Below are 55389 nucleotides of genomic sequence, written 5' to 3' on the forward strand. Positions count from 1 at the left end.
CCAAGGGCTGGAGCATCTGGCAGACCGTCGAGCAGTACATGCGCAAGGTCTATCGCGACACCGGCTACGGCGAGGTGCGCTGCCCGCAGATCCTCGACGTCGAGCTGTGGAAGAAATCCGGCCACTGGGACAACTACAAGGACAACATGTTCTTCACCGAGTCCGAGAAGCGGACCTATGCGGTGAAGCCCATGAACTGCCCGGGCCACGTGCAGGTGTTCAACCAGGGCCTGCACAGCTACCGCGACCTGCCGATCCGCTACGGCGAGTTCGGCGCCTGCCATCGCAACGAGCCGTCCGGCGCGCTGCACGGCATCCTGCGCGTGCGCGGCTTCACCCAGGACGACGGCCACATCTTCTGCACCGAGGACCAGGTGGAATCCGAGGTGCGCGCCTTCCACCAGCAGGCCCTGAAGGTCTATGCGGACTTCGGTTTCTCCGACATCCAGATCAAGATCGCCCTGCGGCCGGAGTCGCGGCTCGGCGACGACGCCACCTGGGACAAGGCCGAGGAGGCGCTGCGCGGCGCGCTGCGCGCTTCCGGGGTGGAGTGGGAGGAGCTGCCGGGCGAAGGCGCCTTCTACGGCCCCAAGATCGAATATCACCTCAAGGACGCCATCGGCCGCACCTGGCAGCTGGGCACCATGCAGGTGGACTTCATGATGCCGGCCCGCCTCGGCGCCGAGTACGTGGATGAGCACAGCCAGCGCCGGCATCCGGTGATGCTGCACCGGGCCATCGTCGGCTCGATGGAGCGGTTCATCGGCATCCTGATCGAGCACCACGCCGGCCAGCTCCCGGCCTGGCTGGCCCCGGTGCAGGCGGTGGTGATGAACATCACCGACGCCCAGGCCGAGGCCGTCGAGGCGGCCCGGAAAACCCTTGCGAATCAAGGCTTCCGGGTGATTTCCGATTTGCGCAACGAAAAGATCGGCTATAAGATTCGCGAGCACACGCTGCAGCGCGTGCCGTACCTGCTGGTGGTCGGGGACCGCGAGAAGGAGACAGGCACGCTCTCGGTGCGCACGCGGGGTGGGGAAGACCTCGGTAGCATGTCCGTCGATGCCTTCGCGGCGCGTTTGCGCGGAGAGGGCGCCGGCTGACGGCGGCCGGCCCGCGACAGACGCCGGCACGGGATTCCGGAATCCCGCGCCGAACCGGCCCGCACGGGCCAACCTTTGGAGACAGTTCCACAATCAGTACCCCCGACAGCAAGCAGAACCGTCGCAATCACGAGATCCGCGTCCCGCGGGTGCGCGTGATCGGCAGCGACGGCGAGATGATCGGCGTGCTTTCGCGCGACGAAGCCCTGCGCATGGCCGAGGACGAGGATCTCGACCTGGTCGAGATCCAGCCCAATGCGGATCCGCCGGTGTGCAAGATCATGGACTTCGGCAAGTTCAGGTTCGAGCAGCAGAAGAAGGCCAGCGAGGCCAAGAAAAAGCAGAAGCTGGTCGAGATCAAGGAAGTGAAGTTCCGTCCGGTCACGGACGAGGGCGACTACCAGATCAAACTGCGCAAGATGCGCGAGTTCCTGGCCGAGGGCGACAAGGTCAAGGTCAACATCCGCTTCCGTGGCCGCGAGATGAGCCACCAGGAACTGGGTCGCGAGATGGCGGCGCGGATCGAGGCCGACCTCGGCGAGGACATCGTGATCGAATCCCGTCCGCGCCTGGAAGGCCGGCAGATGGTGATGATGATCGCGCCGAAGAAGAAGTGATGTTCGCGGCCGGATCCCGCAGGCGACTGCCGGGCGTCCCGGCCGCCAAGCCAGTATCGGGGAGCGACTGGCCGGGGCGCCCGGCAGTCGCGCACTCGGGATGCGCGGGACATGCACTCGCTGATTTACAAGGCTAAAGATTGCAAACCCGGCGGCAGCCGGCCATAATGACCGGCCCGGTTTGCCGGGCATGTTGTTCGTTGTACCCATGGACCCGCCCCGATCCTTCCGGATCAAGGGCTTACCCACCGGTCGGGCAGGATGGAAAGCGTGGCGCCGCCGCAGGGCACTGCCGCCGCCCAGGCCAGTTCTAGATTTCGCAAGGATCCCCAATGCCCAAGATCAAGACCAACCGGGCGGCGGCCAAGCGCTTCCGGAAGACCGCTTCCGGCAAGTACAAGTGCGGCCACGCCAACAAGAGCCACATCCTCACCAAGAAGGCGACCAAGCGGAAGCGCAACCTGCGGCAGACGAACCACGTTCGTGCCGAGGACGCGGGCCGTCTGGACCGCATGCTTCCGTATCTCTGAGGAGGGCTAGACCATGGCACGAGTCAAGCGTGGCGTCGTCGCACGTCGCAGCCACAAGAAAATCCTGAAGGCCGCCAAGGGCTACTACAACGCCCGCCGCAAGGTCTTCCGCGTCGCCAAGCAGGCGGTCACCAAGGCCCAGCAGTACGCCTACATCGGCCGCAAGCAGAAGAAGCGCCAGTTCCGCACCCTGTGGATTGCGCGCATCAACGCGGCTGCGCGCGCCAACGGCATGAGCTACAGCCGCTTCATGAACGGCCTGCTGAAGGCCGGCATCACCCTCGACCGCAAGGTGCTGGCGGACATCGCCGTGCACGACGCGGCGGGGTTTGCGGCCCTGACCGAAAAGGCCAAGGGCGCTTTGGCGGCGTAAGCCGTCGATCCACACGCAAACCCGCCTGCGGGCGGTGAAGACCGGCGGCGCAGGCCGCCAAGACGTGGGGAAGGGCGCAAGTCCTTCCCCATGTTCGTTTACAGGGGCGTGCTTTCCACAGGGCGGGCCCAGGGGCCGGAAACCAGATGAGCGAAATCGAATCCCTCTCCACCCAGGCGCTGGCCGACATCGCCGCCGCCGATACTCCGGACGCGCTGGAGGCCCTGCGCGTGGGCCTGCTTGGCAAGAGCGGTCGCATCACCGCGCAGCTGAAGGCGCTGGGGGCGCTGCCGGCCGACCAGCGCAAGGCCGCTGGCGAGGCGATCAACCGCGCGCGTGATGCGATCGCCGCGGCGCTGTCCGCGCGCAAGGCCGAACTCGATGCGGCGGCGCTGGACGCGCGCCTGGCCGGCGAGACCATCGACGTCACCCTGCCGGGGCGCGATCCCGGCCGCGGCGGCGTGCACCCGGTCAGCCGCACGCTGGAGCGCATGGCCGAGATCTTCGGCCGCCTCGGCTACGAACTGGCCGACGGCCCCGAGATCGAGGACGACTGGCACAACTTCGAGGCACTGAACTTCCCGCCGCACCACCCGGCGCGTGCGATGCACGACACCTTCTACTTCCCGGACGGGCGCCTGCTGCGCACCCACACCTCGGGCGTGCAGGTGCGCTACATGCAGGACCTGCTGGCGCGCGGCGGGGTACCGCCGCTGCGCATGATCGCCGCCGGCAAGGTCTATCGCAGCGATTCCGACCAGACCCACACTCCGATGTTCCACCAGGTGGAAGGCCTGCTGGTGGACGAACGCGCCAGCTTCGCCGACCTCAAGGGCACGCTGGCGGAATTCGTGCGCGCGTTCTTCGAACGCGATTTCCAGATGCGCTTCCGCCCCAGCTACTTTCCCTTCACCGAGCCCTCGGCCGAGGTGGACATCGCCTGGCAGCAGGCCGACGGCAGCACCCGCTGGCTGGAAGTGCTGGGCTGCGGCATGGTGCATCCCAACGTGCTGCGCAATGTCGGCATCGACCCCGAGCGCTACACCGGCTTCGCCTTCGGCCTGGGCGTGGAGCGCTTCGCGATGCTGCGCTACGGCGTGGACGACCTGCGCGCGTTCTTCGAGAACGACATGCGTTTCCTGAAGCAATTTGCCTGAGGCCGCCGATGAAATTCTCTGAAAACTGGCTGCGCCAGCACGTCAAGACCACGGCGACCCGCGATGAATTGACGGCGACGCTGACCGCGATCGGCCTCGAGGTCGAGGAGATGACGGTGCTGGGCGAGGCGCTGGATGGCGTGGTGGTGGCCCGCATCGCCGATTGCGCCCGCCATCCGGAAGCCGATCGCCTGCAGGTGTGCCAGGTCGATGCCGGCGCGCACGGGATGCTGCAGATCGTCTGCGGCGCGCCAAACGCGCGCCCCGGGCTGGTGGCACCGCTGGCCACCATCGGCACCCGCGTGGGCGAGATGACGATCAAGGCCGCCAGGCTGCGCGGCGTGGACTCCAACGGCATGCTGTGCTCGGCCAAGGAGCTTGGCCTCGATGCAGACGCGTCGGGGCTGCTTGAACTGCCGGCCGACGCGCCGGTGGGCACGCCGCTGGCCGAATACCTCGGCCTGCCGGATGCCTGCATCGAACTCAAGCTGACCCCGAACCGCGCCGACTGCTTCGGTGTGCGCGGCATCGCCTTCGACGTGGCGGCGGCTACCGGTTGCACGGTGGAGCCGCTGGCGGCCGATCCGGTCCCGGCGCAGAACGAGGCGGTGCTGGCGGTCGAACTGCAGGCCGGCGCGGACGCCCCGCGCTTCGTCGGCCGCGTGATCGAGGACGTGGATGCGCGCGCGCCCACCCCGGTGTGGATGGCCGAACGCCTGCGCCGCAGCGGCATCCGCCCGGTCAGCCTGCTGGTGGATATCACCCAGTACGTGATGCTGGAGCTTGGCCAGCCGATGCACGCCTACGACCGCGACCTGCTGCGCGGGCCGATCGGCGTGCGCCATGCGCGCGACGGCGAGGTCCTGCGCCTGCTCAACGGCGACGAGGCCATGCTGGACCCGCAGTTCCTGGTCATCACCGACGCCGACCGCGCGGTCGGCCTGGCCGGGATCATGGGCGGCGACGACACCAAGGTCGGCGCGGCCACCCGCCACGTGTTCCTGGAGGCCGCCCACTTCGCGCCGGCCGCGATCATCGGCCGCAGCCGCAGGCTCGGCCTGCACACCGATGCCGGCCACCGCTTCGAACGCGGCGTGGATCCCGAACTGCCGCGGATCGCGGTCGAGTACGCCACCCGGCTCATCCTCGCCGTCGCCGGCGGCCGTCCCGGTCCGGTGGTGGAGGCGGTGCTGCCCGAACACCTGCCGCGGCCGCGGACCATCGCGCTGCGGCGCGCGCGGCTGGCGCGGGTGCTGGGCGCGCGGGTGGATGATGCCGAGGTGGCGCGCATCCTCGCCGCGTTGGGCCTGGCGGTCGAGGCGACCGGCGACGGTTGGCAGGTGACCGCGCCGAGCCGCCGCTTCGACCTCGCGCTGGAAGAGGATCTGATCGAGGAAGTGGCGCGCATCCACGGCTACGATGCGATCCCGGCGACCCTACCGGGCGGCGCCACCCGGCTGGCGCAGCCGACCGAGGCGCGCGTCGGCGAATACGAGCTGCGCCGCCAGCTGGTCGCCCGCGACTATCTGGAGGCCATCAACTACGCCTTCGTGGATGCCGCGCTGCTGGAGACCTGGCAGGCGCAGGCCGGCGCGGTGGCGCTGGCCAACCCGCTCAGCGCCGAACTCGGGGTGATGCGCACCGCGCTGCTGCCCGGACTGGTGCAGGCGTTGGCGCGCAACCGCGCGCGTCAGCAGCCGCGGGTGCGTCTGTTCGAACTCGGCAAGACCTTCAGCGCCGAGGCCGGCGGCGGCGCGCCGCGCGAAACCGCCTGCCTTGCGGCGGTGGCCTGCGGCGATGCGCGTGCCGAGCAGTGGGGGGTGCCGGCGCGCACGCTCGACTTCCACGACCTCAAGGGCGACCTCGACAGCGTGGCCGCGCTGTGCGGCGCGGTGCTCGACTACCGCGCGGAGGCGTCGGCGCACGCGCATCCCGGTCGCAGCGCCGGGGTGTATCGCGACGGCGAGCGCATCGGCTGGATCGGCCAGATGCATCCGCGCCTTGCGCAGATGCTGGGGCTGGAGGCCGATGTCTATGCCTTCGAACTCATGCTGGCGCCGCTGCTGGCCCGTCCGCTGCCACGCGCACGCGCGCTGTCGCGCTACCCGTCGGTGCGCCGCGACCTCGCCGTGGTGGTGGCCGAAACGGTGCCGTGGGCGGCCGTGCGCGCCACCGTCGAGGCGGCCGCCGGGCCGCTGCTGCGGCAAGTCGAACTGTTCGACCGCTACGCCGGCAAGGGCATCGAAACCGGTTGCAAGAGTCTGGCCATGGCCTTGATTTTGCAGGACGAATCGCGCACGCTGACCGACCGCGACGTGGACGCCGTGGTGACGGCCGTGGTGGCCGCACTCGGTGACCGGCACGGCGCGGTCATCCGGAGCTGACAGGGGGCGACGATGGCATTGACCAAGGCCGACATGGCCGAACGCATCTACGAGGACGTGGGCTTGAACAAGCGCGAGGCGAAGGAATTCGTCGATGCCTTCTTCGACGCCCTGCGCCAGGCACTGGAGCAGGGGCGGCAGGTGAAGCTGTCGGGCTTCGGCAACTTCGACCTGCGCCGCAAGAACCCACGTCCGGGCCGCAATCCGAAGACCGGCGAGGAAATCCCGATCACCGCGCGCACCGTGGTGACCTTCCGTCCGGGCCAGAAGCTGAAGGAGCGGGTCGAGGCCTGCACGGGGGCGGTGCATGCTTGACCCCGGCAGCAATCGCGAACTCCCGCCGATTCCCGCCAAGCGCTACTTCACCATCGGTGAAGTCAGCGAGCTGTGCGACGTGAAGCCGCACGTGCTGCGCTACTGGGAGACCGAGTTCCCCAGCCTCGAACCGTCCAAGCGCCGCGGCAATCGCCGCTACTACCAGCGCCACGATGTGCTGATGGTGCGCCAGATCCGCAGCCTGCTGTACGAACAGGGCTACACCATCGGTGGCGCACGCCTGCGGCTGGAAGGCGAGGGCGCCAGGCAGGAGTCGGCGCTCGCTCACCAGATCGTGCGCCAGGTGCGCGCCGAGCTGGAGGAAGTGCTGCAACTGCTGCGCCGGTGATGCCGCGAGGCGTCCACGCCCACGCGCATCGGGTATAATGCGCAGCCTCATCGGGGTATAGCGCAGCCTGGTAGCGCACTTGTCTGGGGGACAAGTGGTCGTCGGTTCAAATCCGGCTACCCCGACCAACTCCCGCGCCGGCATCCGTCCGCGCCCGCAGAACCCCCGGCCCCCGGGGGTTCTTGCTGTGCGGGTTCCTGCCCTGTTCTGGCCAGCCGCGAACGCATTGCGCTTGGCACCTTAAGAACCGAGGCAAGCCGCTGGTCACGGCAAGCTGGTCGCGGCGACCACCGACCTCGGGCTCTAGGGAAGATCAACTCCGTCACTTTCGGCGAGCATTGATCATCGTTTCAAGGGGAAGGTCGATGCAGCTGCCGCTCGGTGATGCCGAGGATCTTGGGGGCCGCAAGCGCACGCGGCGCGATGTGTTCCTGGCCGAGCAAGCAGCAGCGACGAGCAGCATGGTCCGTGGCTCTGTTCGGGCGACTGTGCGTCTGTCCGGCCGTAGCGGATCGCCCAGGTTTCGTGGGCTCCGGGTGGCCTTTTCGATTTCCCCGGCGCCCGCCGGGCGCATCTATCCCGCCAATCGGGCACGCGCCAGGGACAGGTTCGCCAGCCCCAGCACCACGAAGCTGCGATTGGCGTTCTTCTCCAGACCCCGGTAGCGCACCTTGGCGAAGCCCCACAGCAGCCGCTTTACCACCGCGAACACGTGCTCCACCCGGGCCCGGATCTTCGACGTGTTGCGGTTGCGGCGGCGTTCGGCCTCATCCACCTCGCCACCCTTGCGCACTCGCTGATTCGTGAAATCCTTCGCCCGCGGCGCGCGCTCAACGAAGCCGGCGGCCAGCGGAATTGCCGCATCAGCGGCAATTCCGGTCAGGGTGTTGTCGTGAAGATGCGCCCGTCCCCAGGCCATCCCCGTCCATCTTTTTTAGAGGGCCGCGATCGCCCGCGCAAGGCGTGCGCGCACCTCTTCGGCGATCCCGCTCAGCTCGGGGCGTTCCGCGCGACCCAGCGAGGCTACGGGATCGACGGCTGATACCTCGATCGTCCCGTCCTTGTCCTGCACGATCACATTGCAGGGCAGCAGCGCGCCGATCTTGTCCTCGATCTCCAGCGCCTTGTGGGCGTAGCCCGGATTGCAGGCGCCGAGGATGCGGTAGGCCGGGCGCTCGACCCCGAGTTTTGCCTTGAGCGTGGCGGCGATGTCGATTTCGGTCAGGATGCCGAACCCTTCTTTCGCCAGAGCCGCCCGGGCGGCCTCGACCGTGGCATCGAAGCCGGCACCCGGCAGTGCACGGGTGATGTGGAAACTGCCGCTCATCGCTACATCCTCATGCCATGTTCCAGCCGTGACTGACGTTCAGCGCCTGGCCGGTCAGCGCGTTGGTGGGGAAGGCGGCAAACATGAAGGCCACTTCGGCCACGTCCTCGACCGTGGTGAATTCCTTGTCCACCGTCTCGCCCAGCATGATGTGCTCGATCACTTCCTTCTCGGAAATGCCGAGTTCCGCCGCCTGTTCGGGGATCTGCTTTTCCACCAGCGGCGTGCGCACGAAGCCGGGGCAGATCACATTGGCGCGGATGCCGTGCTGGCCGCCTTCCTTGGCGATCACGCGGGCAAGGCCCAGAAGCCCGTGCTTGGCGGTGACGTAGGCGGATTTCAGTGGCGAGGCCTCGCGCGAGTGGACCGAGCCCATGAAGATGATGGCGCCGGCGCCACGCGCCTTCATATGCGGGATGCAGGCCTTGGAGGTCAGGAAGGCGCCGTCGAGATGGATCGCCAGCAGCTTCTTCCAGTCGGTAAAGGGGAAGTCCTCGACCGGATGGACGATCTGGATGCCGGCGTTTGAAACCAGCACGTCCACGCCGCCGAAGGCCTCGGCCACCCGTGCCACGCCCGCATTGACCTGGTCCTCGCTGGTCACATCCATCGCAATCCCGATCGCGCGGCCGGGGCCCTTGGCCGTCAGTTCAGACGCCACCGCATCGGCGGCCTCCTGCTTCAGGTCGGCGATCGCGACCCACGCGCCCGCCCGCACATAGCGTTCCGCGATGGCCCGTCCAATGCCGCTGGCGGCGCCGGTGACGATGCAGGACTTGTTTTTCAGATCCATGGTCATTCCTCCTCGGTTCGACCGCACAGCGGCCACATTTCGGAAAGCGAGGCATCGCCCCGCAGGTCATACAGCAGCGCCTGCCCGGGATGGGCGAGGTTGGTGCAGGGCTGGTGGATAGTCCCGAACACGCCCGCGGCGGCGGAAGATCCGGTGAACCACCAGGCGGTGCCGCTCGCGGTTATCAGCGTCGCCGGCAGAACTCCCGGTCCATGCGCCGCGGAAGCGGGCGCCGGGCCTTCGATGCAATGCGGCAGCTGCCGTCGCATCAGCATGCCAAACTGGGCCTTCGTATCCACCCAGGGCGCCGCGCGCCAGGCGGCAGAGGGCCAGGGAAACTGCACACCGGCCCCGGTGCCGATCCGCCGCAGCGGCATATTGCCGAGCTGCCAGATCAACGCAGGCGCCATGCTACCGCGCAAGCGCCGGTTGGCACGTCCATGGTGGGGAGCTTTGGGCATCGCCGCCGCCGCCGTCACTTCCCGCCCTCCAGGTAGTCATGCACGACCGATCCCAGGCCCAGGGTCAGGTCGGTCAGGATATGCACCGCCGAAACCACCTCGCGCACCGGCAGGTCGGCCACCGGCGCCAGGGCATGGTGGAAGAGCTCCAGATGCGCCGGACCCTCCCAGGCGCCCTTGATCGTCACGTCCTCGCAGGCATAGCGAACCAGCTCGCAGATGCGCGGGCTGCAATCGACATGGGGGATGATCTTGAGCAGGAAGGCAGGCGCTTCGACCGCTGCCTTCGCGCGCACCGTATCGAAGGGGCGGTGCTTGTAGCCCATGGTCGCATTGGCGATACGCAGCGAGCCCACGTCCAGCGTGCCGACCAGGGCGTCCTTCTCCACCCGCAGCCGTGGCTGGGCGAGTTTCTTGGGAAAGCCCCAGATCTCGCGCCCGCCGGCGATGGGGCTTTCGTCGTCGAGATACATCGCATGGACATAGCCCCCGCCTCGCCCCGGAACCGAACCGGGATCACCTGGCCGCTTTCGGTGTAATTGCCGAAGCCCGTGCTGTCGGGCATGCGGATGAACTCGAATTTCACCAGCGGCTCGTCCACCTCCAGCGGTGCGGGAACCACCGCGCGCAGCGCGTCGATGTCGGTCCGGTAGGTGATCACCAGGAACTCGCGATCGACGAAGCGATAAGGGCCACGCGGATAGGCCGGGCTGGTCAGCGGCATGGCGAAAGCGCGTGCACGTACTTCGTCTTCAGTCATGGTGACTCTCCTCGCGGTGGTCGTTGACGGTCAGGTCGAAGACATGCATGCCCTGCGCGGCGGGGTCGTGATCAGCCAGCATCGGATGGGCGAGGCTGCGCGCCACATCCGCATCGCCCGCCTGCCAGTGGCGCCGCATCGCCGCGCGGCCGAAATCGTAGTCCTTCGCCCCCGTCTCATAGGGCTTGCCACGATAGATCAGGTGGATGAGCGTGAGCGGCCCGCGTGCGGACGGGGCCAGCAACGGCGCAACCACGGGGTGCGACTTCAGCGTCTCGGGCAGTGCCTGGGCATGGGCCTGCAGCACGCAGGCAAGATCGTGCATCTGGCGCATCCGGTCGGTCACGGTGCGGGTCCGGCTGGAAAAGCGGATGTCCTTCTCGCGCGCTTCGACCGCCCAGAGCGAATGCGGGACCGGGCCGCGGGCGGAAAACAGATCCATCTGCCAGATGACGAGGGGGGCATGAGTGGCCCGTGTCTCAACCACGCGCGCCAGCGGCGTGTTGGAGACAAGGCCGCCGTCCCAGAACCATTCGCCCTCGATCCCTACCGGTGCGAAACCCGGCGGCAGCGCGCCCGAGGCCATGATGTGTTCCGGCTCGATGCGGCGCTCGGCGCTGTCGAACCAGACGAAATTGCCGGTGGCGACATTCACCGCACCGACCACGAGCCGCACTGGGCCATCGTTGAGCAGGTCGAAATCCACCAGCGCCTCGAGCGTCGCGCGCAGCGGTGAAGTGTCATAGACCGAGGCGCGGGCCGGATCGCCCGGCGGGGCCAGGGCGGCAGGCGGCAGACGCGGGGCGAAGAAGCCGGGCGCGCCTACCGTCAGCGCCATTGCCGGCCCGAAGGCATCCAGCCCTGGCAGTGCGGTGGCCCGGCTGATCCTCTCCCAGAAGGCCGTCAGGCGCTCGGCCCGCCGCTCGGGCGGGTTGCCGGCAATAAGCGCGGCGTTGATCGCGCCGATCGAGATGCCGGCCACCAGATCCGGCCGAATGCCGGCTTTGTCCAGGCGGCAAACCGACCCGGCTTGATAGGCGCCGAGCGCGCCGCCCCCTGAAGCACGAAGGCCGTGCGATGACTGCTGTTCTGTTTCATCCACGCTGCTCCCTGCGCCACGGTTCCGCACGGCGATCATCGTCCAATCGCCTTCGATGAACCAGCCATCGAGGCGGTCGCTGCCGGATCAATCCAGGCCTTTGCGAACAAGCCTTGTGAGCGCTGCGGATAGGGCGATCGCTCCGGTGGTCACGGCAGGGCCCGAGTCTTGGCCAAGATCGAGACTAAAACTAAAACTAAGACCACAAGCCTGAGGCTAAGATTAAGGATGGTCAGCGACGCTATGATGACTGTCAATCCGGAATCGCGTATCCGCCGGAGCGTTGTCATTTCTCCGTTTTCCGCATTCACGTAAGGAAGCTTCGAACAGTTCCGCCACCGTCGATGACAATCCGTTATCGCTTCAAGGGTGGTCTCGATGCAACTGGCGTTCGGTGACGGCGAGGATCTGGGGGCGCAAGTGGGCGCGGCGCGAGGTGTTCCTGGCCGCGATGGACCGGGTGGTACCGTGGCCGCTGCAGGCGCTGATCGCACTGCACCCCCTAACACCGGGCCGCCCCGGCCGGCAGCCGCATCCGCGGGCGACGATGCTGCGCATCCACTGTCCAGGGCAAAACGCCGGCCACGCGCCGGCGTTTTGCTTTTCTGCGCCCGACATCGCCCTGCTGCCAGATGCGGGGGGTGATGCGATCCCTCCAGAGGCGCCGGAGATGAGGTTGCGCTCCGTTCGTCCCGCTCGCCTGTGGGAGAACGGGGCTGCATCCGGCTGCAACGCAGCCGCTGCGCCCGCGTGCGCCGCTGGGATCCGCTGGGTGCGTCGCGGCAAGGGGGGGCTTAGCTGATATAAAATAAATCAATATTGATGTTGATACTTGTCACTTAGATGTTTAAGATATTAACTCTTTCGCATCACAGAAGCGCTCCATGCTGACCGCCGCGCAATTGAAAGCCGCCCGGGCGCTGCTCGGGATCGACCAGAGAACCCTGGCGCAGATGGCCGGGCTGTCGCTGCCGACCATCCAGCGCATGGAGGCCAGCGACGGCAACGTGCGCGGCGTGGTGGAGTCGCTGACGCGGGTGGTCGAGGCGCTGGAGGCCGCCGGCGTGGAACTGATCGGCGAGGGCGCGGCCAGCCTCGAGGGCGGGCGCGGCGTGCGCCTGAAGGCGCGGAGGACGCCGGCATGATCGCTATTCTGGAAGCCGCGCGCGCGGGGCTGCTGCGGCGCGAGCACTGGGGCCGCAACCTGGTGGCCGGCGCCATCGTCGGGGTGGTCGCGCTGCCGCTGTCGATGGCGTTTGCGATCGCCTCCGGGGTGCGGCCGGAGCAGGGGCTGTACACCGCGATCATCGCCGGCATCGCGGTGTCGCTGTTCGGCGGCACGCGGGTGCAGATCGCCGGGCCGACCGGCGCCTTCATCGTGATCCTGGCCGGGGTGGTGGCGCAGTTCGGGGTGGGCGGCCTGCTGCTGGCAACCCTGATGGCCGGGATCATCCTGCTGGCGATGGGCTGGGCGCGGCTGGGGTCCGTGATCCGCTTCATTCCCGATCCGGTGATCGTCGGCTTCACCGCGGGGATCGGGGTGATCATCTGGGTGGGGCAGTGGCAGTATTTCTTCGGGTTGCCGGCACCCGGCGCGGGCCCGTTCTATCTGAAGACCTGGACGCTGCTGCAGGCGCTGCCGCATCTGCACCTGGCGACCGCCGCCATTGGTCTGCTGAGCCTGGTGCTGACGCTGTGGGGCGCGAGGATCCCCGGGCTTTCACGGGTGCCGGGGCCGCTGCTGGCCATGCTGGCGGCGACCGTGGCCGTGCAGGCGCTGCCTCTGGACGGCGTGGCGACGATCGAGTCCACCTTTGGCGCGATTCCGCGCAGCCTGCCCAGCCTGCAACTGCCGCAGGCGGGGTTCGACCGCTGGATGGCGCTGCTGCCATCGGCCTTCACCATCGCCATGCTGGGGGCGATCGAGTCGCTGCTGTCGGCGGTGGTGGCCGACGGCATGGCCGGCACCCGGCACGACTCCAACCAGGAGCTGATCGGGCAGGGCATCGCCAACATCCTTTCGCCGCTGTTCGGCGGGATCGCCGCCACCGGCGCGATCGCGCGCACGGCCACCAATATCCGCAACGGCGGCACCAGCCCGCTGGCCGGGATCGCGCATGGGGTCGTTCTGCTGTTGATCCTGCTCGCGCTCGCGCCCTATGCCGGCAAGGTGCCGCTGGCGGCGCTGGCGGCGATCCTGTTCGTGGTGGCCTGGAACATGAGCGAGGTGCATCGCTTCCTGCGCCTCGTGCGGCATGCACCGCGGTCGGACGCGGCGATCCTGGTGATTACCTTCGCCCTGACCGTCCTCACCGACCTGGTGGTGGCGGTGAACATCGGGGTGATCCTGGCGATGTTCCAGTTCATGCGCCGCATGAGTTCGGCGGTGGAGGTGGTCGAGCATGGCGAGCACAGCCTGCGCGCGCAGCTGGCTCAGGCCGGATTGCAGGCGCTGCCGCCGGGGATGGCGGTGTATGCGATCGACGGGCCGTTCTTCTTCGGCTCGGTGGATTCACTCGAACGCGCGCTGTCCTGGTCGCAGCCGCCGCCGCGGCACGTGGTGCTGTGGCTGGAGCGGATGCCGGTGATCGACGCCACCGGCCTCAAGCGCCTGGAATCCACCATCGAGGCGCTGCATCGGCGCGGGGTGAAGGTCGTGCTGTGCGGGGCCAGTCCGCGCGTGCTGCGCAAGCTGGCGCGCGCGCAGCTGGTGCGGCGCGACCATCCGGACGGCTATTTCGCCGATCTGGCCACCGCGCTGCGCACGCTGCATGAGGGCGCGCAGGCGGCGGGCGAGGCGCCGGGTCAGAGCGCGTCGGAGGCGTAGTCGGCCAGGCGCGAGCGCTCGCCGCGGCGCAGCGTCACGTGCGCGCTGTGCTGCCAGGACTTGAAGCGGTCCACGGCGTAGGTGAGGCCGGAGGTGGTCTCGGTGAGGTAGGGCGTGTCGATCTGCTCCACGTTGCCGAGGCAGACGATCTTGGTGCCGGGGCCGGCGCGGGTCACCAGCGTCTTCATCTGCTTGGGCGTGAGGTTCTGCGCCTCGTCCAGGATCAGGTAGCGCGAGAGGAAGGTGCGCCCGCGCATGAAGTTCAGCGAGCGGATCTTGATCCGGCTGGCCAGCAGGTCGTTGGTGGCCGCGCGGCCCCAGGCGCCGCCCTCCTGGTTGTGGGTGAGCACTTCGAGGTTGTCGGTGAGCGCCCCCATCCACGGCGTCATCTTTTCTTCCTCGGTGCCGGGCAAAAAGCCGATGTCCTCGCCCACGCTCACGGTGGCGCGGGTCATGATGATCTCGCGGTAGCGCTGCGCGTCCATGGTTTGCGCCAGGCCCGCCGCCAGCGCCAGCAGGGTCTTGCCGGTGCCGGCGGTGCCGAGCAGGGTGACGAAGTCGATCTCCGGGTCCATCAGCGCGTTGAGCGCGAAGTTCTGCTCGCGGTTGCGCGCGGTGATGCCCCAGACCGCGTGCTGGCCGTGGCGGAAGTCGTCCACGATCTGCAGCACCGCCTTGCCGTCCTGCAGGCGCACGATCTTCATCTCCGACTGCTCGTCGCCGGGCAGGAACACGAACTGGTTCGGATACCAGTTCTCGTCGTCGCCGGTCGTGAGTTCGTAATAGGTGCGGCCCTTGTCGGTCCAGGACTTGAGGTCCTTGCCGTGGCGCTGCCAGAAGTCCTCCGGCAGCGGGGTGGCGCCGGTGTAGAGCAGGCTGAAATCGTCCAGCGCGCGGTCGTTCTCGTAGTCCTCGCTGGTGATGCCCGCGATCGAGGCCTTGATCCGCAGGTTGATGTCCTTCGACACGAACACCACCGGCGTGCCCGGTTCCTGCTGCTTGAGCACCAGGATCGCGCCGAGGATGTTGTTGTCCGGGATCACCGTGCCAAAGCGCTTGCCGGCATCGAAGTCGCCGGTCTGGAAGCGCAGCCGTCCGGCGCTTTCCGCGCCGCGCAGTTGCAGGCCCTGTGGGCGCACCAGCGCGATCCCCTGGCTGACGTCGCTGCTGCCGTGCGCCTCGATCAGCTCGTTCAGGAAGCGGCTGACCTGGCGCGCGTTGCGGCTGGCCTCGGAGGTGCCCTTCTTGCCATTGTCCAGCTCCTCCATCACCTGCATCGGCAGGTACACATCGTGCTCCTCGAACTTGAACAGCGCGGTGGGGTCGTGCATCAGCACGTTGGTGTCGAGGACGTAGATGCGCTTGCTCCGGGTCATGCGGCATTCCCTTCGTTCGGATCGGTTGGAAAGCGGCGAACCACCGCAACCCGCGGAGCGGGGCAGTGGACGGGGGTGGAGGCAGGGGAGGTCACTTGGCTTGGGCGGCCTGCAGCGTTTCGAGCACGGTGCGCGCATGGCCGGGCACCTTCACCGGCTGCCACTTCTCGCGCACCACGCCGGACGGATCGATCAGGAACGTGCTGCGCACGATGCCCAGGTATTCGCGACCGTACAGTTTCTTCGGCTGCACCACGCCGAAGGCCTCGCACAGCGCGCCGTCGGCGTCGCTGGCGAGCTCGAACCGGAAGCCCTGCTTGGCGCGGAAGTTCTGGTGCGACTTGAGCGAATCCCTGGATACGCCCAGCACGGCGGCGCCGGCGCGTTCGAACTCCGGCAGCAGCGCGTTGAAATCCTGGCCCTCGGTGGTGCAGCCGGGGGTGGAGTCCTTCGGGTAGAAGTACAGCACCAGCCATTTCCCGGCGTAGTCGCCGAGCGCCGCCGCGTTGCCGCTGGACAATGCGAGAGGCAGGTCAGGAATGCGGTCGCCGGTGTCGATCATCGCGCGGGCTGCCTCAGTACTTCATCGGGTCCATGATCGCGTCGAGGTTCAGGTGATCGCAGAACTCGAGGAAATCGTCGCGCAGCGCGGCGATGTGCATGTCCGCCGGAACGCCGATGGTCAGCTGCGCGGAGAACATGTCGGCGCCGGTCTGCATGGCGCGGTAGCGCGAGCAGTGCAGGCTCTCGATGGTGATGCCCTGGTGGTCGAAGAAATCCGCCAGCTGGAACAGGATGCCGGGCTTGTCCGCGGCGATCACTTCCACCACGTACGGCAGCAGGTTGGACTGCAGCGATTTCGGGCCGGTGCGGTACCACACCAGCTTCAGGCCTTCCTCGCGCTCCAGCTTGGTCAGCATGGTCTCCAGCTTGGCCACCGCGTCCCACGAGCCGGTCGCCAGCGCGCTCACCGACACGTCGCGGCCCACCGTCGCCAGGCGCGCGTCCACCAGGTTGCAGCCGGAATCGGCGATGCGGCGGGTGACCGCCAGCAGCGGCGACTGCGGATGCGTGGTGTACGCGTTGATCAGCAGGTGGTTTTCGTTGGTGGAGGGCCGTGCGGCGGTCTTGCTCAATGCGGGATACCGGGAATCGACGGGGATCCCGCCGCGGAGGGGCGGGATTGAGCTGCCAGCATACTTGCCGCCGCTTTCCAGCCGCAAGTAAGATCGGCGCGCAACCGCATCCGCATCCCGCGTCATTTCCCGCCCTGCGTCGCGCCTTCCGGGCCGCGCGCGAACCGGACCTTTCCCCTTGCGACTTTCCGGCAGCATCACCGCACTGGCCACGCCGTTCACCGCGGCGGGCGACATCGACTTCCCGGCCTGGGAACGCCTGCTGCAGGCGCAACTGGCGGCCGGCACCCAGGCCGTGGTGGTGGCCGGTTCCACCGGCGAGGCCGCCGCGCTGTCCGACGACGAGTACGGGCGCCTGCTGCGGCACGCGCTGGAGACCTGCGCCGGGCGCATCCCGGTGCTGGCCGGAACCGGCCAGTCCAACACCGCCAAGACGGTGCAGGCCACCCGGCGCGCGGCCAGCCTCGGCGCGGATGCGGCACTGGTGGTGACGCCGCCCTACGTGCGTCCGACCCAGGCGGGCCTGCTGGCGCATTTCCGCGCGGTGGCCGACGACGGCGGGCTGCCGGTCGTGCTCTACAACGTGCCCGGCCGCACCGGCTGCGACATGCTCCCGGACACCACCGGCGAACTGTCGCTGCACGCCAACATCATCGGCATCAAGGAGGCGCGCGCCGAGGAAGAGCGCATGCAGGCCCTGCTGCCGCTGCGGCGCGAGGAGTTCGTGGTGCTCAGCGGCGACGACCCGACCGCGCTGCGGGCGATGCGCGCCGGCGCCGATGGGGTGGTGTCGGTCGCGTCGAACGTCGTGCCGCGCAGCTTCCGCCGCCTGTGCGATGCGGCGCTGGCGGGCGATGCGGCGACCGCCGCGGCGCTGAACGAGGCGCTGGCGGAGCTGTACCACTTCCTCGGGGTCGAGCCGAACCCGATCCCGGTCAAGGCCCTGCTGGCGCTTGACGGCATCGGCCACGGCCTGCGCCTGCCGCTGCAGCCGCTATCATCCGCACATGCCGCCCAGGCCGAACGCCTGCTGGCGGCCATCCGCCAACTCGAACACGCCAATGGCCGCAGCGACGCGGCCTGACAGGAGAACCAGATGCACCACGCCCCCCGCATGTCCAAGGTCGCCGCGCCGCTGGTCGCCGTCCTGCTGGTGACCGGCCTGTCCGGCTGCCACTGGTTCAAGAAGAAGAACGCGCTCTACGCCCAGAGCGCCGAGGCACGGCCGCTGGAAGTCCCGCCGGACCTGGACCGCCCGGCCGCCGACAAGGCCATGGCGCTGCCGGCCAGCGCCAGCGCCAGTGCCGCGTCCACCGCGCCGGCGCGCCCGCAGGCGGCCACCGGGTTCGCGGTTCCCGCCGATCGCGATGCCGTGTTCGCCAAGGTTGGGGAAGCGCTGGCGGCCACGCCCGGCGTGCAGATCGCCAGCAAGGCCGAGATCCTCGGCACTTACGACGTCGATTACATGGACAGCAAGTTCCTGGTGCGCGTCACCAGGGCCGGCGATGGTGCGTTCGTCTCGGCGGTGGACCCGCGCGGGTTGCCGCCGAGCGGCGAGGCCGCGGGCAGGCTGATCGCGGCGCTCAAGGCGGCGATCGCCCCGTAATCGCGGGTCTGGCACACGCCCGTTGAGGCACGCATGACGCACGCAGGGCGCCGTTTGGCGCCCTGCGGCGTATCGGTTCATGGTGGGCAGGTGTCCCCGCGAACGGCTGCGCTCGCCGCCGCTCAGCGCTCCAGCAGCGCCAGCTTGCCGGGCTTGCCGTCCCATTCGGCGTGGTCGGGCGGCGGGTCCTTGCGCACGGTCAGCACCGGCCACTCCTTTGCCAGCTCCGCGTTCAGGCCGACGAAGACTTCCTGGCCAGCCGGTACGTCCTCTTCCGGGAAGATCGCGCCCACCGGGCATTCCGGCTCGCACAGGGTGCAGTCGATGCACTCGTCCGGGTCGATCACCAGGAAGTTCGGGCCTTCGTGGAAACAGTCCACCGGGCACACCTCCACGCAGTCGGTGTGCTTGCACTTGATGCAGTTTTCGGTGACGACGAAGGGCATGGGGCGTCCGTGTGGCGATGGTGCGTTGCGCGTAGTTTAACGCCGCGGCCCGCGCGATAGCAGGCGGGCCGCGGGGCTGCAAAACGCGAAGGCCCGCGTCAGCGACGCGGGCCTTCGGTGTGGATGGCGCTCCCTACGGGATTCGAACCCGTGTTTTAGCCTTGAGAGGGCCACGTCCTAGGCCTCTAGACGAAGGGAGCATTGGGATCAGCCGGCTGGACGACCGGCCGGCGGCATCGGAAGGATGCGCCGAGCTTGCTAGTATAAAAGGCTGCGTCCGCCAATGGCAACGCCCCTTACTTTCGCCGCCGCCCGCAGCATGACCGAAAACCAAGCTTTCCCCGCGTCGCCCGTTCCCCACCTGCGCGTGATCCCGCGCGATGCCCACGGGGTGTCCCGCAAGCAGATGAGCCCGAATGCCCTGCGCGTGCTGTACCGCCTGCGCGAGGGCGGGTTCGGGGCCTATCTGGTGGGCGGCGCGGTGCGCGACCTGCTGATCGGCGGGCATCCCAAGGATTTCGACGTGGCCACCGACGCCACCCCCGAGCAGGTCAAGGCGCTGTTCCGCAACTGCCGCCTGATCGGCCGCCGCTTCCGCCTCGCGCACGTGGTGTACGGGCGCGAGATCATCGAGGTGGCGACCTTCCGCGCCAATGGCGGCGACGACGAGGGCGACCGCCAGACCGACGACGGCGGTCGCCTGCTACGCGACAACATCTACGGCACCATCGAGGAAGACGCGGTGCGCCGCGACTTCACCGCCAACGCGCTGTACTACGCGATCGAGGATTTCTCGGTGCGCGACTACGTGGGCGGCTACGACGACGTGCAGGCGCGCGTGCTGCGCCTGATCGGGGAGCCCGAGGCGCGCTACCGCGAGGACCCGGTGCGCATGCTGCGCGCGGCGCGGCTGGCGGCCAAGCTCGATTTCAGCATCGAGCCGGCAACCGCGGCGCCGATCCCGCGCCTGGCGCCGCTGCTGGCCGAGGCATCGCCGGCGCGGCTGTTCGAGGAAACCCTCAAGCTGTTCCTGGCCGGGCACGCGGTGGCCAGCTTCGAGCAACTGGAGGCCACCGGCCTGTTGCCGGTACTGCTGCCGGAGACCGCGCAGGCGCTGGCGGCCAATTCCTCCGGCGCGCTGCGGCGGATGCTGGTGCAGGGACTGCGCAACACCGATCGCCGGGTGGCCAACGACGAGCCGGTGTCGCCGGCGTTCCTGTGCGCGGTGCTGCTGTGGCCGGCCTATTGCCGGGCACTGGCGCAGCTGCAGGCGCAGGGCGTGCACCTGGCCGAGGCGCAGCGGCGCGCGGCCGACCGCGTGACTCTCCACCAGCTGGCGCGTACCGCGCTGCCGCGGAGGTTCTCGCTGCCGATGCAGGAGATCTGGCTGCTGCAGCCGCGCTTCTCGCTGCGCCAGCGCAAGCGCGTGTTCCGCCTGCTGGCGCATCCACGCTTCCGCGCCGCGTTCGATTTCCTCGAACTGCGGCTGGCGGCCTCGGATTCGCATGCCGACGATGTCGCGTTCTGGCGCGAGGCGCAGCTGCACCCGACCGCGGCCACCGCCGAATCGGTCGATGCCAGGGCAGGGGAAGACGCGGAGGCGCCGTCTTCCGAGGCGGCGGAGCCAGATGCTATCCCGCGCAAGCGCCGGCGGCGCCGGCGCAAGCCGGGTGGCGGCGCGTGAGCGAGGCCGTGCGCGCCTGCATCGGCATCGGCGCCAATCTGGGCGATCCGGTAGCGGCGGTGCGGGGTGCGCTGGATGCGCTGGACGCGATCCCCGGCTGCCGCCTGGTGGCGGCCTCGCGGTTGTACCGCACGCCGGCCTGGGGGCGGCTGGACCAGCCCGATTTCGTGAATGCCGCGGCCGTGCTGGAGACCGCGCTGGCTCCGCGCGCCCTGCTCGAGGCGCTGCTGGCGGTGGAGCGCCGCGCCGGCCGCGCGCGCGGCGGCGAACAGGCCGCGCACCGCTGGGGCCCGCGCGTGCTCGACCTCGACCTGCTGCTGTACTGCGAGCAGGTGGTGGACGAACCCGGCTTGCGGGTGCCGCATCCGCACCTGCACGAACGCGCCTTCGCGCTGGTGCCGCTGGCCGAGATCGCCACCGATGCGCCGTTCCCCGGCCACGGCTGCGTGGGCGACGCCCTGCGCGGCGTGGATGTGACCGGGGTGGAGGCGATCGCGGGCGCCTGAGCGCGGGCACGCCGTCGCGGTGGCGCCGGCGTTGTGCGCCATAATGCGGGCCCCCTGCCGGAGCCCGTCGATGAGCGTCCATGCCGAACGGAAGTCCTGGAGCGTGCCGCAGCTGGCGCAGGCGCGCGCGGCCGGCCAGCGGCTGGCGATGCTCACCTGCTACGACGCCAGCTTCGCGCGGGTGCTGGACGATGCCGGCATCGACCTGATCCTGATCGGCGATTCGCTGGGCATGGTGGTGCAGGGCCATGACTCCACCCTGCCGGTGCGGGTGGAGGACATCGCCTATCACACCGCGGCGGTGGCGCGCGGTGCGCCGCACGCGCTGAAGATCGCGGATTTCCCGTTCGGCGCCGATGCCACCCCAGAACAGGCCCATGCCGCGGCGGTGCGCTTCATCCAGGCCGGCGCGGCGATGGTCAAGCTGGAAGGAGCAGGCCACAAGCTGGAGGTGATCCGCTTCCTGGTGGAGCGCGAAATCCCGGTGTGCGCGCACCTCGGCCTGACCCCGCAATCGGTGCTGCGGATGGGCGGCTTCAAGGTGCAGGGGCGCGAGCAGGCCGCCGCCGAGCGCCTGCGCGCCGACGCGCTGGCCGTGGCCGAGGCGGGCGCGGCGCTGCTGGTGCTGGAAGGCGTGCCGGCCGCGCTCGCGGCGGAGATCACCGCGGTCAGCCCGATTCCGACCATCGGCATCGGCGCCGGCCCCGGCTGCGATGGGCAGGTGCTGGTGCTGCACGACCTGCTGGGAGTCGACACCGGCCACCGCAAGCCCAAGTTCGTCAAGGATTTCCTCGCCGAAGGCGGCTCCATCGCCGGCGCCGTGCGCGCCTACCTGCAGGCCGTGCGCAGCGGCGCGTTCCCCAGCGCAGAGCACAGCTACGCATGATCGAGACCATTTCCCGGCTGGACGCCCTGCGCGCGCGCGTCGCCGGCTGGAAGCGCGACGGCCTGCGCGTCGGCTTCGTGCCGACCATGGGCAATCTGCACGCCGGCCACTATTCGCTGGTGGCGCTGGCGCGGCAACACGCCGACCGGGTGGTCTCCAGCGTGTTCGTGAACCCCACCCAGTTCGGCCCGAACGAGGATTTCACCCGCTATCCGCGCACTCCGGAGGCCGATACCCGCGGCCTGCAGGAGGCCGGCTGCGACGTGCTGTGGCTGCCCGAGGTGGAGGCGATGTATCCGTTCGGGGTGGAGCTGGCGGCCAGGGTGCACGTGCCGGGCGTGAGCGCGGTGCTGGAGGGCGCCTGCCGGCCCGGCCATTTCGACGGCGTATGCACGGTGGTGACGCGGTTGTTCAACCAGGTGCAGCCCGACGTGGCGGCGTTCGGGCGCAAGGACTACCAGCAGCTGGCGGTGATCCGGCAACTGGTGGCCGACCTGCAGGCGCCGGTGGAGATCCTGGCCGGCGAGATCGTGCGCGAGCCCGACGGGCTGGCGATGAGCTCGCGCAACCAGTACCTGTCGCCGGACGAGCGCGCACTCGCCCCGGTCATCCACCGCACCCTGCGGGCGATGCAGGCGGCCGCGCAGGCGGGGACGCCGCGCGCGCAGGTCGAGGCCGCGGCGGACGCGGCCTTGCGTGCGGCCGGGTTCGTGCCCGACTACGCGGTGCTGCGGCATCCGGATTTCCGCGAGCCGGGCGATGACGAGGGCGGGCCGCGGGTGGCGCTGATCGCCGCCCGCCTGGGCCGGACCCGCCTGATCGACAACCTGGAGTTCGACCTGGGGCCGGCGCCGCGCGCCTGACCCGCGTCCACGGTTTTCCGGGACTCCGGGGCCGGTACAGGCGGGTTTGTTGCGGTGCGCCATCGGCGCCTATACTTCGCAATCCGCCCGCTGCGGACCGTCCGTTCCACCGGAGTACCCCCATGCAACTGACCCTGCTCAAGGGCAAGATCCACCGCGCCACCGTCACCCATGCCGAACTGCATTACGAAGGCTCCTGCGCCATCGACGGCCGCCTGCTGGACATCGCCGGCATCCGCGAATACGAGCGCATCGACATCTACGACGTCACCAGCGGCGAGCGCTATTCCACCTATGCGATCCGCGGCGAGGAAGGCAGCGGCGTGATCTCGGTCAACGGCGCGGCGGCGCACAAGTCGCAGGTCGGCAACCTGGTCATCATCTGCGCCTATGTGCAGTGCGACGAGGCCGAGGCCGCCGCGCACAAGCCGGTCTGCGTGTACGTGGACCGCGACAACCGGCTGACCCATACCAACCACTCGATGCCCAAGCAGGCGGCCTGACGTGTCCACGCTGCTGGACGGCCTGCAGGCGCATGCGCGGCGGCTGGACGGCATGCCGCTGGTGCGCCTGCTGCAGGACGATCCCGCCCGCGCGCGGGAGTTCGCCCTGCGCTGCGGGCCGCTGTACGCCAGTTTCGCGCGCCAGCGCTACGACCGCGCAGCGCTGGATGCGCTGTTCGCGATCGCCGCGCGCGCCGATCTGGCGGGCGCGCTGCGCCGCCTGCTGGACGGCGACACCGTCAATCCCACCGAGGCGCGCCCGGCGCTGCACAGCGCGCTGCGCGGGGCGGCCACCGGCTCGGCCTTCGCCCTGGCCGCACGCGCGCAGGCGCTGGCGGCGCAGCTGCGGATGCGCGAGCTGGTCGCGGCGCTGGAGGCCAGTGACGTCACCGATATCGTGAGCATCGGCATCGGCGGCTCCGATCTCGGGCCGCGTCTGGTGGTGGATGCGCTGGCAAGGCCGGATGCGCGCTTCAACGTGCACTTCATATCCAATGTGGACGGGCACGCGGCGCAGCGGGTGCTGGCGAGGCTGGCGCCAGCGCGCACCGCCGCGGTGATGATCTCCAAGACCTTCACCACCCAGGAAACCCTGCTCAACGGCGCGATCGTGCGCGACTGGCTGGGCGACGACACGCGCTTGTACGCGGTCAGCACGAATGCGGCGCGGGTGGCCGAGTTCGGCATCCCGCCGGAGCGCACCCTGCCGATGTGGGACTGGGTCGGCGGACGCTATTCGCTGTGGTCGGCGGTCGGGTTTCCGATCGCGCTGGCGCTGGGCATGCAGCGCTTCGAGCAGTTGCTGGAAGGCGCGGCGGAGATGGATGCGCACGCGCTGCATGCGCCGCCGCGCGAGAACCTGCCGGTGTGGCACGCGCTGACCGCGGTGTGGAACCGCAATGGCCTGCAGGCCGCCACCCAGGCGGTGCTGCCCTACGACGAGCGCCTCAGGCTGCTGCCGGCCTACCTGCAGCAGCTGGTGATGGAAAGCCTGGGCAAGCGTGTCCACCTGGATGGCCGCGAGGTCGGCATCGACACCGTGCCGGTGTGGTGGGGCGGCGCCGGTACCGACACCCAGCACAGCTTCTTCCAGGCCCTGCACCAGGGCACCCAGGTGGTGCCGGCCGATTTCATCGGCGTACTCCGGGCCGAGCATCCGTTCGCGGCCAACCATGCCGCGCTGCTGGCCAACCTGCTGGCGCAGAGCGAGGCGCTGGCCAATGGCCAGGACAGCGAGGATCCGCACCGGCGCTACCCGGGCAACCGTCCCAGCACGCTGCTGCTACTGGAGGCGTTGACGCCGCAGACGCTGGGCATGCTGATCGCGCTGTACGAGCACAGCGTGTACCTGCAGTCCGTGCTGTGGGGGATCAACGCGTTCGACCAGTTCGGGGTCGAGCTGGGCAAGCAGCTGGCCCATCGCCTGCTGCCGGCCGTGCAGGGGAAGGGCGGGGCCGCGGCGCAGGTGCATGACCCGGTGACGCGCGCCCTGCTCGATGAGCTGCGCGCCGGCGAGGCGCCGGGAGCGGCCTGAGCGAGGCTTGCGGTCAGGTCAGGCCGTAGCGGCGGATGCCAGCAGCTCGTCGATCGCGGCCTCCACCGCGCGCAGGGCGGCGGCATCCAGCAGCGATTCCTGCAGCGCGCGCACTGCGCTGCCCAGCCGGGCGGCGCCCACGAACCCGCAGCTGGCCACCAGCCGGTGCAGCTCTGCGCGCAGGCCGCCGATGTCGGCATGGATGGCGGCGTGCACGATCCGCTGCCGCTGCTGCGGCAGTTCGGCCAGGAACAGGGCCCGCAGCGCCTGCACGTGCGCGGCTTCGCCGCCGAGCGCGGCCAGCGCGGCGGCATCGTCCCAGTCGGCGGGGCGTGCGCCCGGCAGGTGCCGGCGCAGGGCCGCGCGCAGGGCCGCGGCCGCGATCGGCTTGAGCAGCACCTCGGCGAACCCGGCCGCGCGCAGGCGCGCGTGCAGGGCCGGGTCGGGATCGGCGGTATGGGCCAGCGCCGGGGTTGCGTGGCCGCGCTCGCGCAGCAGGTGGAGCAGGTGCTCGCCGCGACCGTCGGGCAGATTGGCGTCCACCAGCAGCAGGTCGAACATCTGCAGCGCGCAGGCCGATTCGCCATCGGCAATGCTCGTCACCAGATGCACCCGCGCCGGCAGTGCCGAAGCGACTGCGGCCATGAACGCGGCGCTGGCCGGGTCGTCCTCGACCAGCAGCAGGCACGGCGGCGTGGCGGGAGCCGGCGACGAAGGCGGGGTCGAAGACGGAGGGGGAGGCGAGGGCGGGTTCATGCGTGCGGTCCTTGCGCTTTGTATGCTGTGGCCATGTCGCGTCCGATCCTAACCTGCGGCCTGGGCCTGCTGGCAATGCTGGCCGCGCCCGCGCTGCAGGCGCGCGGTGCGCAGCTGCAGGTGGCGCGGATCAAGATGCCGGCCGGCTCCGTGGAGCGGCTACGGATAAACCTGGACTGGCCGGCCAATGTCGAGGCCGGCACCCTCGAACTGCAGGCCGCGCAGGTGGACCTGCCGGCGCTGGGCGGTCGCCTGCGCGCGGTGCGCTGGCACTGCCCGCTGCAGCGGCTACCGGCGTCCGGCTGGGCCTGCGCGGGCGCGCTGCGCGCCGCCGGCATCGCGCCGATGCGGCTGGCGATCCGGCTGGACGAAACGGCCCTGCGCGCCGAACTTGCGCATGCCGGCACCCGTGTGCAGCTGGCGCGCGCGGCGGCCCGGCCGGACGAGTTCGCGGTGGTGCTGCAGCAGGTGCCGCTGGCGTGGATGCAGGGGCTGCTGGCGCAGGCCTGGCCGCAGGCGCGTTTCACCGGCGGGCAACTGGATGGGCGCCTGCGCGTGCAGGCGGATGCGCACGCCCTGCAGGTCGTCGGGCCGCTGCAGCTTCGCGCACTCGGGCTGCAGAACGGCGACGGCAGCATCGCGGGCGAAGGCCTCGGCGCGCACCTGCAGCTGCGCTATCGCGCGGAGGCGGAGGCGACGCGGATCGCCACCGCGGGCGAACTGCGCGGCGGCGAGTTCCTGGTCGGCAATACCTACGTGGCCCTGCCCGCGGCTCCGGTCGGCGTGCAGCTGGAGGCGGTCCAGCAGGGGCGGGACGGATGGCGATTGCCGCGCATCGCCTGGAACGATGGCGCGGTGCTGACGGCCACCGCGCAGGCGGCGCTGGACGCCGAGGGCCATCTCGACAGCCTGTCGGTGCAGGCCCGCAGCGACGACCTCACCCCCGCTCAAGCCGCGCTATCTCTCGGGGTGGATGGGGCTGGCCGGGCTCGGCGGGGTGGACCTGCACGGCGGCCTGACCCTGGCGGCGCAGATGCAGGGCGGGCAGTTGCAGGCGCTGGACGCCCGTCTGCGGCAGGTGGACGTGCGCGATCCGGACGGCCGCTTCGTGTTCGACCACCTGCAGGGCGATCTGCGCTACTCCGCGGGCACCCCGGTCGCCAGCGCTCTGCAATGGCAGGGTGGGCAGCTGTATGGCCTGAAGTTCGGCGCCGCACGGCTGCCCCTGACCAGCGCCGGTGGTGTGCTGGTCCTGCCGCAGGCGGGCATTCCGCTGCTGGGCGGTCGCCTGACCCTGCGCGATGCGGTGATCCGGCCGCCGCGCGATGGCGATGGTCTGGAGATCTATTTCGGCCTGCATCTGGCCGACGTCGATTTCGGTCAGGTGGCGCAGGCGCTGGAGCTGCCGCCGTTCCAGGGGCGCCTGGGAGGGGACATCCCGCGCGCGCACTACGCCCGCGACCGGATCGACTTCGAGGGCGGGCTGCAGCTGGGCCTGTTCGATGGCCAGGTGAGGTTTTCCTCGCTGGCACTGGAGCGCCCGTTCGGCACCGCGCCCAGCCTGAGCGCGGACATCGCCCTGCGCGGGTTGGACCTGCTGCGGCTGACCGAGGTGCTGGGCTTCGGCAGCATCAGCGGGCGCCTGGACGGCCGCATCGACGGCCTGCGCCTGGTGGACTGGACCCCGGTGGCGTTCGATGCCTGGCTGGCCACCGCCGACACGCCGGGCGTGCGCCGCCGGATCAGCCAGCGCGCGGTGCAGGACATCGGCCGCGTCGGCGGGACTGCGCTGGTGCAGACCCTGCAGGGCAGGCTGATCGCACTGTTCCAGGACTTCGGCTACCGCCGGATCGGGATCGGCTGCCGGCTGGAGAACCAGGTCTGCGCCATGTCCGGCCTGCGTTCAGAAGGCAACGCCTTTACTATCGTCGAAGGCCAGGGCCTGCCGCGGCTGGACGTGGTGGGCCACAACCGCGCGGTGGACTGGCCCACCCTGGTCGAGCGCCTGCTGGCCGCAAGCAAGGGCGACGTGGCGCCGGTGGTGGATTGAGGCAGTACAGCAACGAGGGAGACGGACCATGAAGCAGTGGATGGGCGTGCCGGTGGCGGGGGCGTTGCTGCTCAGCGCCTGCGTGACGATCAACGTGTACTTCCCGGCGGCCGAGGCCAAGGAGGCGGCCAAGGAGTTCGTCGAGAAGGTCATCCAGGACGCCGACAAGGTCGAGGTGAAGCAGATGCCGCCCGCCGGCGGTGGCGGCATGGCGATGCAGCGCGTCATCCGCGCCGACCTGTCCGGCTTCGATCCCTGGGTGCTGGTGGGCATCGGCAGCGCGCAGGCGCAGGCCGTGCCCGACATCACCATCAAGACCCCGGCGATCCAGGCGATCCAGGCGCGCATGGAAGCGCGGTTCGCCAGCATCCTGCGCGCCGGGTTCGACAGCGGCGCTCTGGGCTTCACCGAGGATGGCTACATCAGCGTGCGCGATCCCTCGAAGGTGGACCTGAAAGACCGGGTGGCGCTGAACTCGGCGGTGGCCGACGACAACCGCGACCGCAAGGCGGTGTACCGCGAGGTGGCGGTGGCCAACGGCCATCCGGAGTGGGAAGACCAGATCCGCGCGGTGTTCGCGCGCCAGTGGATCGCCAGCGCGCGCCCGGGCTGGTGGTACCAGTCCGGTGGCAGCTGGAAGCAGAAGTAAGCGCTGGCTGCGGCCGCGCCACTCGTTTGCAGGCGCGGTCCAGGCGGTGCGCGCGCCCTTCCGGACGGACGCGTCCGGATCAGTCCAGGAACTGCAGTTTCGCCAGCTCGGCGTACAGCCCGCCCTGCGCCAGCAGCTGCGCGTGGGTGCCTTCGGCCACCACCTGCCCGGCGTCCATCACCACGATGCGGTCGGCGCGCAGCACGGTGGCCAGCCGGTGCGCGATCACCAGCGTGGTGCGCCCGGTCATCAGGTGCTCCAGCGCGAGCTGCACCGCGCGCTCGCTCTGCGCGTCCAGCGCCGAGGTGGCCTCGTCCAGCAGCAGCACCGGGGCGTCCTTGAGCAGCGCGCGCGCGATCGCGATGCGCTGTTGCTGGCCGCCGGACAGGCGCGCGCCGCGCTCGCCCAGCTCGGTGGCATAGCCCTGCGGCAGCTGGCGGATGAACTCGTCGGCTTCCGCGCGCCGTGCGGCCTGCTCGACTTCGGCATCGCTGGCCTGCAGATGGCCGTAGCGGATGTTGTCCTGCGCGCTGGCGGCGAAGATCACCGGCGCCTGCGGCACCAGCCCGATCGCCTCGCGCAGCTGCACCGGATCGACCTGCCGGATGTCGATGCCGTCCACCAGGATGCGGCCGGCCTGCGGGTCGTGGAAGCGCAGCAGCAGCGCCAGCACGGTGCTCTTGCCGGCGCCGGACGGGCCCACCAGCGCCACCGTCTCGCCGGGCGCGATGCGCAGGCTGAAGTCGCGCAGGGCGGGGCGCTCGGGGTGCTGCGGGTAGTGGAAGGTGACGTGCTCGAACGCGATCTCCCCGCGCAGCGGCCGCGGCAGCGCGCGCGGCGAGGCTGGCGCGGTGATCGCCGGGCGCTCGCGCAGCAGGTCGTCGATCCGGCCCATGCCGCCGGCGGCCTTTGCAACTCGTTCCAGACCTCCGCCAGCGCCGCCACCGAGCCGCCGCCGAACACCGCGTACAGCACGAACTGCAGCAGGGTGCCGGCGCTCATGCGGCCGGCGATCACGTCGTGCGCGCCCGACCACAGCACCAGCGAGATCGCACCGAAGAACAGGGTGATGGTGGTGCCGGTCATCAGCGCCTGCGCCCCGATCCGCCGCCGCGCCACGCCCACCGCGTGCGCTACCGCCTGCGCGAAGCGGCCGCGCTCGTAGGCCTCGCGCGCATGCGCCTGCACCGTGCGCACCGCGCCCAGGGTCTCGCTGGCCAGCGCGTTGGCCTCGGCCACCTTGTCCTGGCTGTGGCGCGCGACCTTGCGGATGCGGCGCGCGCCCAGCACCACCGGCAGCACCGCCGCCGGGATCCCGAGCAGCGCCCACGCCGCCAGCCGCGGGCTGGTGACGAACAGCATCACCAGCGCGCCGATCGCGGTGATGCTGCTGCGCAGGGCGATCGACATCACGCTGCCGACCAGGTTGCGGATCAGCTCGACGTCGGCGGTCAGGCGCGAGACCAGCTCGCCGCTGCGGGTGCGGTCGTGGAACTCGGCGTCCAGCGCGATCAGGTGCGCGTACAGCTGCGTCCGCAGGTCGGCCACCACCTTCTCGCCGAGCAGGGAGACGAAGAAGAAGCGCGCCGCGGTCGCCACCGCCAGCACCAGCGCGACCGCGAACAGCAGCAGGAAGGCGCGGTCCACCTCGCCGCTGGCACCGCTGCGGAAGCCGTGGTCGATCATGGTGCGGAACGCCACCGGCAGGCTCAGCGAGGCGGCGGAGGAGATCCCCAGCGCCAGCAGCCAGGCCAGGAACAGGCCGCGGTGGCGGCGCACGAACGGCCATAGGGCGCGCAGGGAACCGAGGGGCGCCTTGGCACGCGCCGTCGCAGGAGGAGTCATGCCGGCATTCTAGCCCTCGCCGACCGCCCGCGGCCGGCGCTCGGGGATGCCCGTGCATGGGGCGGATGGCGGATGGCGCGGGCGCGTGGATGCAGGCAATATGGGGAAAGATGAATGCTTCCTTGACAGCCATCCCGCCGGCGCGCGCGACCTCCGCGCAGCCCCGCGCCCCCGGCGTGCTTGCCGGGATCGCGGAGCGTCTGGCGCGGGGCCTGCCGGAGGGCTCGCGGGTGCAGGTGGCATGGCGGCAGCCTGCACTGGGCGAGGGCAGCGACATCACCCCTGCCGGCGCGCCACAGGCACCGGAGCTGCTGCACCAGGCCTGGCAGGGCCCGCGCGAGTCGCATCTGGACGTGCTGGCCGAGCGCCCCGCGGACTGGCCGGAAACCGCGGTGCAGGGCTGGCTGGCCGCCGCCCGCCAGCAGGTGGAGCAGGCGCTGCAGCTGGAGCTGGCCGCCGACACCATCGCCTCGCTGCAGCGTTCCGAGCTGCTGCGTCAGGCGCTGTACGAGATCGCCGACCTCGCCGGCAGCAACCTCGCGCTGCCGGTGATGCTGCGCCGGGTGCACGCGATCGTCGGCGAGCTGATGTACGCCGAGAATTTCTACATCGTGCTCTACGACGCGCGCCGGCAGACGATGCGCTTCCCGTACTTCGTGGACCAGCTGGACCCGTGGGTCAACGATCCGGACGCCGAGATCGCGGTCGCCGACGGCGACGACAGCCTGACCATCCGCCTGCTGCGTACCGGCGAGACCATGCGCGGGCCATCGCGCGAGCTGCGCGAGCGCCACGGCATCCCGTTCAACGAGAACTCCGGCCCCGACAGCGCCGACTGGCTGGGCGTGGCCATGCGCCGCGACGAGCGCGTGGCCGGCGCGCTGGTGGTGCAGAGCTACCGCCAGGCCGAGGTGTATTCCGAGGACGACCGCGTGCTGCTGGCCTACGTGGCGCAGCACGTGCTGACCGCGCTGGAGCGGCGCGAGGCGCGCAACCGGCTGGAGGCGCGGGTGGCCGAGCGCACCGCCGAGCTGCAGCGCGCCAACGAGGAATTGCAGGTCGAGGTGTACGAGCGCCAGCGGGTGCAGGAGATCCAGCGCGCGCTGTTCCGGATCGCCGAGCTGTCGATGACCAGCGACACCCTGGCGCACTTCTTCGCCGAGGTGCACGACACAGTCAGCGAGCTGGTGTACGCCCACAACTTCTACATCGCCACCCTGTCCGACGACGGCAGCATGCTGGAGTTCCCGTATTCGGTGGACGAGCGCGACCCCGAGCGCCGGCCACGCCAGCTGGGCGAGGGCCTGACCGAATACGTGATCCGCACCGGCAAGCCGCTGCTGGCCGATCGCGAGAAGGTCATGGCGCTCAAGGCCGAAGGGAAAGTGCGCATCCACGGCACGATGGCGCACTGCTGGCTGGGCGTTCCGCTGATGCGGGATGACAAGGTCGTGGGCGTGATCGCGGTGCAGAGCTACTCCAGCGACATCATGTTCAGCCTGCGCGACCAGGACCTGCTCACCTTCGTCTCCTTCCATATCGGCAGCAGCCTGGCGCGCAAGCAGGCGCAGGACCGGCTGGTGCAGGCGCATGCCAGCCTCGAGCAGCGCGTCAGCGAGCGCACCCGCGAGCTGGCCGAGGCGAACGCCGAGCTGGTGGAGCAGATCGGCGAGCGCATGCGGGTCGAGCGCAAGCTGATCCACCAGACCATGCACGACGCGCTGACCGGGCTGCCCAACCGCCTGCAGCTGCTGGAGCGCCTGGCGCGCGCGATCGCGGATGCGCGTGATCGGCCGGAGGCCTGCTTCGCGGTGCTGTTCATGGACCTGGACCGCTTCAAGCTGGTCAACGACAGCGTCGGCCATGCGGTCGGCGACGAACTGCTGGTGGAGGCCGGGCGCCGGATCGTGGCCAGCGTGCGCAAGCCAGGACGTGGTGGCGCGCTTGGGCGGCGACGAGTTCGCGATCCTGGCGGAGGGGCTGGACGGCCCGGGCATGGCCGAGGAGCTGGGCGTGCGCGTGCTGGCCGCGCTCAACGCGCCGGTGTGGGTGGCCGGGCGCGAGCTGTTCCCCAGCGCCAGCATCGGCATCGCCATGTGGCATCCGCGCTACCGCAGCGGCGAGGAGATGCTGCGCGACGCCGACGCCGCGATGTACCGCGCCAAGGGCGACGGGCGCGACCGCTGCGTGCTGTTCGACGAGCAGATGCACCGCGAGGCGATGCGCAGCCTGGACATGGAGATGGACCTGCGGCGCGCGATCCAGGCCGAACGCTTCGTCCCCTATTACCAGCCGATCGTGGACATGGCCACCGGTGTCCCGGTCGGATACGAAGCCCTGCTGCGCTGGCGCCACGAACACCACGGCCTGATGGTGCCGGGCGAGTTCCTGGACGTGGGCGAGGACAGCGGCCTGATCGAGCAGATCGACTGGCTGATGTACGAGAAGGTGATCAACGACGTGGCGCGCGACGTGCTGCCGGGCTATGTCGCCATCAACGTTTCGCCGCGGCATTTCCGCGCCCCGGATTTCGCCGACCGCTTGCTGGCCCTGCTGGACCAGGCCGGGGTGGCGCCGGCGCGGATCCGGGTGGAGATCACCGAAGTGGCGCTGCTGGACGATGCACCGCGCACGCTGGAATGCCTGGCCCTGCTGAAGCGGCACGGGGTGCTGGCGCAGCTGGACGATTTCGGCACCGGGTTCTCGGCGCTGTCCTACCTGCACCGCTTCCCGATCGCCAGCCTGAAGATCGACCGCAGCTTCGTGGCCGGGCTGGAAGGCGCGTCCAGCACCGAGAGCGTGGCGGTGATCCGCGCCATCGTGGCGCTGGCCGGCAGCCTCGGCATCGAGCTGATCGCGGAAGGGGTGGAGACCCGCCACCAGCGCGAGCGCCTGCAGGCACTCGGCTGCGGCTGCGGGCAGGGCTTCCTGTTCAGCCCGCCGGTGCCGCTGCCGGCGGGCTGAGCGGTCCGGCGGCGGGCATTCCCGCGGCCCTCATTCGCGCGGTTCGCATCCTTCCACCCGCAGCAGCAGCTGGCCGTCGCTGACGCTCGCGCGCAGCCGCTCGCCCAGCGTCACGTCCGCGATGCGGCGCACCACCTGCCCCTGTTCGCGCTGCAGGACGCTGAAGCCACGAAGAATGGTGGCCGTGGGCCTGACCAGGTCCAGCGAGCGCACCAGCCCGCGCAGGCGCAGCGCATCGTGCTGCAGGCGGGTGGCCACCAATGCCTGCGGGCGTCCGGCCAGGGCCTGCAAGCGCAGGCGCAGGGTGCGCAGGCGCTGGTCCAGCAAGCGGCGCGGCTGCGCCTGCAGGGCGTCCAGCCGCTGCCGCAGGCGCTCCAGCTGGCGCCGGGGGTGGTGGGCGCGCAGTACCGCGCCGGCATGCCGCAGACGGGCGTCGTCCTGTTCCAGCCGGCGCTGGAGCGCGGCCTGCAGCCGTTGCCGCGCCTGCTGCAGGCGCTGCGCCTGCGCCTGCAGCCGCGCCTGCGGGCGCTGCGCATGCAGGCGCAGGAAGCCGCGGTCGGCGCGCTGCATGGCCTGGCGCAGGAGGTGGGCCTGCGCGCCCTGCAGCCGGCGCTGCAGGGCCGCCAGCCGGGTCGCGAGCGCGGCGGCATCCGGTGCCAGCACTTCGGCGGCGGCCGAGGGCGTGGGCGCGCGCACGTCGGCGGCGAAGTCGGTCAGCGAGAAGTCGGTCTCGTGGCCGATCGCGGAGATCACCGGCGTCTTGCAGGCCGCCACCGCGCGCGCGAGCGCTTCGTCGTTGAACGCCCACAGGTCCTCCAGCGAGCCGCCGCCGCGCGCCAGCAGCAGCACGTCGTAGCGGCCGCAGGCATCGGCCGCCTGCAGCATCGCGCGGATCTGCGCCGCGGCGCCTTCGCCCTGCACCGGCACCGGCAGCAGCTCGACCTCCAGCAGCGGGAAGCGCCGGCGCAGCACGCTGAGGATGTCGCGGATCACCGCGCCGGTGGGCGAGGTGAGTACCGCGATCCGGCGCGGGAACTCCGGCAGCGGGCGCTTGCGGTCCGGATCGAACAGCCCTTCCGCCTGCAGGCGCGCCTTGAGCTCTTCCAGCGCCCGCCGCAATGCGCCTTCACCGGCCTCCTCCAGGGTGTCGCAGACCAGTTGGTAGTCGCCGCGCGGCTCGTACAGGGTCAGCCGGCCGCGCGCCACCACCCGCATACCGTCGCGCGGGGTGAACTTCAGCCACTGGCTCTTGGGCTTGAACAGGGCGCAGCGCACCTGCGCGCGCGCGTCCTTGAGGTTGAAGTACAGGTGTCCGGAACCCGGGCGCGCGAGGCTGCCGATCTCGCCCTCCACCAGCACATTCGGGAAGCTGCCTTCCAGCAGGTCGCGCGCCAGCGTGTTGAGCTGGCTGGGGGACAGGATGCGGTCGTCGCGGGGCATGCGCGCAGGATACGACGCGGCGGCCGCGTGGGCCTGCCCGGGCGGCTAAAATGCGCGCATGGACACGCCTGCTCCCGATCGCTTCGGCCCCGAGCCCCGCCACGCCACCCGCCAGGTCGAGATCGGCGGGGTGAAGGTCGGCGGCGGCGCGCCGGTGGTGGTGCAGTCGATGACCAATACCGACACCGCCGATGTCGCCGCCACGGTGAAGCAGGTGGCCGACCTCTGGCGCGCCGGCTCCGAGCTGGTGCGGGTGACGGTGAACACCGCCGAGGCCGCGGCGGCGGTGCCGCGGATCGTGGAGAAGCTCGAACGGATGGGCATCCGCGTGCCGATCATCGGCGACTTCCACTACAACGGCCACACCCTGCTGGGGAACGAGCCGGCCTGCGCGCGCATGCTGGCGAAGTACCGCATCAACCCCGGCAACGTCGGCTTCGGCAAGAAGAAGGACACCCAATTCGCACAGCTGATCGAGTTCGCCATCGAATATGGCAAACCGGTGCGGATCGGCGCCAACTGGGGCTCGCTGGATCAGGCCCTGGCGGCGCGCCTGATGGACGAGAACGCCCGGCGTGCCGAGCCCTGGGACGCCGCGCGCGTCATGCGCGAGGCGCTGATCCTGTCCGCGCTGGAGTCGGCGCAGCGGGCGGTGGAGCTGGGCCTGCCCAAGGAGCGCATCGTGCTGAGCGCCAAGGTCAGCGGGGTGCAGGAGCTGATCGCGGTCTACCGCGACCTGGCCATGCGCAGCGACTTCGCCCTGCACCTGGGGCTGACCGAGGCCGGCATCGGCAGCAAGGGCATCGTGGCCTCCAGCGCGGCGCTGGCGGTGCTGCTGCAGGAAGGCATCGGCGACACCATCCGCGTCTCGCTCACCCCCCGAGCCGGGCGCCTCGCGCACCCAGGAAGTGGTGGTCGCGCAGGAGCTGCTGCAGACCATGGGCCTGCGCGCGTTCACCCCGATGGTCACCGCCTGCCCGGGCTGCGGTCGCACCACCTCCGAGTTCTTCCAGGAGCTGGCCGGCGTGGTGCAGAACCACGTGCGCGCGAAGATGCCGGAGTGGAAGATCAGCCACCCCGGCGCCGAGAACATGACGCTCGCCGTCATGGGCTGCGTGGTGAACGGGCCGGGCGAATCGCGCCATGCCAACATCGGCATCAGCCTGCCGGGCACCGGCGAGGCGCCGTCCGCGCCGGTGTTCATCGACGGCGAGAAGGCCACCACCCTGCGCGGCGACCGCATCGCCGAGGAATTCGTGGCGCTGATCGACGATTACGTGGACCGCCGCTACCGCGCCGCCCGCCACGACTGACGGCGCGGCATCCCGCCGCCGGCTACTTCGCGGTGGGCAGGTACTGCGCCGGCAGCGCCACTCCGGGGCTTTCGGCTTCCCACATCAGCGACACGATCCACCAGCGCCTGCCGTCGTTCATCAACTGGATCGTGTTGATGCCGCGCATCGGCGGGGCATCGCCGGCGACCTTGCCCTCGTAGGTGCTGAACACGTGCGCGATGTGGCCGAACCGCTCCGTGCGCCGCGCCAGCTCGCGCTCGTGGAAGCCGCGTTCGACCAGCAGCGGGCCGGACAGTGCGACGTAGTCGTTGACCGCCAGCAGGCGCATGCCGACGCTGCCGTCCGGGCGCACGCCCACCGGCATCATCCGCGCCTCGGGGATGAACAGCGAACGCAGCCGGTTCCAGTCGCGCGCCTGCCCGACGGGTCCGGAAATCACGTCGTAGAGCGCGGCGATGATCGCGTCGAGGCTGGCGACATCTTTCTCCGCGGCGGGCGGCACGCTGTAGTTGACGGGCTGCGGCGGGGGCGGCGTGGCCGGGGCGGTCTGCGCCGCCACCGGGGCGGCCAGGGCGGCGAGCAGCAGGAGCAGGGCAGGGCGCATCGGCGGGCTTCCGTGGTCAGGTGCGGCAGGAATACCACTGCCCGCCCGCGGCCACCCGTGCCGGAATGCACGGCCCGCGCCGGTTCAGACGCCCGGTTCGACCGCTTCGCTGGGCGCGCTGGTGCGCTGCTGGCGCGCGAGCTGCGCCTCGCGGTGGGCGATGTAGAAGGTGGAGCCGAGGATGATGCCGGCGCCGACGAGGGTGGCCGCATCCACCGTCTCGCCGAACAGCAGCCAGCCGGCCAGGCTCACCACCGGCAGCTGCATGAAGCTGATCGGGGTGAGCGCGGACACGTCGCCGAGCTTCAGCGCGCGCGTCCACAGCAGTTGCCCCACCGTGCCCATCGCCCCGGTGGCCGCCAGCCACAGCCAGGCGATGCCGGTCGGCCGGTGCCAGTCCAGCAGCGAGGGCAGCAGCGACATCGGCACCCACAGCGCATAGGTCCAGAACACGATGGTGTCGGCCTCGTCAACCCGCGAGAGCTGCTTGATCTGGATCGCCACCAGCGCGCTCAGCACCGCCGCCGCCACCGCCACCAGGGTGCCCAGGCTGAAGGCATGCGACCACGGCCGCACGATCACCAGCACCCCGAGGAAGCCCAGCGCCACCGCGGTCCAGCGGCGCGCGCGCACGCGTTCGCCCAGCATCACGATGGCGGCGATGGTGACGAAGATCGGCGAGGAATACGCCAGCGAGATCGCCTGCGCCAGCGGCAGGTGGGCGATCGCCCAGAACCCGCAGAACATGCTGGCGATGCCGATCGCGGTGCGCACCAGGTAGCGCGGCAGGTGGCGGGTGTGCACGCGCGCGGCGAACGCGGCGGCCGGCCGCGGCTGGCGCAGCACCGGCAGGACCAGCATCGGCAGCAGCGCGAGGAAGCCGAAACTGTTGCGGAAGAACGCCACTTCCCAGGTCGGGATCGACTGCGATGCCAGCCGGATGAAGATGGCCATCAGCCCGAAGCCGAGCGTGCTTCCAAGCATCAGCAGCGCGGCGCGCGCGTGGGCGTTGCGCGGCGCGCTCACCAGCGGGCGCCCACGATCCGCGGCTCGGGTTCGATCGCCACCCCGAAGCGCGCCTGCACCGACGCGGCGATGCGCCGCGCCAGTTCCAGCAGTTGCAACCCGCTGGCCTGGCCGTGGTTGACCAGCACCAACGCGTGCTCGGCGGAGACGCCGGCATCGCCGTCGCGGTGGCCCTTCCAGCCGCACTGGTCGATCAGCCAGGCCGCGGACAGCTTGCGGCTGTCGTCACCGGCGCCGCGGAACACCGGCATGCCGGGATGCGTGGCCCGCAGCGCATCGGCCTGCGTGGCGGGCACGATCGGGTTCTTGAAGAAGCTGCCGGCGTTGCCGAGCACGGCCGGGTCGGGCAGCTTGCGGCGGCGGATGCGGATCACGGCTTCCGCCACCTGGCTGGCGCGCGGCGCGGCACCTGCGCCCATCGCGCGCAGTTCCTCGGCGATGCCGGCGTAGTCCAGCCGCGGCGTGAACAGGCGGCTCAGGCGGAACTCGACGGCCGTCACCAGGTAGCGATCCGGCTGCCGCTTGAACAGGGAATCGCGATAGCCGAAGGCGCAGTCGTTCGCGGCCAGCCGGGCGAACCTGCCGGTGGCGCGATCGAACGCCTCCACCGCGTGCACGGACTCGCGTACCTCCACCCCGTAGGCGCCGATGTTCTGGATCGGCGCGGCGCCCACGGTGCCTGGGATCAGGGCCAGGTTCTCCAGCCCGGCCAGGCCGTGGCCCAGCGTCCACAGCACGAAATCGTGCCAGACCACGCCGGCGTCGGCGCGCACGATGACGGCATCGCCGTCGTCCCCGAGCCGGGTGATCGCGCGGGCCTCCAGCGCCAGCACTGCTCCCGGGGGATCTGCGACCAGCAGCAGGTTGCTGCCGCCGCCGAGGATCAGCAGGTCCGGATCGCGCAGCATCGCATAGCCGAACAGCTCCGGCAGGACGGCGGAATCGCTTACCTCCACCAGCATGGGCGCGCGTGCGCGCACGCCGAAGGTGTTGCGCGCATCCAGCCGGGCGTGTTCGGTGATGCGGTAGCCGGGGCCGCGCAGGCTGCTCATTCCAGCGGAAGGTGACCGCGGCTGGGGGCTTCCTTGCGCCGGCGCAGGGCGTCCACGCATTCGCCGATCAGCGCCGGACCGCGGTACACCAGGCCGGTGTAGGTCTGCACCAGCACCGCGCCGGCGGCCTGCTTGGTGGCGGCGTCGGCCCCGTGCAGGATGCCGCCCACGCCGACCAACGGGATATCGTCGCGCAGGCGGGTGCGCAGCATGCGCAGCACGGTGGTGGCGCGCGACATCAGCGGCGCGCCGGACAGCCCGCCGGCCTGCTCGGCCAGCGGCGACTCCTCCACGCCTTCGCGCGCCAGGGTGGTGTTGGTGGCGATCACGCCGTCCACCTGCAGGTCGCCCAGCACGCGGCCGGCAGCGTCGATGTCGTTCTCCGACAGGTCGGGCGCGATCTTCACCAGCAGCGGCACGCGCCTGCCGTGGTGCGCCGCCAGCTTTTCCTGCTCCTCGCGCAGGGTGCCGACCAGCCGGCGCAGGGCCTGCTCTTCCTGCAACTCGCGCAGGCCGGCGGTGTTCGGCGAGGAGATGTTCACCGCCACGTAGTCGGCCACCGCGTACACCCGGCGCAGGCACAGCAGGTAGTCGGCCGCCGCGTCCTCGTTGGGGGTGTCCTTGTTCTTGCCGATGTTGATGCCGACCAGGCCGCTGCGGCGGCGCGCACGCTCGACGTTGCGCACCAGCACGTCCACGCCTTCGTTGTTGAAGCCCATGCGGTTGATCACCGCCTGCTGCGCGGGCAGTCGGAACAGGCGCGGGCGCGGGTTGCCCGGCTGCGGCAGCGGGGTCACCGTGCCCACCTCGACGAAGCCGAAGCCCAGCGCCAGCAGTGCATCCACGTGCGCGCCGTTCTTGTCCAGTCCGGCGGCCAGGCCGACCGGATTGGGGAAGGTCAGGCCGAAGGCCTTGGTCGGCAGCGGCCGTGGCGGGCTGGCCAGCAGCGGCGACAGGCCGCAGCGGTAGGCGGCTTCCAGCGCGGCGAGGCCGGCCCCATGTGCGCGTTCGCCGTCGAGGGCGAACAGGAACGGGCGGGAGAGCGCGTACAAGCCGTCAGTGCCCCGCGAAGGCCAGCAGCGCCGCCAGCCCGCCGAAGAACAGGATCGCCGCGGCCACCGCCAGCACCCCCAGCCCGATCACCAGATAGCCCATCACCAGCCCGGCGACTGCCAGCCCGTCGCCTTCCAGCGCCTGCGGCGCGCGCCGGATCTCGGCGCGGGCCAGGTGGCCGCATACGATCGCCACCACGCTGCCGAGGACAGGCAGCAGGGTCCAGCCGAGGATGCCGGCGACCAGGCTGACCACGGCCAGCGCGCTGGTTTGGCGAGGGGTGGCGTTCATGCGATGGGTCTCCCGTTGGCGGCCTCGAGGGTATCCCGCTCGCGGCCGCACGGGCCGGGCGGTTACAGGTCGAACTTGATGCCCTGGGCCAGCGGCAGGGCGTCAGAATAATTGATTGTATTGGTCTGGCGGCGCATATAGGCCTTCCAGGCGTCGGAACCGGATTCGCGGCCGCCGCCGGTCTCCTTCTCGCCGCCGAACGCGCCGCCGATCTCGGCGCCGCTGGTGCCGATGTTGACGTTGGCGATGCCGCAGTCGCTGCCGGCCGCCGACAGGAACGCCTCGGCGCGCTTGAGGTTGGTGGTGAAGATCGCCGAGCTCAGGCCCTGCGGGACCGCGTTCTGCATCGCGATGGCCTCGTCCAGCTCCGTGTACTTCATCACGTACAGGATCGGCGCGAAGGTCTCGTGCTGGACGATCTCGGCGTCGTTGCTCAGGCCGGTGATGATGGTGGGCAGCACGAAGTTGCCCGGGCGGTCGATCACCGCGCCGCCGGTTTCCACGGTGCCGCCCGCCGCCTTGGCCTTGGCGATGGCGTCGAGGTAGGCGTCCACGCCGTCCTGGCTGTTCAGCGGGCCCATCAGGTTGGCCGGGTCGGTGGGGTCGCCGATCTTCTTCTCCACCTGCTTGTAGGCGGCCACCAGCCTGGCCAGCACGTCGGCGTAGATGGATGCGTGCACGATCAGGCGGCGGGTGGTGGTGCAGCGCTGGCCGGCGGTGCCCACCGCGCCGAACACGATGGCCGGGATGGCAAGCGCGAGGTCGGCGGTCTCGTCCACGATGATCGCGTTGTTGCCGCCCAGCTCCAGCAGGCTGCGGCCCATGCGGCGCGCCACGCGTTCGCCGACCATGCGGCCGACCCTGGTCGAGCCGGTGAAGCTGATCAGCGGGATGCGCGTGTCGTCCACGAACGCCGAAGCCAGCTCGGTGCCGGCATCGTTGAACAGGAAGAAGATGTCCGGGAAGCCGCCCTTGCGCAGCGCCTCATTGCAGATCTTCATCGCCGCGATCGCCGACAGCGGGGTCTTGGGCGAGGGCTTCCAGATCGAGATGTCGCCGCACACCGCCGCGATGAAGCTGTTCCAGGCCCAGACTGCGACCGGGAAGTTGAACGCCGAGATGATCCCGACCAGGCCCAGCGGGTGCCACTGCTCGTACATGCGGTGACCCGGGCGCTCGGAGTGCATGGTCAGGCCGTACAGCTGGCGCGACAGGCCGACGGCGAACTCGCCGATGTCGATCATCTCCTGCACCTCGCCGTCGCCTTCCGGCTTCGATTTGCCCATCTCCAGCGCGACCAGCGAGCCCAGCGCATCCTTGTGCGCGCGCAGCGCCTCGGCGCACAGGCGGATCGCCTCGCCACGCTTGGGGGGCCGGGGTGATGCGCCAGACCTTGAACGCGGCCTGGGCGCGGGCGACGATCAGGTCGTAGTCGGCCTGCGAGGACGCGTGCACGCGGCCCAGCACCTCGCCGGTGGTCGGGTTGACCGGCTCCAGCACGCCGGCGTCGCGGGTCTGCGACCATTCGCCGTTGCCGAGGTAGGTGCCGGATTCGACGGCGGCAAGGCCGAGTGCGGTGAGGACGGGGTGGGACATGGCGAACTCCGGAACGGGCGCGCCGGCGTGTGCCAGCGGCAGGGTGTATGAGAAATGGCGGCCCCGACACGATTCGAACGTGCGACCTTCCCCTTAGGAGGGGGACGCTCTATCCAGCTGAGCTACGGGGCCACGGCTCTTCATTATTGCAGCAGGAGCCGGATACGGCCAATCCGCCGGAAGAAATGGCGTTTCGATGGGAGTTTTATGGCGGTTCGCCGGCTTCGTTTTGCGGCTTTGCCGCCCGTGGCGCGGTCACTCCAGTTGCCGCGCCGCCGGACCCGCGATCGGGGTGAGGTGCAGGTCGCTGGCCTGGCCGTGCGCGGCGAATGCCGCCTGCATCGCGTTGCCCACCTGCGCGGCGTGCGCGGCCGTCTCGCACCAGGCGAATACGCTGGGGCCCGCCCCGGAAATGCTGGCGCCCAGCGCACCGGCGTCCAACGCGGCGCGTTTCACCGCGTCGAATCCGGGGATGAGCGGTGCGCGGCGGGGTTCCACCAGCACATCGCAGAGGCCGGCCCGCACCAGCGAAGGATCGCCGCGTTCACAACCCAGCAGCACCTGGGCGAGATTGGCGCTCTGCGCCACGAACTCGGGCAGCGCGTAGGCACCCTGCAGCACGCGCCGCGCCTGCCGGGTTTCCAGCACCGCATGCGGATGCACCACCGCCGCGTGCCAGGCCGCCGGCACCGCGATCGGCAGCAGGCGTTCGGGGGTGGCCAGCACCAGCCCGCCGGCCAGCATCGGGCCCACGTTGTCGCCGGTGTGGCCGCCGCTGGCCAGCGACTCCCCGGCCAGCGCCAGCGGATACAGCGCGGCGATGTCCAGCGGCGCGTCCAGCAGTGCGTTGGCGGCGACCAGCGCGGCCACGCAGGACGCCGCCGAACCGCCCATGCCGGAGCCGAGCGGGATGCCCTTGTCGAGCTCGATTTCGAAGCCGAACGGCAGCGCCAGCGCCTCACGCAGCGCCATGAGTGCGGCCCCGGCGGTGTTGCGCTCCGGCTCCCGCGGCAAGTCGCGGACGCAGCCGCGGATGGCCGCGATGCGCACCGTCGGCGCGTCGATGCAGCGCACCGTGGCGGTGTCGCCGATGCCGGCGATGGGATGCCCCAGCAGGTCGAAGCCCACGCCGACATTGCCCACCGAGCCGGGGGAGAACGCGCGGGCCTGCGCAGCGCCGCTCATGCCGTCGGGTCCGCCGCGGCGCGGGCATCGCCGCTGCGGGCGTCCACCACCACGGTCGCGGTCATGTCGGCGGTGACGTTGCCCACCGTCGCCAGCACGTCCGGGATGGCATCCACCGCCATCAGCACCGGCAGCGGGGCGACCGGCAGGCCCATCGCGGAGGTGACCGGCAGGTTGGTGGCGAGGAAGATCGCCTGCCCTGGCAGGCCCACCGAGCCCATGCTCACCAGCACGGCCAGCGCCACGCCGGTGGCCAGCTGCGCGGCGGTCAGGTCCACCCCCAGCGCCCAGGCGATGAAGCTGGCGGTGGCCAGGTACTGGATTGGCGAGGCGATGCGGAACAGCGACACCGCCATCGGCAGCACCAGTCCGGACACGCGCGCGGGGATGCCCAGCCGGTGCTGCGCGCTGTCCAGCATCGCCGGCAGGGTGGCCAGCGAGGACTGCGTGCTGGCCGCGACCGCCTGCACCGGCACCAGCCCGGCCACGAAATGGCGGAAGCGGCACTTGCCCACCGTGACCGCCACGGCGATCAGCAGCACCACCGCCAGCGCGTACAGCGCGCATTCCAGCAGGATGTAGATGCCCAGCGCCTGCAGCATCCCTAAGCCGGCGCGCGCGGCGAGCGCCAGCACCAGTGCGAAGATGCCCAGCGGCGCGGCGAGCAGCACCCAGTGCACGATCACGATCATGGCGTCGCTGATCGCCTTCAGCAGGCCGACCATCTGCGCGCGCGGCGCGGCCTCGAGCCGGGTCAGGGCGAACCCGAAGAACAGCGCGAAGCTCACCAGCGGCAGCATCGCGCTGGCCGCGGCGGCGGCGATGGCGTTGCCCGGGATCAGTGCGGTGAGGGCCTCCGCCCAGCCGCCGGAAGCGGTGGGCAGCGCCTCCCCGTGCCCACGCAGGGCGGCGGCCACCGTCGGGTCGGGCGTCAGCTGCGCCAGCGCCAGCGGTGCCAGCAGCGCGGTCATCGCGCCGGCGGCGGCGAGCAGCACGACGAACGTCAGGATCGCCCGCCGCGCCACCCGGCCGGAATGCGCGGCGTCGCTGGCCTGGTTGATGCCCACCACCACCAGCGCGAACACCAGCGGCACCACGGTCATCTGCAGGGCGTTGAGCCACAGCTTGCCGAACGGCTCGACGACGGCGGCGATGCGCAGCCCCAGGTCGGGCGCCTGCCAGGCCAGCAGGAGGCCGATCAGGAGGCCGCCGGCAAGGCCGGCCAGGACGCGCGCGGTCTGGCTCATGGCGTGGCTCCCGGCGGCAGCACGTCGGTGCGGGACAGGGGCGGCAGTGCCGCCGGCAGGCGAATCGGCATCGGGCATCCGGGCGGGAAGAGGCAGGCCCGCAAGCATGCCGCAGGCGCGGCGCGCGGTCATCCTCCGGCGCGCCTGCGTCTTACCCGGTGCGACCCGCGCCGGCTACAGTGGCGGTCTGTCCGTTCCGTGAGCCGCCATGTCCAAGGCCAGCAGCAAGCCCCGTACCGCCTACGTTTGCAGCGAATGCGGCGCCGATTACCCGAAATGGCAGGGTCAATGCGAGGCCTGCGGCGCGTGGAACACGCTCTCGGAGATCGCGCTGGAGCCGGCGGCGCAGGCCAGGTCGCCGGCTGCACGCCGCAGCGGCTGGGCCGGCAAGGTGGATGCGCCCGAGATCATGGCGCTGGCCGAGGTGCGGCTGGAAGCGCAGGTGCGCACCTCGACCGGGATCGGCGAGTTCGACCGCGTGCTCGGTGGCGGCCTGGCCGAGGGCGCGGTGGTGCTGGTCGGCGGCGACCCGGGGATCGGCAAGTCCACCCTGCTGCTGCAGGCGCTGGCGAAAATGGCGCCGAGCCTGCCGGGGCTGTACGTCACCGGCGAGGAGTCGCTGGCGCAGGTGGCCGGCCGCGCGCAGCGCCTCGGGCTGCCGCTGGACGGGCTCAAGGCGCTGGCCGAGACCTGCGTCGAGCGCATCCTCGGGCACGCCATCGCCGCGAGGCCGCGGCTGCTGATCGCCGATTCGATCCAGACCCTGTGGACGGAGACCCTGACCGCCGCGCCGGGCTCGGTGTCGCAGGTGCGCGAATCCGCCGCGCGCCTGGTGCGCTATGCCAAGGAGACCGGCACCGCGGTATTCCTGGTCGGGCACGTGACCAAGGAGGGCGGCATCGCCGGCCCGCGCGTGCTGGAGCACATGGTGGATGCGGTGCTGTATTTCGAAGGCGATTCCGGCAGCCGCTTCCGGGTGCTGCGCGCGTTCAAGAACCGCTTCGGCGCGGTCAACGAGCTGGGCGTGTTCGCGATGTCCGACGCCGGCCTGCGCGAGGTGGCCAACCCGTCCGCGATCTTCCTTTCCGGCATGGGCGCGTCGCAGCCAGGCAGTTGCGTGATGGTCACGCGCGAAGGCACCCGCCCGCTGCTGGTGGAGGTGCAGGCGCTGGTCGATGCCTCGCCGCTGTCCAACCCGCGGCGCGTGGTCGTCGGGCTGGAAGGCAACCGGCTGGCGCTGCTGCTGGCGGTGCTGCACCGCCACGGCGGGGTGATGGTGGGCGACCAGGACGTGTTCGTGAACGTGGTCGGCGGCATCCGCGTGCAGGAAACCGCGGCCGACCTGCCGGTGCTGCTGGCGGTGCTGTCCTCGCTGCGCGACCGCCCGCTGGCGGAGAAGACGGTGGCGTTCGGCGAAGTCGGCTTGTCCGGGGAGATCCGCCCGGTGCCGAACGGCGAGGAGCGCCTGCGCGAGGCCGCCTCGCACGGTTTCCGGCGCGCGATCGTGCCGCGCGCCAACGCGCCCAGATCCAGCCGCTACAAGGGCATGGAGGTGGTTGCGGTGGAGCGCCTGGCGGAGGCGCTGGAGCAGGCCTGACGCTCGCGCCTGGCCACGCTCAGGGGCGCAGCAGGACCTTGCCGGGGCGTCCCGGGCGCAGGCTGGCGGCCGCCGCCTGGGCGATGTCGGCGAGGTCGTGGATCGCATCCACCGGCAGCCGTAGTTCGCCGGCCAGGGTGCGCTGCAGCAGTTCGCCCACCAGCCGGCGGCGGTCCTCGGCGGACAGGGCCTGGCTCGCCTTGCTGCCCCAGAATCCCTTCACGACGGCCTGCTTGAAGATCAGGTCGGCGGGCGAGAGCTGCATCGGCTCGCCGGTCAGCGCGCCGAACGACACCAGCACGCCGCCCTCGCCGAGCAGCGCCAGCAGCGCGCCACTGGCGCGGCCGCCGACCGAGTCGATCGCCGCCTGCGCCAGCCCCGGCCCGGTGATCGCGCGCACCTGCTGCATCCAGTCCGCGTGCGCGCTGCAGACCACGTGCGCGAGCCCAAGCGCGGTGAGTGCGGCGACGCCTTCCTCGCGGCGCACGATGTTGACCACCCGCAGGCCGCGCGCGCCGGCCAGCATCGCCAGCGCCTTGCCGACCGCGCCGTTGGCCGCGTTCTGCACGATCCACGCGCCGGCCGGCAGCGCCAGCGTCTCCAGCAGCATCAGCGCGCTCAGCGGCATCGCCATCAGCTGCGCCGCGGTTTCGTCGGGGATGCCGTCCGGCAGCGGCACCGTCATCCGCGCCGGCGCGATGAAGTACTCGGCCCAGGTGCCGCGCCCGGCCGGGGTGACCACGCGCTGGCCGACCGCCAGGCCTTCCACGCCTTCGCCCAGCGCGTCCACGATGCCGACCGCCTCGCTGCCGCCGATCGCCGGCAGCGCGGGCCGGTAGCCGTACTGGCCGCGCACCGTGAGCAGGTCGTGGTTGTGGATCGGCGCCAGCAGGGTGCGGATGCGCAGCTCGCCTGCCTGCGGCTGCGGCAGCGGGGCATCGCCCAGGGCCAGCACCTGGGTGGGATCGCCGAAGCTCTGGTAGAGGGCGCTGCGCATGTGGGGTTCTCCTGCGGGATGTGGATGGGTGCGAGGTTCAATGCCCGCCGGCCGCGGCGCCGCCGGCCTTGGCCGAGAACGGCGGCCTGGCCAGCCAGACGAACGCGATCACCAGCAGGAAGATGATGCCCAGCAGGTGGAAGATCTCGTTGAAGCCGATCTGCGTGGCCTGGTTGGCGATCATCCGGTCGAGCATGAACGCGCCGCGCTGGAGGTCGCCGCCGCCGAGGCGGGTGGCGGTGTCCAGCATGGCCGGATCATACGCGCCGATGTGCTCGGTCAGGTGCGCGTGGTGCAGGGTGCCGCGCTCGGTCCACGCGTAGGTGGTCAGCGAGGCGGCGAAGCTGCCGCCCAGGGTGCGCATGAAGGTGGCCAGGCCGGAGCCGGCGGCGATCTCGTGCGGTTCCAGATCGGACAGCAGGATCTGCAGCACCGGCATGAAGAACAGCGCCACGCCCAGGCCCTGGAACAGCTGCACCAGCGCCACGTGCTGGAAGTTCACGTCGAGGTTGAAATGCGAGCGTGCGAAGCTGGTGAGCGACATCGCCACGAACGCGAAGCTGGCCAGCATGCGCAGGTCGAAGCGGTGCGCGTACTTGCCCACGAACGGGGTGAGCAGCACCGGCAGGATGCCGATCGGCGCGGTCGCGAAGCCCGCCCAGATCGCGGTGTAGCCGAGGTTGCGCTGCAGCCACAGCGGCACCAGGATGCCGACGCTGAAGAACGCCGCGTAGGCCACCACCATCGCCGCGGTGCCGGCGCTGAAGTTGCGGTGGCGGAACAGCCGCAGGTTCACGATCGGGTCCTTGTCGGTCAGCTCCCAGATCACGAACATCACCAGCGCGACCGCGGCCACGATCGCCAGCACCACGATGGTGGTGGAGTTGAACCAGTCCTCGTCGTTGCCGAGGTCGAGCAGGATCTGCAGCGCGCCCACGCCCAGCACCAGCGTGGCCAGGCCGATGTAGTCCATCTTCGGCTTCTCCAGCCGCTCCGGGCGGCCCTTCAGCTGGCGGCCCACCACCACGCTGGAGAAGATGCCGATCGGCACGTTGATGAAGAAGATCCATTCCCAGCTGTAGTTGTCGGTGATCCAGCCGCCGAGGATCGGCCCGGCGATCGGCGCCACCACCGTCACCATCGCCAGCAGGGCGATGGCCTGCCCGCGCTTGGCCGGCGGGTAGATCGACAGCAGCAGCGCCTGGGTCACCGGGTACATCGGCCCGGCGACGAAGCCCTGCAGTGCGCGCGCGGTCACCAGCAGGCCCATCGAGTGGGCGATGCCGCACAGGAACGACGCCATCACGAACGCCAGCGTGGACCACATGAACAGCTTGCGTTCGCCAAACTTGCGGGTGAGCCAGCCGGTCAGCGGCAGCGCGATGGCGTTGCTGACCGCGAACGAGGTGATCACCCAGGTCGCCTGGTTGGCGCTGCCGCCGAGGTTGCCCGAGATGGTGGGCAGCGAGACGTTGGCGATGGTGGTGTCCAGCACCTGCATGAAGCTGGCCAGCGCCAGCCCCAGCGTGGTCAGGGCCACGTTGGGCGGGCGGAAATCGGAGGGCTTCGCCGCGGCCTCGGGGCCGGGCGGCAGACCCATCGATTCTTCTTCCTGGGCGATGGAGTTGGCCATGGGTCGGTGCTTGCGGGAGAAGGTGCAGGAGCGGCGGCATGGTGGCCGCCGGCATCGGGACGCCCGTCACCCGGAGGGGGGAGGGGAGGTGGCGCAGCGCCCCGGCGCGACTCCTGCGCAAGGGAGTCAGGACGCGTGGCCCTGCGGCAGGTTGCGGGCGATCACGGCGTCGATCAGCGCATCCGCCTCGTGCAGCTGGCGGCCATAGGCGTCGGTGGTCAGCACCGGCTTGTCGGCGGTGGCCGCCGGCAGCACCGGGCCGTCCTGGTCGTGCACGTCCACGATCACGTTCATGCTCATGCCCAGCCGCAGCGGGTGCTGGCGCAGCTGCCCGGGGTCGAGTTCCACCCGCACCGGGATGCGCTGCACGATCTTGATCCAGTTGCCGCTGGCGTTCTGCGCCGGCAGCAGGGCGAAGGCGCTGCCGGTGCCCATGCCGAGGCTGGCCAGGCGGCCCTTGAACTCCACCGCGCCTCCGTACATGTCTGCGGTCAGGGTCACCGGCTGCCCCAGGCGCATGTCGTGCAGCTGGGTTTCCTTGAAGTTGGCATCCACCCACACCTGGTCCAGCGGCACCACCGTCATCAGCGGGGTGCCCGGCTGCACGCGCTGGCCCAGCTGCACACTGCGCTTGGCGACGAAGCCGTCCACCGGGGCCACGATCGCCGCGCGCCGCAGGTTCAGGTAGGCCAGGCGCAGCTGGGCGGCCGCGGCCTGCACCTGCGGCTGGCTGGCCACGGTGGTGGCATCCACCAGCGCGCGGCTGCGCGAGAGTTGTCCGCGCGAGGCCGACAGCGCGGCCTCGGCCGCCTGCAGCTGGGCCTGTGCATGCGCCAGTTCCTCGGGCGAGACCGCGCCGCTGGCGACCAGGTCGCGGCGGCGGGCCACGTCGGCGCGCGCCTGCTGCAGCGCCACTTCGCGCGCGGCGATGTCGGCCTGCGCGCTGTCTGCGCTGCTGTACAGGCCGCGCACCTGGCGCACGATGGCGGCGAGGTTGGCCTCGGCCTGCGCCAGCGCGACCTTGGCGTCGTTCGGATCCAGCTGCACCAGCACCTGGCCGGCCTTCACCCGCATGCCGTCGTCGGCGTTGATCGCTACCACCGTGCCCATGGTCTGCGGGGTGATGCTGACGATGTTGCCCTGCACGTAGGCGTCGTCGGTGTCCTGGCGCCAGCGCGCCACCAGCAGGTAGTAGGCCAGCCAGGCGATCCCGGCGATGACCAGCACGGCCAGCACCACCAGCAGCGCGCGCCGGCGCTTGCCGTTGCCGGGAGTGGCGGGGGACGGCGACGGCGGCAGCGGGGCGGCCGGGCCGGTGGACGAGTTCGGGGTGGTTTCGGTGGTCATGGCGGGGGTCAGTCGGAGACGGTGGAATCGGGGGGCGCACGGCGATGCCGCCACCGAGTGCCTGTTCGAGATCGACCGCGGCGATCCGGCGCTGCGCGCGCAGCGCCGCCAGTTGCTGGTCGAGTTGCAGCAGCGGGCGCTGCGCGGCGAGCACATCGAGCTGGGTGGCGATGCCGGCGCGCTGGCGCTGGAGCACCAGCGCGTGGGCCTTGCCGGCGGCCTCGCGGGCGGCACGCGCCTGCGCGATCTGGGCATCCAGCGTGCGTGCCGCCTGCACGGCGTCGGCCACTTCGCGGATCGCGCCGAGCAGGGTCTGGTTGTAGCTGGCCACCGCCAGGTCGTAGTCGGCGGTGCTGCCGCGCAGCTGCGCCCGCAGGCGGCCGCCCTCGAAGATCGGCAGGCTCAGCGCGGGGCCGCCGTACAGCAGCAGGGACTTGCTGCCGAACAGGTCGCCGAGGTTGCCGGCGGCCACCCCCGCCAGCGCGGACAGGTTGATGGTGGGATAGAACGCGGCCTTGCTGGCGTCGATCCCGCGACGCGCGGCGTCCACCCGCCAGCGCGCGGCGGCCACGTCCGGGCGGTGCGCCAGCAGGTCGCTGGGCAGGATCGAGGGCGGCGCCACGTCCGGCAGCTGCAGCTGCGGGCGGGCGATCGCCAGGCCGCGGTCGGGGCCGGCTCCGGCCAGTGCCGCCAGCGCGTTGCGCAGGGCGTCGATCTGCTGCTGCGCGGCCTGCATCTGCTGGCGTGCGGCGCGCGCGGTGCCGCGGTTCTGTTCCAGGGTGATGCCGTTGTCCAGCCCGGCGCGCACGCGCTGCTCGCCCAGCGCCACCAGCGCATCGGCGCGCGCGGCCTCGGCCTCGGCGGCCTCGCGCGCGTCGAACGCCTGCGCCAGCGCGATGTAGGTGCGGGTGACGTTCGCCGCCAAGGTCAAGCGCGCGGCCTGGGCCTCGATGTCGGCGGCGCGGGCATTGCCCACCGCGGCCTGCCACTTGGCGCGCGATTCGCCCCAGAAATCGGGGTTCCACGCCGCGTCCATGGTCAGCACCTGGGCGAGGTTGAACGTGCCGCCGACCGGTGCCGGGGCCAGCGTCTGCGGCAATTCCAGGCCCTGCACCTGGACGCCCAGGCCCACGGTCGGGGTGCGCGCGGCGTCGGCCAGCGCGGCCTGCGCCTGCGCCTTGCGCGCCCGCGCGTCGGCGATCTCCAGCGAGGGGGCGCCGGCCAGGGCTTCGTCCACCAGGGCGTCCAGCTGCGGATCGCCGAAGTCACGCCACCACTGCAGCGCCGGCCAGTGGGCGGAAGGGGTGGAAGCGCCGGCCAGGCTGCGCCCGGCGGCGAGCGCGGCGGGCTCCCGCAGGTGCGCCTGCGGCGTGATCCCGGCGGTGGAAGCACAGCCGGCAGCCAGCAAGGCGCCCGCCAGCGCGGCGGCGAGGGGAAGGGGTCGGGACATGGGTCAGTCCGTGGCGAGGAGGTTGTCGCGGGCCTGTTCCAGCAGGCGGGTGAGCTGCGCGCGGGTGGCTTCGTCCATGCCGCGCAGGGCGCGTTCGCGCACACGCCGACCGCACTGGTCCACGTCGCTCCACAGGGCGCGGCCGGCCTCGGTCAGGTGGATATGCAGGGCGCGGCGATCGTTGGGGTCGGCCGACCGCGCCAGCAGGCCGCGTGCTTCGAGCTTGTCCAGCAGCCGGGTCATGGCCCCGGGGTTGAGATCGGCGGCGCGCGCCAGATCGGTGACGCTGGCGCTGCCGTCGTTGGCCAGCTGCTTGATCGCGATGTACTGGCTGAAGGTCAGTTCATGGCCGGCCGCGGCCAGCTCGCGCTCCATCCGCGCCCACATGGCGTCGCGCACTTGCCGGAACAGCAAGCCGAGGGCGGAGCCGGTGCATGCCTCGACGGGGCTGGCGGGAGTCATCATGGGCGCACATTCTGTTAGCCCATGCAATAGTTGTCAAGGCAAATATTCAGTCCGCAAACGTGTCCGCGCGCCCATTCAGCGGGCAGTTCAGCCGGCCCGGCGCAGCACCAGCTCCAGCACGAACTTGCTGCCGAAGAAGGCCAGCACCAGCAGCGCCATCGCCGCCAGCGTCCAGCGCACCGCGGTGGCGCCGCGCCAGCCGTGCCGCCAGCGCCCCAGCAGCAGGGCACCGAACGCCAGCCACGACAGCACGCTGAGCACGGTCTTGTGCACCAGGTGCTGGGCCAGCAGGTTTTCGACGAACAGCACGCCGGTCAGCAGGGTGGCACTGAGCAGCACGAAGCCGACGGCGATCGTGCGGAACAGCAGCGTCTCCAGCTCGGTCAGCGGCGGCAGCGCGCGCAGCCAGGCGTGGAATTCGCGCCGGCGCAGCGCGCGCTCCTGCGCCCACAGGAAGATCGCCAGCACCGCCGCCAGCGCCAGGGTGGCGTAGGCCAGCAGGGCCAGCCAGGCGTGCAGCTGCAGGCGCCAGTCGAGCCGGCTGGCGGTATCGGCATGGCCATAGAGCAGATAGCCAAGCAGGGACAGCGCGGACAGCGGGAATACCACGATGCCCAGCGCCGGCATCCGCCCGCCGGCGCCGTAGATGGCGGTCAGCGCGGCCATCCCGATCCCCACCAGCGACAGCGCGGCGAAGAAATGCATGTCCGGCCCCTGCAGCAGGCGCCAGGCCTCGACGTGGGTCTCGGCGTGGAACAGCAGCGCCAGCGTCGCCACCGGCACCCAGCCGCGCGTCTGCGCATGGCCGCCGGCCGCCGTGCGCCACAGCAGGACAGTCGCGACCAGGTACAGGGCGATGGCGATTGCAGGTATCAGCATCCTGGGAAGTGTCGCACAGCGGGCGGTATCGATCCGATGCCCGTGTCGATCCCGCAGCGGCTATGCCGGCGATCCAGCGTCCGCCAGGTGCGGGTCCTTCCGCTCCACCGTGGTGCACCCGCCGCAGGCCGGGCAGTCCGGATCGCGTCCCAGCGGAATCCGGTCGAACCGCATGCCCAGTGCGTCCACGCAGAGCAGGGTGCCCAGCAGGGGGGTGCCGATGCCAAGCAGGAGCTTCAGTGTCTCGGTGGCCTGCAGCATGCCGATCAGGCCCGGCAGTACGCCGAGCACGCCGGCTTCCGCGCAGTTGGGTGTCAGCTCGGGCGGAGGCGGTTGTGGAAACAGGCAGCGGTAGCAACCATGGGGGGTTCCCGGCCCTGGGTGGAACACGCCGACCTGCCCGCGGAATCGGTCGACCGCGCCGTGGACCAAGGGAATCCCGAACCGCACGCAAGCATCGTTCGCCAGGTAGCGGGTGTGAAAATTATCCGTGCCGTCCACCACCACGGCGTGCCCGGACAGCAGCGCATCGGCATTGGTCGCATCCAGCCGAGCCGCACATGCTTCGACGCGCAGATCCGGGGAGAGCGCGAGCAGGCGGTCGCGCGCGGAATCCACCTTCCGCCGGCCGATATCGACTTCGCCGTGCAGCACCTGGCGCTGCAGGTTGCTGCGATCCACTTGGTCGTGGTCGATCAGGGTGAGTCCGCCGACGCCGGCAGCGGCCAGGTACAGCGCCACCGGCGAGCCGAGTCCACCGGCACCGACCAGTGCCACCCGCGCCGCCCGCAGGCGGCGCTGGCCGTCCAGTCCGACCTCCGGCAGCAGCAGATGCCGCGAATAGCGTTCGAGGAAATCGGACGGCTCCTGCGCCGGGGTCATCGGCAGGCCGGACCGCTCCCACTGCCGGGTGCCGCCCGCCACCGACCAAACGCGGGTGTAGCCGAGCGCGCGCAGGCGCACGACCGCGTCGCGGGTGCGTGCGCCGCTGGCGCAGATCAGCCCGGCTTCGATGCCGGGCTCCGGCAGCCAGCGTGTCGGAGCCGCGAGGAGTTCATCCAGCGCCACGCCGATGGCGGGTTCCGCCATGCCCGCTGCGCGTTCTCCTTCCCCGCGCACGTCCAGCAGGCGGACGCCCGCACGGGTGCGAAGCCATGCCTCGTCAGGCGGCAATTCCGGCGCCTGCATGGGAGGGGGGATGTCGGCGGAGCAAGGCATCGGCAGGAGAATGGTAGCAGGGCGGTTCTGAGCGATCGGGACGCCCCATGCTGGCGCAAGCGCAGGGGGTGCATAGATGCAGGTCAAGTGCAGTAGCATGCGCGCATCACCGTCCCGGATCTCCACCATGTGCCCTACGCATGTCATCCCGCTGCCCGAGCGCAGTCCGTTGTGGAAAGTGTTCTGGCTGTACGGCGTCATTCCCAGCAATTTGATGTGGCTGGCGGTGGCCTGGCTGGTGGATCACGGTCAATTGCCTGGCGCGACGCTGGGTTTGCTGGTGTTCCTGCTCGGCTATACCGCATGGATCGTCGTTGCGGTGTGGAAAGCGGCACCTAAAACGAAGGACAACCGCTACGGGGTAATAGCGCAGGCACTGACGGTGGCGTGGGCGATCAATACCGTGCTGGTGACGTTCTTCCTGGGTCTGCAGATGGTGCGGCAGCTCGTGGCAGGCTGAGCAGCTCAGCCGAACTGCAACGTATTGCCCTGGCGGTCGAAGGCGGCGAAGTCGCCGATCCGGCCGTTGTTGATCGCATTGACCATGAACCGCAGTGGTTGCGCCGCCTCGTCGGCGCTGGGCGCGATGCCGGCGCGCCCGCTGAAACTGCCGACGAACACGATGTCCCACGTCTGACCGGTCCGCGCGGACTCTGCGGCCAGCGTCTCGAAGTCGGCAATCTCCTCCGGTGCCTTGTCAACGCACAGGCAGGGCGAGATCGTGCCACCTTCGCGCCGCTCGAATCGTTCGCGCTGCGCGGCGGTGGCCTGCTCCGGGAGGCCCACTTGCGCAAACACGAACAATAGCCGCTGTGGCTCCGGCTGGCGGTGCGCGGCAGCGAGCAAGTCCTGAAAAGTGGCGAGCTGCATGGGCTGGGGGCGTAAGGAATCGGAGGCGGCACGCTAGCACGGTGCGCCAACGCCTTGTTTGATCACCGTCAAGGGGAAATGGCGATAATAAGGCTAAGCTGCAACGATACCCTCCAAGCCCGGCTGCCTGGGTGCGCCGCGTTCATCGCGGCGGATATGGCGACTGGGCCGTGGTGCCCGATCCCGGGTGCCACCGGGCCGGGCCGGAAACGGCCCGGTCACCCTGTATCGGAATGGAGCGACAATCATGGCCACCCTGGTCGACGGTTTCGGCCGCACATTTCCCTATTTGCGCCTGTCGCTGACCGAGGCCTGCAATTTTCGCTGCAGCTACTGCCTGCCCGAGGGCTATCGGGCTGACGGGCGCCCGGTGTTTCTCGCCATCGACGAAATTCGCCGGCTGGTACGCGCATTCGCTGCGCTCGGCATGCGCAAGGTGCGGCTGACCGGTGGCGAGCCGAGCCTGCGCAAAGATCTGCCAGACATCATCGCGGCCGTTGCCGGAACGCCAGGCGTGCAGAAGGTCGCCATCACCACCAACGGCTGCCTGCTGCCGCGCCATGTGGGCGCTTGGCGCGAGGCCGGCCTGACCGCGCTCAACGTCAGCCTGGACAGCCTTGATCCGGTCCGTTTCGCCGCGATCACCGGCCACGACCGTTTCGCTGAAGTGAGCGAGGGCGTGGAGATCGCGCAGACGCTGGGCTTCGCCTCGGTCAAGCTCAACGCGGTGATGTTGCGCGGCATCAACGACGACGAACTGCCTGCGTGGCTCGATTACCTGCGGGAGCGCGACGTGAGCGTGCGTTTTATCGAGCTGATGCGTACCGGCGACAACAAGGATTACTTCGAGCGCCACCACCAGCGTGCGGACACGCTGGAGGCACAATTGCGCGCCGCCGGCTGGCTGCTGCAGCCGCGCGCGACGGACGCGGGGCCAGCGCGCGAGTACGCGCATCCCGGCTATCGCGGGCGGATCGGCGTGATCGCGCCGTATTCCAGGATTTCTGCGCCGGTTGCAACCGCCTGCGCGTCACTGCGCGCGGCGACCTGCGACTGTGTCTGTTCGGCGAGTTCGGCATCAGCCTGCGGCCGCTGCTGCAATCGGATAGCGACTTCGATCCGCTGGTTGCGCGCATTGCCATGCAGCTTGGCCTGAAGGCGGCGGGGCATGGCCTGCACGAAGGCAATACCGGCATCACGCCGCACCTGGCCTCCATTGGCGGATAACCCGGCGAATCAACATCC

General features: G+C 70.6%; 49 protein-coding genes, 3 tRNA genes, 9 pseudogenes and 1 riboswitch (1 of these 62 running past the window's edge). Of the genes and pseudogenes, 28 read left to right on the forward strand and 33 right to left on the reverse strand.

Going from position 1 to position 55389, the window contains the following annotated elements; all coding sequences use genetic code 11:
* The 9 genes from thrS to LJB71_RS05875 all read left to right on the forward strand — a co-directional run.
* Positions 1–1103 carry the 3' portion of a threonine--tRNA ligase gene (gene thrS, locus LJB71_RS05835; RefSeq protein ID WP_259303439.1) on the forward strand. It extends 799 nt beyond the left edge of the window, so the window shows 1103 of its 1902 coding nt (coding positions 800–1902); its start codon lies off the left edge, out of view; it ends in the stop codon at positions 1101–1103.
* 92 nt (positions 1104–1195) lie between these two features.
* Positions 1196–1720 carry a translation initiation factor IF-3 gene (gene infC / locus LJB71_RS05840; RefSeq protein WP_259304747.1) on the forward strand — a complete coding sequence of 175 codons (525 nt, stop codon included), beginning with the start codon at positions 1196–1198 and terminating at the stop codon, positions 1718–1720.
* A gap of 332 nt (positions 1721–2052) precedes the next feature.
* On the forward strand, positions 2053–2250 hold the full coding sequence (rpmI, locus tag LJB71_RS05845; RefSeq protein WP_027083463.1) for a 50S ribosomal protein L35: 198 nt from the start codon (positions 2053–2055) through the stop codon (positions 2248–2250).
* A 13-nt stretch (positions 2251–2263) separates the two neighbouring features.
* Positions 2264–2623: a 50S ribosomal protein L20 gene (gene rplT, locus LJB71_RS05850; protein ID WP_114960882.1), complete on the forward strand. Its 360-nt coding sequence runs from the start codon at positions 2264–2266 to the stop codon at positions 2621–2623.
* Positions 2624–2769: 146 nt separating this feature from the next.
* Entirely contained in the window at positions 2770–3780 is a 1011-nt protein-coding gene (gene pheS, locus LJB71_RS05855; protein ID WP_259303440.1) for a phenylalanine--tRNA ligase subunit alpha, read from the forward strand.
* A gap of 8 nt (positions 3781–3788) precedes the next feature.
* Positions 3789–6164, forward strand: coding sequence for a phenylalanine--tRNA ligase subunit beta (gene pheT / locus LJB71_RS05860; RefSeq protein WP_259303441.1), 2376 nt, complete (start codon positions 3789–3791; stop codon positions 6162–6164).
* A 12-nt stretch (positions 6165–6176) separates the two neighbouring features.
* On the forward strand, positions 6177–6479 hold the full coding sequence (locus tag LJB71_RS05865; RefSeq protein WP_259303442.1) for an integration host factor subunit alpha: 303 nt from the start codon (positions 6177–6179) through the stop codon (positions 6477–6479).
* A complete protein-coding gene (locus LJB71_RS05870) occupies positions 6472–6828 on the forward strand; it encodes a MerR family transcriptional regulator (protein WP_259303443.1) in 357 nt (118 codons plus the stop codon). Before LJB71_RS05865 ends, LJB71_RS05870 begins: the two co-directional genes overlap by 8 nt.
* A 51-nt stretch (positions 6829–6879) precedes the next feature.
* Positions 6880–6956, forward strand: a tRNA-Pro gene (locus LJB71_RS05875).
* 446 nt (positions 6957–7402) lie between these two features.
* Here LJB71_RS05875 and LJB71_RS05880 read toward each other — a convergent pair.
* From LJB71_RS05880 to LJB71_RS05910, 7 genes and pseudogenes are all read right to left on the reverse strand, one after another.
* Positions 7403–7654 (reverse strand): annotated as a pseudogene (locus LJB71_RS05880) (transposase); the annotation flags it as partial.
* Between the two features lie 108 nt (positions 7655–7762).
* Positions 7763–8155: a DUF302 domain-containing protein gene (locus LJB71_RS05885; RefSeq protein WP_259303444.1), complete on the reverse strand. Its 393-nt coding sequence runs from the start codon at positions 8153–8155 to the stop codon at positions 7763–7765.
* Between the two features lie 10 nt (positions 8156–8165).
* Positions 8166–8948: a 3-hydroxybutyrate dehydrogenase gene (locus LJB71_RS05890; RefSeq protein WP_259303445.1), complete on the reverse strand. Its 783-nt coding sequence runs from the start codon at positions 8946–8948 to the stop codon at positions 8166–8168.
* A gap of 2 nt (positions 8949–8950) precedes the next feature.
* Positions 8951–9346: a hypothetical protein gene (locus tag LJB71_RS05895; RefSeq protein ID WP_259303446.1), complete on the reverse strand. Its 396-nt coding sequence runs from the start codon at positions 9344–9346 to the stop codon at positions 8951–8953.
* Positions 9347–9423: 77 nt separating this feature from the next.
* Positions 9424–9882, reverse strand: coding sequence for an acetoacetate decarboxylase (locus LJB71_RS05900; protein WP_259303447.1), 459 nt, complete (start codon positions 9880–9882; stop codon positions 9424–9426).
* Positions 9883–9917: 35 nt separating this feature from the next.
* Positions 9918–10169, reverse strand: a pseudogene (locus LJB71_RS05905) (acetoacetate decarboxylase family protein); the annotation flags it as partial.
* Positions 10162–11307, reverse strand: coding sequence for a patatin-like phospholipase family protein (locus tag LJB71_RS05910; protein ID WP_259303448.1), 1146 nt, complete (start codon positions 11305–11307; stop codon positions 10162–10164). The gene LJB71_RS05910 and the pseudogene LJB71_RS05905, both read right to left, overlap by 8 nt.
* 339 nt (positions 11308–11646) lie before the next feature.
* On the opposite strand from LJB71_RS05910, the pseudogene LJB71_RS05915 reads away from it, so the two are divergent.
* The 3 genes and pseudogenes from LJB71_RS05915 to LJB71_RS05925 all read left to right on the forward strand — a co-directional run.
* Positions 11647–11830: pseudogene (locus tag LJB71_RS05915) on the forward strand (IS5/IS1182 family transposase); the annotation flags it as partial.
* 322 nt (positions 11831–12152) lie between these two features.
* The gene (locus LJB71_RS05920; protein WP_259303449.1) at positions 12153–12413 is read left to right on the forward strand and encodes a helix-turn-helix domain-containing protein; all 261 of its coding nucleotides are present in this window, start codon (positions 12153–12155) and stop codon (positions 12411–12413) included.
* On the forward strand, positions 12410–14095 hold the full coding sequence (locus LJB71_RS05925; protein WP_259303450.1) for a SulP family inorganic anion transporter: 1686 nt from the start codon (positions 12410–12412) through the stop codon (positions 14093–14095). The genes LJB71_RS05920 and LJB71_RS05925 overlap by 4 nt, the downstream gene beginning before the upstream one ends.
* Here LJB71_RS05925 and LJB71_RS05930 read toward each other — a convergent pair.
* From LJB71_RS05930 to LJB71_RS05940, 3 genes are all read right to left on the reverse strand, one after another.
* A complete protein-coding gene (locus tag LJB71_RS05930) occupies positions 14074–15471 on the reverse strand; it encodes a PhoH family protein (RefSeq protein WP_259303451.1) in 1398 nt (465 codons plus the stop codon). The genes LJB71_RS05925 and LJB71_RS05930 overlap by 22 nt on opposite strands.
* 91 nt (positions 15472–15562) lie before the next feature.
* Complete coding sequence (locus LJB71_RS05935; RefSeq protein ID WP_259303452.1) at positions 15563–16033, reverse strand: peroxiredoxin; 471 nt, start codon at positions 16031–16033, stop codon at positions 15563–15565.
* 13 nt (positions 16034–16046) lie between these two features.
* Positions 16047–16607, reverse strand: coding sequence for a glycine cleavage system protein R (locus LJB71_RS05940; RefSeq protein ID WP_259303453.1), 561 nt, complete (start codon positions 16605–16607; stop codon positions 16047–16049).
* A 178-nt stretch (positions 16608–16785) separates the two neighbouring features.
* Here LJB71_RS05940 and dapA point away from each other — a divergent pair, with 178 nt between their 5' ends.
* On the forward strand, positions 16786–17691 hold the full coding sequence (gene dapA, locus LJB71_RS05945) for a 4-hydroxy-tetrahydrodipicolinate synthase (protein WP_259303454.1): 906 nt from the start codon (positions 16786–16788) through the stop codon (positions 17689–17691).
* 12 nt (positions 17692–17703) lie between these two features.
* On the forward strand, positions 17704–18213 hold the full coding sequence (locus LJB71_RS05950; RefSeq protein ID WP_259303455.1) for a hypothetical protein: 510 nt from the start codon (positions 17704–17706) through the stop codon (positions 18211–18213).
* Positions 18214–18335: 122 nt separating this feature from the next.
* Here the strand turns inward: LJB71_RS05950 and fdxA are convergent, their stop codons facing one another.
* The gene (gene fdxA / locus LJB71_RS05955) at positions 18336–18659 is read right to left on the reverse strand and encodes a ferredoxin FdxA (protein ID WP_259303456.1); all 324 of its coding nucleotides are present in this window, start codon (positions 18657–18659) and stop codon (positions 18336–18338) included.
* A 124-nt stretch (positions 18660–18783) separates the two neighbouring features.
* Positions 18784–18859, reverse strand: a tRNA-Glu gene (locus tag LJB71_RS05960).
* Between the two features lie 191 nt (positions 18860–19050).
* On the opposite strand from LJB71_RS05960, the gene pcnB reads away from it, so the two are divergent.
* From pcnB to pgi, 6 genes are all read left to right on the forward strand, one after another.
* On the forward strand, positions 19051–20343 hold the full coding sequence (gene pcnB / locus LJB71_RS05965) for a polynucleotide adenylyltransferase PcnB (RefSeq protein ID WP_310649397.1): 1293 nt from the start codon (positions 19051–19053) through the stop codon (positions 20341–20343).
* On the forward strand, positions 20340–20849 hold the full coding sequence (gene folK / locus LJB71_RS05970; RefSeq protein WP_259303458.1) for a 2-amino-4-hydroxy-6-hydroxymethyldihydropteridine diphosphokinase: 510 nt from the start codon (positions 20340–20342) through the stop codon (positions 20847–20849). The genes pcnB and folK overlap by 4 nt, the downstream gene beginning before the upstream one ends.
* A 70-nt stretch (positions 20850–20919) precedes the next feature.
* Complete coding sequence (gene panB, locus LJB71_RS05975) at positions 20920–21735, forward strand: 3-methyl-2-oxobutanoate hydroxymethyltransferase (protein ID WP_259303459.1); 816 nt, start codon at positions 20920–20922, stop codon at positions 21733–21735.
* Positions 21732–22598, forward strand: coding sequence for a pantoate--beta-alanine ligase (gene panC, locus LJB71_RS05980; RefSeq protein WP_259303460.1), 867 nt, complete (start codon positions 21732–21734; stop codon positions 22596–22598). The genes panB and panC overlap by 4 nt, the downstream gene beginning before the upstream one ends.
* 122 nt (positions 22599–22720) lie before the next feature.
* Positions 22721–23101, forward strand: coding sequence for an aspartate 1-decarboxylase (panD, locus tag LJB71_RS05985; RefSeq protein WP_259303461.1), 381 nt, complete (start codon positions 22721–22723; stop codon positions 23099–23101).
* A 1-nt stretch (position 23102) separates the two neighbouring features.
* Complete coding sequence (gene pgi / locus LJB71_RS05990; protein ID WP_259303462.1) at positions 23103–24635, forward strand: glucose-6-phosphate isomerase; 1533 nt, start codon at positions 23103–23105, stop codon at positions 24633–24635.
* Positions 24636–24653: 18 nt separating this feature from the next.
* On the opposite strand, the gene LJB71_RS05995 is transcribed toward pgi, so the two are convergent.
* Together LJB71_RS05995 and LJB71_RS06000 are read right to left on the reverse strand one after the other, a co-directional pair.
* Positions 24654–25391: a hybrid sensor histidine kinase/response regulator gene (locus tag LJB71_RS05995; protein WP_259303463.1), complete on the reverse strand. Its 738-nt coding sequence runs from the start codon at positions 25389–25391 to the stop codon at positions 24654–24656.
* Between the two features lie 288 nt (positions 25392–25679).
* Positions 25680–26291 (reverse strand): hypothetical protein, encoded by a 612-nt coding sequence (locus LJB71_RS06000; protein WP_259303464.1) that lies wholly within the window; start codon positions 26289–26291, stop codon positions 25680–25682.
* A 73-nt stretch (positions 26292–26364) separates the two neighbouring features.
* Here LJB71_RS06000 and LJB71_RS06005 point away from each other — a divergent pair, with 73 nt between their 5' ends.
* The gene (locus LJB71_RS06005; RefSeq protein ID WP_259303465.1) at positions 26365–27441 is read left to right on the forward strand and encodes a YdbH domain-containing protein; all 1077 of its coding nucleotides are present in this window, start codon (positions 26365–26367) and stop codon (positions 27439–27441) included.
* A 28-nt stretch (positions 27442–27469) separates the two neighbouring features.
* Positions 27470–28090, forward strand: coding sequence for a YdbL family protein (locus tag LJB71_RS06010; RefSeq protein WP_259303466.1), 621 nt, complete (start codon positions 27470–27472; stop codon positions 28088–28090).
* Positions 28091–28169: 79 nt separating this feature from the next.
* Here LJB71_RS06010 and LJB71_RS06015 read toward each other — a convergent pair.
* Positions 28170–29935, reverse strand: a pseudogene (locus LJB71_RS06015) (ABC transporter transmembrane domain-containing protein).
* Between the two features lie 587 nt (positions 29936–30522).
* Here LJB71_RS06015 and LJB71_RS06020 point away from each other — a divergent pair.
* Both LJB71_RS06020 and LJB71_RS06025 read left to right on the forward strand, forming a co-directional pair.
* Positions 30523–31797: pseudogene (locus tag LJB71_RS06020) on the forward strand (GAF domain-containing protein); the annotation flags it as partial.
* 73 nt (positions 31798–31870) lie between these two features.
* Positions 31871–32899, forward strand: a complete 1029-nt coding sequence (locus LJB71_RS06025; RefSeq protein WP_259303467.1) for a bifunctional diguanylate cyclase/phosphodiesterase — start codon at positions 31871–31873, stop codon at positions 32897–32899.
* Positions 32900–32929: 30 nt separating this feature from the next.
* Here the strand turns inward: LJB71_RS06025 and xseA are convergent, their stop codons facing one another.
* Positions 32930–34339: an exodeoxyribonuclease VII large subunit gene (gene xseA, locus LJB71_RS06030; protein ID WP_259303468.1), complete on the reverse strand. Its 1410-nt coding sequence runs from the start codon at positions 34337–34339 to the stop codon at positions 32930–32932.
* A 58-nt stretch (positions 34340–34397) separates the two neighbouring features.
* Here xseA and ispG point away from each other — a divergent pair.
* A pseudogene (gene ispG, locus LJB71_RS06035) lies at positions 34398–35652 on the forward strand (flavodoxin-dependent (E)-4-hydroxy-3-methylbut-2-enyl-diphosphate synthase).
* 22 nt (positions 35653–35674) lie between these two features.
* On the opposite strand, the gene LJB71_RS06040 reads toward ispG, so the two are convergent.
* The 9 genes and pseudogenes from LJB71_RS06040 to LJB71_RS06080 form a co-directional block, all read right to left on the reverse strand.
* Positions 35675–36238: a hypothetical protein gene (locus LJB71_RS06040; RefSeq protein WP_259303469.1), complete on the reverse strand. Its 564-nt coding sequence runs from the start codon at positions 36236–36238 to the stop codon at positions 35675–35677.
* 84 nt (positions 36239–36322) lie between these two features.
* Positions 36323–37267, reverse strand: coding sequence for a DMT family transporter (locus tag LJB71_RS06045; protein ID WP_259304748.1), 945 nt, complete (start codon positions 37265–37267; stop codon positions 36323–36325).
* Positions 37261–38316, reverse strand: coding sequence for a UDP-N-acetylmuramate dehydrogenase (murB, locus tag LJB71_RS06050; RefSeq protein WP_259303470.1), 1056 nt, complete (start codon positions 38314–38316; stop codon positions 37261–37263). The genes LJB71_RS06045 and murB overlap by 7 nt, the downstream gene beginning before the upstream one ends.
* Positions 38313–39368: a quinone-dependent dihydroorotate dehydrogenase gene (locus tag LJB71_RS06055; RefSeq protein ID WP_259303471.1), complete on the reverse strand. Its 1056-nt coding sequence runs from the start codon at positions 39366–39368 to the stop codon at positions 38313–38315. The genes murB and LJB71_RS06055 overlap by 4 nt, the downstream gene beginning before the upstream one ends.
* Positions 39369–39372: 4 nt before the next feature.
* Positions 39373–39660: a DUF4190 domain-containing protein gene (locus LJB71_RS06060; protein WP_259303472.1), complete on the reverse strand. Its 288-nt coding sequence runs from the start codon at positions 39658–39660 to the stop codon at positions 39373–39375.
* A 62-nt stretch (positions 39661–39722) separates the two neighbouring features.
* Positions 39723–41256, reverse strand: a pseudogene (locus tag LJB71_RS06065) (aldehyde dehydrogenase family protein).
* A 55-nt stretch (positions 41257–41311) separates the two neighbouring features.
* A tRNA-Arg gene (locus LJB71_RS06070) sits at positions 41312–41388 on the reverse strand.
* Between the two features lie 123 nt (positions 41389–41511).
* Entirely contained in the window at positions 41512–42441 is a 930-nt protein-coding gene (locus LJB71_RS06075; RefSeq protein WP_259303473.1) for a homoserine kinase, read from the reverse strand.
* A complete protein-coding gene (locus LJB71_RS06080; RefSeq protein ID WP_259303474.1) occupies positions 42438–43688 on the reverse strand; it encodes a dicarboxylate/amino acid:cation symporter in 1251 nt (416 codons plus the stop codon). The genes LJB71_RS06075 and LJB71_RS06080 overlap by 4 nt, the downstream gene beginning before the upstream one ends.
* 208 nt (positions 43689–43896) lie before the next feature.
* Between LJB71_RS06080 and radA the strand changes: the two genes are divergently transcribed.
* The gene (gene radA / locus LJB71_RS06085) at positions 43897–45285 is read left to right on the forward strand and encodes a DNA repair protein RadA (protein WP_259303475.1); all 1389 of its coding nucleotides are present in this window, start codon (positions 43897–43899) and stop codon (positions 45283–45285) included.
* 19 nt (positions 45286–45304) lie between these two features.
* Here radA and LJB71_RS06090 read toward each other — a convergent pair whose 3' ends face one another.
* From LJB71_RS06090 to moeB, 7 genes and pseudogenes are all read right to left on the reverse strand, one after another.
* On the reverse strand, positions 45305–46282 hold the full coding sequence (locus LJB71_RS06090) for a zinc-binding dehydrogenase (protein WP_259303476.1): 978 nt from the start codon (positions 46280–46282) through the stop codon (positions 45305–45307).
* Positions 46283–46319: 37 nt separating this feature from the next.
* Positions 46320–47882, reverse strand: coding sequence for a DHA2 family efflux MFS transporter permease subunit (locus tag LJB71_RS06095; protein ID WP_259304749.1), 1563 nt, complete (start codon positions 47880–47882; stop codon positions 46320–46322).
* Positions 47883–48041: 159 nt separating this feature from the next.
* Positions 48042–49262: an efflux RND transporter periplasmic adaptor subunit gene (locus LJB71_RS06100; protein WP_259303477.1), complete on the reverse strand. Its 1221-nt coding sequence runs from the start codon at positions 49260–49262 to the stop codon at positions 48042–48044.
* 106 nt (positions 49263–49368) lie between these two features.
* Positions 49369–50712 (reverse strand): annotated as a pseudogene (locus LJB71_RS06105) (efflux transporter outer membrane subunit); the annotation flags it as partial.
* 3 nt (positions 50713–50715) lie between these two features.
* A complete protein-coding gene (locus tag LJB71_RS06110; protein ID WP_310649398.1) occupies positions 50716–51177 on the reverse strand; it encodes a MarR family transcriptional regulator in 462 nt (153 codons plus the stop codon).
* Positions 51178–51264: 87 nt separating this feature from the next.
* The gene (gene ccsA, locus LJB71_RS06115) at positions 51265–52056 is read right to left on the reverse strand and encodes a cytochrome c biogenesis protein CcsA (RefSeq protein ID WP_259303478.1); all 792 of its coding nucleotides are present in this window, start codon (positions 52054–52056) and stop codon (positions 51265–51267) included.
* A gap of 60 nt (positions 52057–52116) precedes the next feature.
* Positions 52117–53475, reverse strand: coding sequence for a molybdopterin-synthase adenylyltransferase MoeB (gene moeB, locus LJB71_RS06120; protein WP_310649399.1), 1359 nt, complete (start codon positions 53473–53475; stop codon positions 52117–52119).
* Here moeB and LJB71_RS06125 point away from each other — a divergent pair.
* Positions 53453–53734 carry a hypothetical protein gene (locus tag LJB71_RS06125; protein ID WP_259303479.1) on the forward strand — a complete coding sequence of 94 codons (282 nt, stop codon included), beginning with the start codon at positions 53453–53455 and terminating at the stop codon, positions 53732–53734. The genes moeB and LJB71_RS06125 overlap by 23 nt on opposite strands.
* Before the next feature lie 5 nt (positions 53735–53739).
* Here LJB71_RS06125 and LJB71_RS06130 read toward each other — a convergent pair whose 3' ends face one another.
* Entirely contained in the window at positions 53740–54144 is a 405-nt protein-coding gene (locus tag LJB71_RS06130; RefSeq protein WP_259303480.1) for a ribonucleotide reductase subunit alpha, read from the reverse strand.
* A 99-nt stretch (positions 54145–54243) separates the two neighbouring features.
* Positions 54244–54399: riboswitch (molybdenum cofactor riboswitch) on the forward strand.
* On the opposite strand from LJB71_RS06130, the pseudogene moaA reads away from it, so the two are divergent.
* Positions 54392–55371, forward strand: a pseudogene (gene moaA / locus LJB71_RS06135) (GTP 3',8-cyclase MoaA). Its footprint overlaps the riboswitch before it by 8 nt.
* The last annotated feature ends 18 nt before the right edge of the window (positions 55372–55389 follow it).

The sequence above is a fragment of the Thermomonas sp. S9 genome (genome assembly GCF_024704365.1).
Classification (GTDB): Bacteria; Pseudomonadota; Gammaproteobacteria; order Xanthomonadales; family Xanthomonadaceae; genus Thermomonas.

Coding starts and splice junctions, on each gene's coding strand:
- LJB71_RS06000 (WP_259303464.1), bottom strand. CDS start 26,291: ATGGCCCTCGGCGTCCAGCGCCGCCTGCGCGGTGGCCGTCAGCACCGC.
- LJB71_RS05920 (WP_259303449.1), top strand. CDS start 12,153: ATGCTGACCGCCGCGCAATTGAAAGCCGCCCGGGCGCTGCTCGGGATC.
- LJB71_RS06110 (WP_310649398.1), bottom strand. CDS start 51,177: ATGATGACTCCCGCCAGCCCCGTCGAGGCATGCACCGGCTCCGCCCTC.
- LJB71_RS05900 (WP_259303447.1), bottom strand. CDS start 9,882: ATGTATCTCGACGACGAAAGCCCCATCGCCGGCGGGCGCGAGATCTGG.
- ccsA (WP_259303478.1), bottom strand. CDS start 52,056: ATGCTGATACCTGCAATCGCCATCGCCCTGTACCTGGTCGCGACTGTC.
- LJB71_RS06080 (WP_259303474.1), bottom strand. CDS start 43,688: ATGAGCCAGACCGCGCGCGTCCTGGCCGGCCTTGCCGGCGGCCTCCTG.
- panC (WP_259303460.1), top strand. CDS start 21,732: ATGATCGAGACCATTTCCCGGCTGGACGCCCTGCGCGCGCGCGTCGCC.
- LJB71_RS05950 (WP_259303455.1), top strand. CDS start 17,704: ATGCACCACGCCCCCCGCATGTCCAAGGTCGCCGCGCCGCTGGTCGCC.
- LJB71_RS05935 (WP_259303452.1), bottom strand. CDS start 16,033: ATGATCGACACCGGCGACCGCATTCCTGACCTGCCTCTCGCATTGTCC.
- pheS (WP_259303440.1), top strand. CDS start 2,770: ATGAGCGAAATCGAATCCCTCTCCACCCAGGCGCTGGCCGACATCGCC.
- LJB71_RS05925 (WP_259303450.1), top strand. CDS start 12,410: ATGATCGCTATTCTGGAAGCCGCGCGCGCGGGGCTGCTGCGGCGCGAG.
- fdxA (WP_259303456.1), bottom strand. CDS start 18,659: ATGCCCTTCGTCGTCACCGAAAACTGCATCAAGTGCAAGCACACCGAC.
- LJB71_RS06005 (WP_259303465.1), top strand. CDS start 26,365: ATGGGGCTGGCCGGGCTCGGCGGGGTGGACCTGCACGGCGGCCTGACC.
- xseA (WP_259303468.1), bottom strand. CDS start 34,339: ATGCCCCGCGACGACCGCATCCTGTCCCCCAGCCAGCTCAACACGCTG.
- LJB71_RS06100 (WP_259303477.1), bottom strand. CDS start 49,262: ATGACCACCGAAACCACCCCGAACTCGTCCACCGGCCCGGCCGCCCCG.
- LJB71_RS05890 (WP_259303445.1), bottom strand. CDS start 8,948: ATGGATCTGAAAAACAAGTCCTGCATCGTCACCGGCGCCGCCAGCGGC.
- murB (WP_259303470.1), bottom strand. CDS start 38,316: ATGAGCAGCCTGCGCGGCCCCGGCTACCGCATCACCGAACACGCCCGG.
- LJB71_RS05930 (WP_259303451.1), bottom strand. CDS start 15,471: ATGACCCGGAGCAAGCGCATCTACGTCCTCGACACCAACGTGCTGATG.
- pheT (WP_259303441.1), top strand. CDS start 3,789: ATGAAATTCTCTGAAAACTGGCTGCGCCAGCACGTCAAGACCACGGCG.
- LJB71_RS06095 (WP_259304749.1), bottom strand. CDS start 47,882: ATGGGTCTGCCGCCCGGCCCCGAGGCCGCGGCGAAGCCCTCCGATTTC.
- LJB71_RS06010 (WP_259303466.1), top strand. CDS start 27,470: ATGAAGCAGTGGATGGGCGTGCCGGTGGCGGGGGCGTTGCTGCTCAGC.
- LJB71_RS05910 (WP_259303448.1), bottom strand. CDS start 11,307: ATGATCGCCGTGCGGAACCGTGGCGCAGGGAGCAGCGTGGATGAAACA.
- rpmI (WP_027083463.1), top strand. CDS start 2,053: ATGCCCAAGATCAAGACCAACCGGGCGGCGGCCAAGCGCTTCCGGAAG.
- LJB71_RS05865 (WP_259303442.1), top strand. CDS start 6,177: ATGGCATTGACCAAGGCCGACATGGCCGAACGCATCTACGAGGACGTG.
- LJB71_RS06040 (WP_259303469.1), bottom strand. CDS start 36,238: ATGCGCCCTGCCCTGCTCCTGCTGCTCGCCGCCCTGGCCGCCCCGGTG.
- LJB71_RS05885 (WP_259303444.1), bottom strand. CDS start 8,155: ATGAGCGGCAGTTTCCACATCACCCGTGCACTGCCGGGTGCCGGCTTC.
- LJB71_RS05995 (WP_259303463.1), bottom strand. CDS start 25,391: ATGAACCCGCCCTCGCCTCCCCCTCCGTCTTCGACCCCGCCTTCGTCG.
- radA (WP_259303475.1), top strand. CDS start 43,897: ATGTCCAAGGCCAGCAGCAAGCCCCGTACCGCCTACGTTTGCAGCGAA.
- panD (WP_259303461.1), top strand. CDS start 22,721: ATGCAACTGACCCTGCTCAAGGGCAAGATCCACCGCGCCACCGTCACC.
- LJB71_RS06075 (WP_259303473.1), bottom strand. CDS start 42,441: ATGAGCGGCGCTGCGCAGGCCCGCGCGTTCTCCCCCGGCTCGGTGGGC.
- LJB71_RS06090 (WP_259303476.1), bottom strand. CDS start 46,282: ATGCGCAGCGCCCTCTACCAGAGCTTCGGCGATCCCACCCAGGTGCTG.
- panB (WP_259303459.1), top strand. CDS start 20,920: ATGAGCGTCCATGCCGAACGGAAGTCCTGGAGCGTGCCGCAGCTGGCG.
- moeB (WP_310649399.1), bottom strand. CDS start 53,475: ATGACGCCGTACAGCCAGAACACTTTCCACAACGGACTGCGCTCGGGC.
- rplT (WP_114960882.1), top strand. CDS start 2,264: ATGGCACGAGTCAAGCGTGGCGTCGTCGCACGTCGCAGCCACAAGAAA.
- LJB71_RS06130 (WP_259303480.1), bottom strand. CDS start 54,144: ATGCAGCTCGCCACTTTTCAGGACTTGCTCGCTGCCGCGCACCGCCAG.
- LJB71_RS05870 (WP_259303443.1), top strand. CDS start 6,472: ATGCTTGACCCCGGCAGCAATCGCGAACTCCCGCCGATTCCCGCCAAG.
- LJB71_RS06060 (WP_259303472.1), bottom strand. CDS start 39,660: ATGAACGCCACCCCTCGCCAAACCAGCGCGCTGGCCGTGGTCAGCCTG.